At 69.8% G+C, this 57671-nt stretch carries 53 protein-coding genes, 1 pseudogene and 1 riboswitch (2 of these 55 only partly in view); of the genes and pseudogenes, 41 read left to right on the forward strand and 13 right to left on the reverse strand.

The window, feature by feature from the left end; all coding sequences use genetic code 11:
• Window positions 1–370, forward strand: partial view of a hypothetical protein gene (locus ABZ396_RS19600; protein WP_358918982.1) — the 3' portion only. Its footprint begins 233 nt before the window's first position; only the last 370 of its 603 coding nucleotides appear in the window; its start codon lies off the left edge, out of view; its stop codon occupies window positions 368–370.
• Window positions 370–1386, forward strand: coding sequence for a hypothetical protein (locus ABZ396_RS19605; RefSeq protein ID WP_358918984.1), 1017 nt, complete (start codon window positions 370–372; stop codon window positions 1384–1386). Before ABZ396_RS19600 ends, ABZ396_RS19605 begins: the two co-directional genes overlap by 1 nt.
• Before the next feature lie 455 nt (window positions 1387–1841).
• On the opposite strand, the gene ABZ396_RS19610 is transcribed toward ABZ396_RS19605, so the two are convergent.
• Window positions 1842–2414, reverse strand: a complete 573-nt coding sequence (locus tag ABZ396_RS19610; protein ID WP_358918986.1) for a hypothetical protein — start codon at window positions 2412–2414, stop codon at window positions 1842–1844.
• 18 nt (window positions 2415–2432) lie between these two features.
• Window positions 2433–2906 carry a hypothetical protein gene (locus ABZ396_RS19615; RefSeq protein ID WP_359185184.1) on the reverse strand — a complete coding sequence of 158 codons (474 nt, stop codon included), beginning with the start codon at window positions 2904–2906 and terminating at the stop codon, window positions 2433–2435.
• 776 nt (window positions 2907–3682) lie between these two features.
• On the opposite strand from ABZ396_RS19615, the gene ABZ396_RS19620 reads away from it, so the two are divergent.
• From ABZ396_RS19620 to ABZ396_RS19685, 14 genes are all read left to right on the forward strand, one after another.
• Window positions 3683–4414: a hypothetical protein gene (locus ABZ396_RS19620; RefSeq protein ID WP_358918990.1), complete on the forward strand. Its 732-nt coding sequence runs from the start codon at window positions 3683–3685 to the stop codon at window positions 4412–4414.
• Window positions 4415–4430: 16 nt separating this feature from the next.
• Complete coding sequence (locus tag ABZ396_RS19625; RefSeq protein ID WP_358918992.1) at window positions 4431–5270, forward strand: hypothetical protein; 840 nt, start codon at window positions 4431–4433, stop codon at window positions 5268–5270.
• Window positions 5267–6574, forward strand: coding sequence for an ATPase, T2SS/T4P/T4SS family (locus tag ABZ396_RS19630; protein WP_358918994.1), 1308 nt, complete (start codon window positions 5267–5269; stop codon window positions 6572–6574). Before ABZ396_RS19625 ends, ABZ396_RS19630 begins: the two co-directional genes overlap by 4 nt.
• 6 nt (window positions 6575–6580) lie before the next feature.
• Window positions 6581–7570, forward strand: a complete 990-nt coding sequence (locus ABZ396_RS19635; RefSeq protein WP_358918996.1) for a type II secretion system F family protein — start codon at window positions 6581–6583, stop codon at window positions 7568–7570.
• On the forward strand, window positions 7567–8487 hold the full coding sequence (locus ABZ396_RS19640) for a type II secretion system F family protein (RefSeq protein ID WP_358918998.1): 921 nt from the start codon (window positions 7567–7569) through the stop codon (window positions 8485–8487). Before ABZ396_RS19635 ends, ABZ396_RS19640 begins: the two co-directional genes overlap by 4 nt.
• Before the next feature lie 58 nt (window positions 8488–8545).
• Entirely contained in the window at window positions 8546–8812 is a 267-nt protein-coding gene (locus ABZ396_RS19645; protein ID WP_358918999.1) for a hypothetical protein, read from the forward strand.
• A gap of 125 nt (window positions 8813–8937) precedes the next feature.
• Window positions 8938–9312 (forward strand): TadE family protein, encoded by a 375-nt coding sequence (locus ABZ396_RS19650; RefSeq protein ID WP_358919096.1) that lies wholly within the window; start codon window positions 8938–8940, stop codon window positions 9310–9312.
• Window positions 9313–9741, forward strand: a complete 429-nt coding sequence (locus ABZ396_RS19655) for a TadE/TadG family type IV pilus assembly protein (protein ID WP_358919001.1) — start codon at window positions 9313–9315, stop codon at window positions 9739–9741.
• 2 nt (window positions 9742–9743) lie between these two features.
• Window positions 9744–10199: a pilus assembly protein TadG-related protein gene (locus ABZ396_RS19660; RefSeq protein ID WP_358919098.1), complete on the forward strand. Its 456-nt coding sequence runs from the start codon at window positions 9744–9746 to the stop codon at window positions 10197–10199.
• Between the two features lie 434 nt (window positions 10200–10633).
• Window positions 10634–10984, forward strand: a complete 351-nt coding sequence (locus ABZ396_RS19665) for an SsgA family sporulation/cell division regulator (protein WP_358919003.1) — start codon at window positions 10634–10636, stop codon at window positions 10982–10984.
• Window positions 10985–11279: 295 nt separating this feature from the next.
• Window positions 11280–14276: a hypothetical protein gene (locus ABZ396_RS19670; protein ID WP_358919005.1), complete on the forward strand. Its 2997-nt coding sequence runs from the start codon at window positions 11280–11282 to the stop codon at window positions 14274–14276.
• Window positions 14273–15352, forward strand: coding sequence for a prepilin peptidase (locus ABZ396_RS19675; protein WP_359185193.1), 1080 nt, complete (start codon window positions 14273–14275; stop codon window positions 15350–15352). Before ABZ396_RS19670 ends, ABZ396_RS19675 begins: the two co-directional genes overlap by 4 nt.
• A gap of 136 nt (window positions 15353–15488) precedes the next feature.
• Window positions 15489–16688, forward strand: coding sequence for a cyclic dehypoxanthinyl futalosine synthase (gene mqnC / locus ABZ396_RS19680; protein ID WP_358919008.1), 1200 nt, complete (start codon window positions 15489–15491; stop codon window positions 16686–16688).
• Window positions 16689–16695: 7 nt separating this feature from the next.
• Window positions 16696–17148, forward strand: coding sequence for a hypothetical protein (locus tag ABZ396_RS19685; protein ID WP_358919010.1), 453 nt, complete (start codon window positions 16696–16698; stop codon window positions 17146–17148).
• Window positions 17149–17246: 98 nt separating this feature from the next.
• Here the strand turns inward: ABZ396_RS19685 and ABZ396_RS19690 are convergent, their stop codons facing one another.
• Entirely contained in the window at window positions 17247–18329 is a 1083-nt protein-coding gene (locus ABZ396_RS19690; protein ID WP_358919011.1) for a chitinase, read from the reverse strand.
• 305 nt (window positions 18330–18634) lie between these two features.
• Between ABZ396_RS19690 and ABZ396_RS19695 the strand changes: the two genes are divergently transcribed.
• The 3 genes and pseudogenes from ABZ396_RS19695 (at window position 18635) to ABZ396_RS19705 (ending at window position 21327) form a co-directional block, all read left to right on the forward strand.
• Window positions 18635–19042 carry a hypothetical protein gene (locus ABZ396_RS19695; RefSeq protein ID WP_358919013.1) on the forward strand — a complete coding sequence of 136 codons (408 nt, stop codon included), beginning with the start codon at window positions 18635–18637 and terminating at the stop codon, window positions 19040–19042.
• Window positions 19043–19064: 22 nt separating this feature from the next.
• A pseudogene (locus tag ABZ396_RS19700) lies at window positions 19065–20566 on the forward strand (polysaccharide deacetylase family protein); the annotation flags it as partial.
• Window positions 20567–20631: 65 nt separating this feature from the next.
• Window positions 20632–21327, forward strand: coding sequence for a demethylmenaquinone methyltransferase (locus ABZ396_RS19705; RefSeq protein WP_358919015.1), 696 nt, complete (start codon window positions 20632–20634; stop codon window positions 21325–21327).
• 15 nt (window positions 21328–21342) lie between these two features.
• Here ABZ396_RS19705 and ABZ396_RS19710 read toward each other — a convergent pair whose 3' ends face one another.
• Together ABZ396_RS19710 and ABZ396_RS19715 are read right to left on the reverse strand one after the other, a co-directional pair.
• Window positions 21343–21651: a PASTA domain-containing protein gene (locus ABZ396_RS19710; protein WP_358919017.1), complete on the reverse strand. Its 309-nt coding sequence runs from the start codon at window positions 21649–21651 to the stop codon at window positions 21343–21345.
• Window positions 21652–21774: 123 nt separating this feature from the next.
• Window positions 21775–22299, reverse strand: a complete 525-nt coding sequence (locus ABZ396_RS19715; protein WP_358919019.1) for a GNAT family N-acetyltransferase — start codon at window positions 22297–22299, stop codon at window positions 21775–21777.
• Between the two features lie 47 nt (window positions 22300–22346).
• Here ABZ396_RS19715 and ABZ396_RS19720 point away from each other — a divergent pair, with 47 nt between their 5' ends.
• A complete protein-coding gene (locus ABZ396_RS19720) occupies window positions 22347–23681 on the forward strand; it encodes a geranylgeranyl reductase family protein (protein WP_358919021.1) in 1335 nt (444 codons plus the stop codon).
• Between the two features lie 23 nt (window positions 23682–23704).
• Here the strand turns inward: ABZ396_RS19720 and def are convergent, their stop codons facing one another.
• Both def and ABZ396_RS19730 read right to left on the reverse strand, forming a co-directional pair.
• Window positions 23705–24331: a peptide deformylase gene (gene def, locus ABZ396_RS19725; protein ID WP_358919023.1), complete on the reverse strand. Its 627-nt coding sequence runs from the start codon at window positions 24329–24331 to the stop codon at window positions 23705–23707.
• A gap of 437 nt (window positions 24332–24768) precedes the next feature.
• A complete protein-coding gene (locus ABZ396_RS19730; protein WP_358919025.1) occupies window positions 24769–25575 on the reverse strand; it encodes a C40 family peptidase in 807 nt (268 codons plus the stop codon).
• 755 nt (window positions 25576–26330) lie between these two features.
• Between ABZ396_RS19730 and ABZ396_RS19735 the strand changes: the two genes are divergently transcribed.
• Genes ABZ396_RS19735 through nuoN form a run of 14 tightly spaced genes read left to right on the forward strand, consistent with a single transcriptional unit; the run spans window position 26331 to window position 42357 of the window.
• Window positions 26331–26690 (forward strand): NADH-quinone oxidoreductase subunit A, encoded by a 360-nt coding sequence (locus tag ABZ396_RS19735; protein ID WP_007383963.1) that lies wholly within the window; start codon window positions 26331–26333, stop codon window positions 26688–26690.
• Window positions 26691–26704: 14 nt separating this feature from the next.
• Window positions 26705–27259 (forward strand): NADH-quinone oxidoreductase subunit B family protein, encoded by a 555-nt coding sequence (locus tag ABZ396_RS19740; RefSeq protein WP_358919027.1) that lies wholly within the window; start codon window positions 26705–26707, stop codon window positions 27257–27259.
• Window positions 27256–27999, forward strand: a complete 744-nt coding sequence (locus ABZ396_RS19745) for an NADH-quinone oxidoreductase subunit C (RefSeq protein ID WP_358919029.1) — start codon at window positions 27256–27258, stop codon at window positions 27997–27999. Before ABZ396_RS19740 ends, ABZ396_RS19745 begins: the two co-directional genes overlap by 4 nt.
• The gene (locus ABZ396_RS19750; RefSeq protein ID WP_358919031.1) at window positions 27996–29336 is read left to right on the forward strand and encodes an NADH-quinone oxidoreductase subunit D; all 1341 of its coding nucleotides are present in this window, start codon (window positions 27996–27998) and stop codon (window positions 29334–29336) included. Before ABZ396_RS19745 ends, ABZ396_RS19750 begins: the two co-directional genes overlap by 4 nt.
• The gene (gene nuoE, locus ABZ396_RS19755) at window positions 29333–30202 is read left to right on the forward strand and encodes an NADH-quinone oxidoreductase subunit NuoE (RefSeq protein WP_358919032.1); all 870 of its coding nucleotides are present in this window, start codon (window positions 29333–29335) and stop codon (window positions 30200–30202) included. Before ABZ396_RS19750 ends, nuoE begins: the two co-directional genes overlap by 4 nt.
• Complete coding sequence (gene nuoF / locus ABZ396_RS19760) at window positions 30199–31548, forward strand: NADH-quinone oxidoreductase subunit NuoF (protein WP_358919034.1); 1350 nt, start codon at window positions 30199–30201, stop codon at window positions 31546–31548. The genes nuoE and nuoF overlap by 4 nt, the downstream gene beginning before the upstream one ends.
• Window positions 31545–34049, forward strand: a complete 2505-nt coding sequence (locus tag ABZ396_RS19765; protein WP_358919036.1) for an NADH-quinone oxidoreductase subunit G — start codon at window positions 31545–31547, stop codon at window positions 34047–34049. Before nuoF ends, ABZ396_RS19765 begins: the two co-directional genes overlap by 4 nt.
• Window positions 34046–35413: an NADH-quinone oxidoreductase subunit NuoH gene (nuoH, locus tag ABZ396_RS19770; RefSeq protein ID WP_358919038.1), complete on the forward strand. Its 1368-nt coding sequence runs from the start codon at window positions 34046–34048 to the stop codon at window positions 35411–35413. Before ABZ396_RS19765 ends, nuoH begins: the two co-directional genes overlap by 4 nt.
• Entirely contained in the window at window positions 35406–36035 is a 630-nt protein-coding gene (gene nuoI / locus ABZ396_RS19775) for an NADH-quinone oxidoreductase subunit NuoI (protein WP_358919040.1), read from the forward strand. The genes nuoH and nuoI overlap by 8 nt, the downstream gene beginning before the upstream one ends.
• Window positions 36035–36877, forward strand: coding sequence for an NADH-quinone oxidoreductase subunit J (locus tag ABZ396_RS19780; protein ID WP_358919099.1), 843 nt, complete (start codon window positions 36035–36037; stop codon window positions 36875–36877). The genes nuoI and ABZ396_RS19780 overlap by 1 nt, the downstream gene beginning before the upstream one ends.
• Window positions 36874–37173: an NADH-quinone oxidoreductase subunit NuoK gene (gene nuoK, locus ABZ396_RS19785; protein WP_046726439.1), complete on the forward strand. Its 300-nt coding sequence runs from the start codon at window positions 36874–36876 to the stop codon at window positions 37171–37173. Before ABZ396_RS19780 ends, nuoK begins: the two co-directional genes overlap by 4 nt.
• 14 nt (window positions 37174–37187) lie before the next feature.
• Window positions 37188–39134 (forward strand): NADH-quinone oxidoreductase subunit L, encoded by a 1947-nt coding sequence (gene nuoL, locus ABZ396_RS19790; protein WP_358919042.1) that lies wholly within the window; start codon window positions 37188–37190, stop codon window positions 39132–39134.
• A gap of 5 nt (window positions 39135–39139) precedes the next feature.
• Window positions 39140–40711: an NADH-quinone oxidoreductase subunit M gene (locus ABZ396_RS19795; RefSeq protein WP_358919044.1), complete on the forward strand. Its 1572-nt coding sequence runs from the start codon at window positions 39140–39142 to the stop codon at window positions 40709–40711.
• Window positions 40708–42357: an NADH-quinone oxidoreductase subunit NuoN gene (gene nuoN, locus ABZ396_RS19800; protein ID WP_358919046.1), complete on the forward strand. Its 1650-nt coding sequence runs from the start codon at window positions 40708–40710 to the stop codon at window positions 42355–42357. The genes ABZ396_RS19795 and nuoN overlap by 4 nt, the downstream gene beginning before the upstream one ends.
• Window positions 42358–42518: 161 nt before the next feature.
• Here nuoN and ABZ396_RS19805 read toward each other — a convergent pair whose 3' ends face one another.
• On the reverse strand, window positions 42519–43040 hold the full coding sequence (locus ABZ396_RS19805; RefSeq protein ID WP_358919048.1) for a hypothetical protein: 522 nt from the start codon (window positions 43038–43040) through the stop codon (window positions 42519–42521).
• Between the two features lie 313 nt (window positions 43041–43353).
• On the opposite strand from ABZ396_RS19805, the gene recQ reads away from it, so the two are divergent.
• Window positions 43354–45339 (forward strand): DNA helicase RecQ, encoded by a 1986-nt coding sequence (recQ, locus tag ABZ396_RS19810; RefSeq protein ID WP_358919049.1) that lies wholly within the window; start codon window positions 43354–43356, stop codon window positions 45337–45339.
• A gap of 30 nt (window positions 45340–45369) precedes the next feature.
• Here the strand turns inward: recQ and ABZ396_RS19815 are convergent, their stop codons facing one another.
• The 3 genes from ABZ396_RS19815 to fahA all read right to left on the reverse strand — a co-directional run bounded on the left by ABZ396_RS19815 (window position 45370) and on the right by fahA (window position 48095).
• Window positions 45370–45564: a hypothetical protein gene (locus tag ABZ396_RS19815; protein ID WP_358919106.1), complete on the reverse strand. Its 195-nt coding sequence runs from the start codon at window positions 45562–45564 to the stop codon at window positions 45370–45372.
• Between the two features lie 70 nt (window positions 45565–45634).
• Window positions 45635–46573 carry a M56 family metallopeptidase gene (locus ABZ396_RS19820; protein WP_358919051.1) on the reverse strand — a complete coding sequence of 313 codons (939 nt, stop codon included), beginning with the start codon at window positions 46571–46573 and terminating at the stop codon, window positions 45635–45637.
• Window positions 46574–46877: 304 nt separating this feature from the next.
• The gene (gene fahA / locus ABZ396_RS19825; RefSeq protein WP_358919101.1) at window positions 46878–48095 is read right to left on the reverse strand and encodes a fumarylacetoacetase; all 1218 of its coding nucleotides are present in this window, start codon (window positions 48093–48095) and stop codon (window positions 46878–46880) included.
• A gap of 275 nt (window positions 48096–48370) precedes the next feature.
• On the opposite strand from fahA, the gene ABZ396_RS19830 reads away from it, so the two are divergent.
• The 3 genes from ABZ396_RS19830 (at window position 48371) to ABZ396_RS19840 (ending at window position 52290) form a co-directional block, all read left to right on the forward strand.
• Window positions 48371–49615: an ATP-grasp domain-containing protein gene (locus ABZ396_RS19830; RefSeq protein WP_358919053.1), complete on the forward strand. Its 1245-nt coding sequence runs from the start codon at window positions 48371–48373 to the stop codon at window positions 49613–49615.
• Between the two features lie 26 nt (window positions 49616–49641).
• Complete coding sequence (locus ABZ396_RS19835; RefSeq protein WP_358919055.1) at window positions 49642–50838, forward strand: FAD-dependent oxidoreductase; 1197 nt, start codon at window positions 49642–49644, stop codon at window positions 50836–50838.
• Window positions 50839–51483: 645 nt separating this feature from the next.
• Entirely contained in the window at window positions 51484–52290 is an 807-nt protein-coding gene (locus ABZ396_RS19840) for an HAD family hydrolase (protein WP_358919057.1), read from the forward strand.
• Between the two features lie 9 nt (window positions 52291–52299).
• On the opposite strand, the gene ABZ396_RS19845 is transcribed toward ABZ396_RS19840, so the two are convergent.
• Together ABZ396_RS19845 and ABZ396_RS19850 are read right to left on the reverse strand one after the other, a co-directional pair.
• Window positions 52300–52788, reverse strand: coding sequence for a transglycosylase SLT domain-containing protein (locus ABZ396_RS19845; protein WP_358919059.1), 489 nt, complete (start codon window positions 52786–52788; stop codon window positions 52300–52302).
• Between the two features lie 3 nt (window positions 52789–52791).
• Window positions 52792–52989: riboswitch (cyclic di-AMP (ydaO/yuaA leader) on the reverse strand.
• A 697-nt stretch (window positions 52990–53686) separates the two neighbouring features.
• Window positions 53687–54511 (reverse strand): CocE/NonD family hydrolase, encoded by an 825-nt coding sequence (locus ABZ396_RS19850; protein ID WP_358919061.1) that lies wholly within the window; start codon window positions 54509–54511, stop codon window positions 53687–53689.
• A gap of 148 nt (window positions 54512–54659) precedes the next feature.
• Here ABZ396_RS19850 and ABZ396_RS19855 point away from each other — a divergent pair, with 148 nt between their 5' ends.
• The 3 genes from ABZ396_RS19855 to ABZ396_RS19865 form a co-directional block, all read left to right on the forward strand.
• Window positions 54660–55667, forward strand: coding sequence for a polyprenyl synthetase family protein (locus tag ABZ396_RS19855; protein WP_358919062.1), 1008 nt, complete (start codon window positions 54660–54662; stop codon window positions 55665–55667).
• Window positions 55668–55864: 197 nt separating this feature from the next.
• Window positions 55865–56809 (forward strand): CHRD domain-containing protein, encoded by a 945-nt coding sequence (locus ABZ396_RS19860; protein ID WP_358919064.1) that lies wholly within the window; start codon window positions 55865–55867, stop codon window positions 56807–56809.
• Window positions 56810–57069: 260 nt separating this feature from the next.
• A protein-coding gene (locus ABZ396_RS19865) for a DUF2092 domain-containing protein (RefSeq protein ID WP_358919065.1) crosses the window boundary here: on the forward strand, window positions 57070–57671 show its 5' portion. Its footprint extends 637 nt past the window's final position; 602 of the gene's 1239 nt are visible here — the first part of the coding sequence; it begins with the start codon at window positions 57070–57072; its stop codon lies beyond the right edge, outside the window.

Consider the following 57671-nt stretch of genomic DNA (forward strand, 5'->3'; position numbering starts at 1 on the left):
CGAAGCCTTCGGCCAGGGGAATGGCCAGACGGTCAACCTGAACCGTTACTTCGCGGCCAACGCCCGCATCTTCTGGGTGAACCGGGTCGCGGAGTTCAAGAAGGAAGGGCACACCGTGACCGGCCACTACCGGTACTACGGCTTCAAGGTCACGGACGTCTCGAAAGCCAAGGCGGCGGCCCGCTACTGCGAGGACCAGAACAAGGCGTACGACAAGGTGATCAAGACGGGGAAGGTGCAGCGCACTCCGTCGAGTGACAAGGGCTTCGTCTTGAACACGGTCCAGGCCCAGCGGGACTCCGCCGGTGACTGGCAGGTGACGCAGCAGAGCTGGAAGAGGGGGGATGCGGAGTGCGTGCAGGGCCAGTGATGAGGCGGGTTCGTCTGGGCTTCCGGACGGCTGGGGCCGTCGGCCTCTTTGTGGCGCTCGGCACGGGCTTCCCGGCGTACGCGGTGGACACCACAGGCGGTGGCGCCGTAACGACCGAACCCGGTCAGAACGACAAGCCTGGATCGGACTCCAACTCCGGCAACGGCACTATCGGCGCCCACATCCAGATCAGCCAGAGCAAGGCCGGCTCCGGCCGCTCCACCGCGAAGGCCACGTCCTCCAACGCGAACTGGAAGCCCCCGGTCTGCTGGTACGAGCCCATGTACACGCCGGACGAGTATGAGGCGTTCATCAAGTCCGCGTACAACGGCGCGCAGGAACCCGCGGCGAGCTATGCCAAGAAGCGGAAGGAAGAGGACTACCACAAGGGCGACAAGGGCCTGTGGTGGCAGGTGCAGTTCCGTCATGACAACTACACCGATGCCTGCCCCGTCAGCACGGACAACTGGGAGATCTGGGTACCGCCGGCCCAGCCGAAGCAGGATCCCCACCAGCTCACCCCCAAGACCCTCTCCGAACTGGCATACAACTCCACCGAGTTGCCCACCCCACCCGTGGTCTTGAGCCCGCGTGCGGACCGGCTCGTCGTGAACCTCGGTACGCGGGTGAAGCTCGACGGGGCCTTCGACCGGGTCTGGACGACCGCGAGCATCAACTACAAGGGTGTCCAGATGGCCGCGACCACCGTCGCGACCCCCGTGGCCCTCAGGATCGATGCCGGCACCTCGGACGCCGACCCGCAGACCTGCACGTACGGCCTGGTCAAGGGCGACAAGGGCTACACGGTCGACAGCAAGGACGCGGGCTGCAACGTGACGTACCGCAGGTCGTCGGGCAGCGGCACCTATCCCTTCAAGGCCTCGATCACCTGGAAGGTGACCTGGACCGACTCCGCCGATCCGGACGGGCCGGTGCAGCAGCCCGGTTTGCCGGACGGGCTGTCCACGTTCGAGCAGAACGTGACGGTCAAGGAGATCCAGTCGGTGAACCGCTAGGACCCGGTTGTCGTCCAGGGTGCCGATGGGGCCCACTGCGTGGGCCCCATACCCCTCGTGAGCGATTCGTGCAGGCATCATGGGCGCCCCGTGACGGATGCCACGGCGTGGACAGGTCGGGAAAGAGGGTGAGCCTCCAGTTCGACGAGGAGCCGGAGTCGCGCATGCTGCGCATGGTGGAGGCCACCGACGTCATGTTCGGTTCCACCGCCACGGCGGAGTAGAAGCTCAGCCTGGTCGTGTCGGGTGAGTACGTCCTCCAGACCATGATCGCCGCAGGTGCCGAGGTCCGGCAACCGCGGATCATGGCGCTTCGCGGAGGAGGTGGTGGGGGCAGTTCCGCTCGACTGACGTGGGTGCGACACGGCGTGCTGGCAATCGAGGGTCGGAGACCTCGAAGAACGAAGCGCCGGCCCGGTACGAGAGGGCCGGCCTGCCGGAGGAAGCGGTCCGGGTCAGCCAGTCCCGGCGGCCGCGTCGCTGCGTCGTACCAGCAACACCGCCGCCCACACCACCAGCACCGCCGAAGCGAGGGTGGAGGCGATTCCCACCGCCCACAGCCAGGGGTAATGGGCGAACACCCAACTCGACGCCACCGAACCGTGCTTGCGCTTGCCGCTGTCCATGGCGTTGAAGGCCAGGGACAGGAACGGCAACAGCGCTGCCACTGCCAGGACGGCGAGGACGGTCCAGCCCAGGGCCCGGGCCGGATGGGCCTTCCATGCCTTGCGGTCCACGCCGTCCAGCGCCCGGAAGAAGAGGGCGACCAGGAGTGGGGCGGCCACGCCGAGGCACATCGCGAAGGCATACGCCCCGCCCGGCCAGTTCCGCGCCGCCCACCGCCAGGTGTCGTCGCCCCAGAGCATGGTGCCCAGCGCCACCAGGACGATCCCACCCCCGATGCCGAGGAACATCAGGCACCCGAAGAGACCGTCCAGGTCCTTCTTCTCCTTCTTCTTGACGGCACCCCGGACTCGCAGCGCGGCCGGAGCCGCCTTCGGGCGCCTGGGCTTGGCGGATCCGCCCAAGGTGTACCCCTTTCTCGGTCAGGCCGCTGTCAGACGGCTGACGAGGGGCTGGCCCTCCACGGACGTCAGCCGGCACCAGGAACCGTCCGTGAAGGTGATCCTGAAGTCGCGCTTGCCGGCACTGAAGGGGCGCGGCTCGACCGCGGCGACCGTGCTCAGGTCCGTCTCCCAGAGCACTTCCTCCCGGGGATCCCTGGGGTCCCGCAGCCCGCCGAGCACCAGCAGGCGGTGGTCGGTCAGGACCAGGTGCGTGACGTCCGTGTCGGGGCGGCGATCGGGGTCCAGTTCCCAGGGGAGGGTACGGGCGATCGTGCCGGGGGCCGCCCACAGCACCGGGAAGTCCTTCTCCTCGTTCTCCGGGTCCTCGCTCTTGCCGAGGGAGCCCGAGCCGCCGGGGCCGCCCCCCACTCCGGATCCTCCGAAGACCGCGGTCAGGACGAGGAGCCCGAGGAGGAACGCGGCCGTCAGCACGGCCCACACGATGGGGCCCACCCTCGACCTCAGCCGGTACCTCGGGCCCGTCGGCCACCCTGCCAACTCGCCCTGTATTTCACGGCGATCGGGGTCGCGGAACCAGCGCCGCCCCCGGACCCGGTCCGCCGCGCCCGTCGCGAAGGACACCGGGGCACGCGCCACGAGCTCCTCGCCCGCAGGAGGCTTCCAGGAATGGCGATGCGGCACAGTCACGGTCTGGCATCCTCACAGTCGTTCCCGGCAGCGAACCCTTCACCCGGCCGGGTGATCCTACTCAGCCCGCTCGCCCAGCAACCGGCACAGCACCGGAGACAGTTGGGCACCCGCGCCCCGGCCGGATCCGTCCCGGCCTATCTCATCTCGGCGGTCGCCCCCGTCCGTCGCTCGCGCGCGTCAGGCAACGATCGTGGCATGTGTCGGTCAAGTCGACGTGAGCAATTCGTGCAAGCCTCATGGGTGCGTGGTGAGGGCCGCGGATGCGGACCGGGTGCGAACAGGCTGTTCTGGATTCGCCGACGCACAGTTCGGTATCCCTCAACGTCCCCCTACTCCCAACTGCCGCACGGGTCCCCGTCGTTGCAGATCGCAACGACGATTTCAGTGAGGTCAAGGTGTCCGGGCGCGGCTTGAGGGGCTTATGTGCGGCTGATACGGTGCGATCGCTTGACACTCACCCTGCGGCCGAGTATTTGGCCGAGTTGAGGTGATTGGTGTGGAGTGTCCGCTTTCAAAGCGTTGACATAGTTTCAGAGTTCTTGACAGACAAAGTCTTGGGTGTAACGGGGAGCGGTTGCGTGAAGATCCAAGAGCGTACGGGGGCGGGCGCCGGTCGTTCCGCCGGTCCGGTTCAGCCTTCGGTCGGTGACCGGCTTCCTACAGCCCCCCGGGAGCGCAAGCCGGCACTGGCCGCGCTCGCCGTGCTGCTGATCTTGCTGGGCGCGCTGGGTGCGACGACGCTAGTGCTGCAGGCCGGTGACCGGATCGAGGTCATCAAGGTGACCGCCGACATCCAGCCCGGTGAGTCCGTCAACAAGAACAACGTGACGTCCGTGATGGTGGCGGCCGACGACAGCATCAACTACGTCAAGTGGTCCCAGCTCAGCGGCCTGGAGTCGTACAAGGCCAAGACGACCATCTACAAGGACACGGTCGTCATGGGGCAGATGTTCGACAAGGGGGGCACCCTGTCCGCCGGCAAGGCCGTTGTCGGTCTTTCACTCAAGGAAGGCCAGTACCCGGCCCAGCTGAAGATCGGTGACGTCGTCGCCGCCTACCGTGTCAGCAGCAACGGCTCCTCGGCCGGCGGTTCCTCCGGTTCCTCCTCTTCGTCGAGCAGCAGCAACTCCCCGATCGTCAGCCAGGCCAAGGTCAGCTACGTGCCGGACGGCAACAGCAGCGACAGCCTCGTCAGCAGCACCAACCTGGCCGTCACACTCACCGTGAACAGCGACGATGCCGCCCCGCTGGCCCAGGCTGCGGCCACCGGTTCGGTCGCCCTCGTCCTCGTCCCCGGCAACGGCAACTAGAAGGCGGCCCCAGCCCATGGCGCTCATCGCACTCGCCGCCGACAAGGGTTCCCCCGGCGTCACCACCGCGGCCGTCGCGCTGGCCGCGGTCTGGCCGCGTCGGGTCCTGCTCGCCGAGGCCGACCCGGCCGGCGGCGACCTGGTCTACCGCAGTGCCGCCGCACACGGCGGGCCGCTCAACCCCAACACCGGCATGCTGTCCATTGCAGCCACTGCCCGGCGCGGGCTCGTGCCCGACCAACTCTGGGATCATGTGCAGCCGTTGAGTGGTGGGCTCGAAGTGCTCGTCGGGCTCGGTATCGCCGAGCACGCGGCCGGGCTCGCCGGGCTATGGCCCACCCTCGGGCACGCCTTCGCCTCCCTCGCCGACTCCCCGAACGCCCCAGCCGACGTCATCGCCGACTGCGGCCGGATCAGCGGCGACACCCCGGCCGTCGAACTCCTCCCGCACGCCGCGCTCGTCCTGCTCGTCTCACGCACCGAGCCCGAGGCCCTCGCCCGCGTCCGGGACCGTGCCGCCGCGCTCGCCCAGAAGCTGCACGGCGGCCCGCGCGGTGCCGGCGCCCTCGCGACCCCGCTGATCGGTGTCGTGCTGATCGCCGACCCGACCAGCGCCGGCAAGCTGGTCAACCAGGTCAACGACATGCTCGTACACGCCCAGACCGGTGCCCGCGTCGTCGGCACCATCGCCGACGACCCCGCCGGCGCCGACCAGCTGGCCGGCCGCAAGCGCGGGCGCCTCGACAAGTCCCTGCTCATCCGCTCGGCCCGCAAGGTCACCGCCGACCTCCACCAGCAGTACGGCGCCGCCTGGACCGTACCGACGCAGGCGCCCCATGCGGGGGCCGGCCGATGACCGCTGTCGACCACCAGTTGGTCAAGCGGTTCCGGCAGGACGCCGGCGACCGTATCGCCGAGCAGCGCCGGCAGGACCAGGCGGCCAACGTCACGCCGATGTCCACCGAGGACGAACGGCAGTACGCCCGCGCGGTCATAGCCCAGATCCTGGAGGATTACGCCCGCACCGAGATCAACGCCGGGCGCACCCCGCTGGACGCGGAGACCGAGGAGCAGTACGCCGCGGCGGTGCACGCGGCGCTGTTCGGGGTCGGGCGGCTCCAGCCGCTGCTCGACGATCCCGAGGTCGAGAACATCGACATCAACGGGTGCGACCAGGTGTTCGTCGGCTACAGCGACGGGCGGGAGAGCAAAGGGGAGCCCGTCGCCGAGACCGATGAAGAGCTTATTGAGCTCATTCAGGTGCTTGGCGCCTACTCCGGGTTGTCCTCCCGGCCGTTCGACTCCGCCAATCCGCAGCTCGACCTGCGGCTGCCCGACGGGTCCCGGCTCTCCGCGGTCATGGACGTCACCCGGCGGCCCGCGCTGTCCATCCGCCGCGCCCGCATGGGCAAGGTCTTCATCTCCGACCTGGTGGGCAACGGCACGCTGACGCCCGAGGTCGCCCATTTCATGGCCTGCGCCGTCCGCGCCCGTAAGAACATCATGATCGCGGGAGCCACGAACGCCGGGAAGACGACCCTGCTGCGCGCCCTCGCCAACGAGATCCCGCCGCACGAGCGGCTCATCACCGTCGAGCGTGCGCTCGAGCTCGGGCTCGACACCTTCCACGACCTGCACCCGAACGTCGTCGCGTTCGAGGAGCGGCTGCCCAACTCCGAAGGCCAGGGCACGATTTCCATGGCCGAACTCGTCCGGCGGTCCCTCCGCATGAACCCCTCCCGGGTCATCGTCGGTGAGGTCCTCGGCGACGAGATCGTCACCATGCTGAACGCTATGTCGCAGGGTAACGACGGGTCCCTGTCGACCATCCACGCGAACAGCTCCAGCGAAGTCTTCAACCGTATCTCGACGTACGCGCTCCAGGCCTCCGAGCGGCTGCCCATCGAGGCCAGCCAGATGCTGATCGCGGGCGCGGTGAACTTCGTCGTCTTCATCCAGCGGCGCAACAACTACCAGACCGGCGGCCGCCTCCAGCGCATGGTCACCTCGGTCCGTGAGGTCAACGGCGTCGACGGCCGGGTGCTGTCCAGCGAGGTGTTCGCGGAGGCCCATGACGGCCGGGTCGTACCGCATGCGCCCATAGCCTGCCTGGAGGACCTGATGGCCTACGGCTACCAGCCGCACGGGGCTTGGGGGTGACCTGACATGAACCTGGACTCCCTGGGCTCCATGGGCGGACTCTTCTCCACCTCCGTCCTCTACGCCCTCGGCTGCGGTATCGCCGTCGGCGGGGGACTGGCGCTGCTGATCCTGGCGATCCGCGGCCTGCCCGCCAAGCCCGACCACGAGAAGCAGAAGGCCAACGAACGGGCCGCCGAGCTCATCCGGTTCGCCGGCCAGCGCGGTTCGCTCGCCGCCATCATCGGGCTCGCCGTGCTGCTGCTGACCCGTTGGGCGGTGGCCGGTGTCGCCGCCGGTGTCCTCGTCTTCTTCTGGGACAAGCTGTTCGGCGGCGCCGCCGAGGAACGGGCCGCGATGAAGCGGGTGGAGGCGCTGGCCTCCTGGACCGAGTCGCTGCGCGACACCATCGCCGGCGCGGTCGGCCTGGAGCAGGCCATCCCGGCCTCGGCCCGAGCCGCCGCGCCCATCCTCCGGCCGCACCTCGACGCGCTCGTCGACCGGCTGCGCGCCCGTACGCCGCTCCCCGACGCGCTCCAGCACCTCGCCGACGAGATCAACGACGCCTCCGCGGACATCATCGTGGCGGCGCTCATCCTCAACGCCCGCCTCCGCGGCCCCGGTCTGCGCCAGGTCCTCGGTGCGCTCGCCAAGTCGGCGCGCGAGGAGGTCGACATGCGCCAGCGCGTGATGGCCCAGCGTGCGTCCACACGGCGCTCGGTGCAGATCGTCATCGCGGTGTCGGTCGCGTTCGTCCTCGGCCTGGCCGTCTTCAACCGTGACTTCGTCTCGCCGTACGGCACCCCGGTCGGTCAGCTGGTCCTCGCCCTGGTCTGCGCGCTGTTCGCGCTCGGCTTCTGGTGGCTGCGCAAGCTGTCCACCATCGAGACCCCGGAGCGGTTCCTGGTCCGCGACCAGTCCTCCGTCCAGTTCGTACGACCGCCGCGCACCGCGTCCGGCCAGGCAGGCCAGCCCGGTCAGCAGCAGCTGCCCACCGAGGAAGGAGTACGCCGGTGAATCTCACGATGCCGATCATCGTCGGCGTGACCCTCGGACTGGGCGTCTACGCCCTGATCCGCGCCCTGATGCCCGCCAAGCGCAGCGCCGTCGCCCAGGTCGCCCGGATCGACGCGATGCGGGCGCGCGGCGCGGCCTACGAGTCGGCACGGCAGACACAGGACACCGGCCGGTTCGGCACGCTGCGGGCCACGGTCGGCGAGCGCGTCGCCGAGTTCTACCGGCAGCAGGGCTGGGAACAGCGCTCGCTGCGCGCCGACCTCGCCGTACTCGACCGTGGCTGGGAGAAGTTCCTGGCGACCAAGGTGCTGCTCGCGGCCGCCGGCCTGATCTTCGGCCCGTTCCTGTTCGCCGTCGTCTACACCATGGGCTTCGGCCACAGCCCGGCCATCCCGGTCTGGCTGGCCCTGGTCTGCTCGGGCCTGTTCTTCTTCCTGCCCGATCTGGAGGTAAGACGGGACGCGGCCGAGAAGCGCCGGGACCTCAGGCGCGTCATCGGGGCGTACCTCGACCTGGTGTCGATGAGCCTCGCCGGTGGCCGCGGCCTGCCCGAGGCCCTGATGGCGGCCGCGGAGATCTCCGACGGCTGGGCCAACCAGCGCATCCGTAACGCCCTCGCAGACGCCCGGATCACCGGCGTCAGCCAGTGGCAGGCGCTGGGCGCGCTCGGCGAGGAGCTGGGCGTCGAGGAGCTGAAGGACCTGTCGGCCTCGCTGGCCCTGGTGGCGGACGACGGCGCCAAGGTCCGTGAGTCCCTCGCCTCCCGCGCCGAGACCATGCGTCACCGTGAACTCGCCGAGATCGAGGGCAGCGCGGGAGAGAAGTCCCAGTCGATGCTCGTCGCCCAGCTGCTGCTGTGCGCCGGCTTCCTGGTTTTCCTGATCTTCCCGGCGGCTATGCGGGTGTTCCAGGTGTGAGCTGTTCCAGAGACCTTCGACAACTGCTGATTCGATCAAAGCAACGGGAGAACTCATCATGAACGGACGGAACCTGACCGGGCGGGGCTTCAGCACCGGTGTCCCGGCGATGGACTTCCTGGTCACCTTCCTGCAGGGCCGGGTGCAGCGCGCCCGCTCCGGCGAACTCGACCGGGGTGCCTCCGCGGTCGAGTGGGTCATCATCTCCGCGGTCGTCGTGGCGATCGTCGGCGTGGTGGCCGCCATCATCAACACCGCGCTGAGCGACGGCGCCAAAAAGGTAGGCAACTGCATCAATGGCGCCAGCGCGAGCAAGACCTGCTGAGCGGACGCACGACGACGGGGGCACGGGGTGACGGGGAGACGGGGATGGTGTCTGTGGGCGTGAGCAGAGGCGGCCTGCGCGGCTGGGTGCGCCGGCGGGCGGCCGCCGCGCGCGGTGACTCGGGCATGACCGCGATCGAGTTCGTGCTGCTCACCCCCGTCCTCTTCTTCATGATCTTCGCCACGGTGCAGTTCGCGCTGTACTTCTTCGCCGACCACGTGGCCCAGGCGGCTGCCCAGGCCGGCGCCCGCAAGGCCCGTGCCACCGCCGACGCGGAGCCCGGCGCCTGGCGCGGCAAGGCCCAGGACGTGGTGGACTCCTACATCAGCCAACTCGGGCCGCAACTGGTCCTGGCGCCCGACGTGAAGATGCTCCAGCCGGAGCAGAACACGGTCGGCGTCGAGATCTCCGCCCGCATCCCGACGGTGTTCCCCGGCCTGGACCTGACGGTGCACGCGCAGTCGTCGGGGCCGGTCGAGCGGTTCGTGGAGGACAAGTAGATGTCCGCCCACCACGAAGCAGCCCACGGGAGAGCCGTGGATGACCGGGGGTTGTCGACCGTCGAGGTCGTCATCCTCGCCCCGGTCATGATCCTGTTCATTCTCGTCCTGGTCGCCTTCGGCCAACTCGTCGACGGTCGGGGCGCGATCGACGGCGCGGCGCGCGACGCGGCCCGCGCCGGTTCCATCCAGAAGGACCACACCACGGCCATGTCCGAGGCCCGCAAGGCCGCCGAGGCCGACCTGTCGGACGTCTGCTCCGGGCCGGTCTCCGTCGTACAGACCAGCCAGGGTTTTGCACCCGACTCCATCTTCACGGTAGAGGTGAGCTGCGAGGTACGGGGTCTGGCCATGCTGGGCCTGGACATCCCGACGACCCTCTCCGCGAGCTTCTCCTCGCCGCTGGACCCGTTCCGGAGGTCGGCGTGAGCATCGCCCTGCTGCGCACCTGGTGGACCGCGCGCCGGCTCCGCCTCGACGACCGGGGCTCGGGCGCCGGCGCGGTCATCATCTTCGCCCTGGTCTTCCTCTCCCTCTCCGCCTTCGTCATCGACGGCGGCCTGTCCGTCTCCAAGCGCGAACGCGCCGCCGACATCGCGGAACAGGCGGCCCGTTACGCGGCGCAGGACATCGACAAGGCCGCGCTGTACGAGAACCAGGGTGCCGCGCCGATCAAGTACCAGGACTGCGACGCCCGGGTGAAGACCTTCGCCCGCGGGATGGACATGTCCACCGCCGACATCGCCGGCACGCACTGCATCGCCGCCGACGCCCAACAGGTCCAGGTCGAAGTCCAGTTGACGTACGATCCGGTCTTCACGGGCATGTTCTACGGCGGCGCCATCGTGGTGCACGGCCAGGCGACCGCCGAGAACCAGGTCGGCTGACGGTTCCGACGGCCGACCGCCGTCACCGGTGGGCGCCGGGTCCGTCGGCTTCGGATCGGCCGGCGCCGGTCCCGGGTCTGCAACGGACGGGTGTGCCACGGGAGTCGGGTCCGCCGGGGACCCGGATCGGGTGAGCAGCCGGTCGGACTTCCCTTCCGCAGCGGTGCCTCGCACATACGCGGGCATCCGGCTCCAGTGGACCTGGCAGCCCGGGTCGGCCGGAGCGCCGGCCTGGCCACGTAGGAAGGCCCGCCGCGTCGGCCTGCTCGTCCTCGTGCGGATCCGGGGGCGGGCCGGCAAAGCTTTCAAGCAAAGTTTCAAGTACACCAGAAGGTGACACATGTCACTCAACTCGCTTGCGTTTCCCGCGTAATCAAACGGACTGCGGGCGCTCTCACAGATACGACGACCGACACCGCACCCGGAGAAGCCCCGTGCCCATCACGCTCGAACAACCCACCGGCGCCCGCCTGCTCACCGCGGACGAGCACGAGGTGGCGGTCCCCGCGACCCTTCGCTACACCACGGACGACCCGCAGGCCGTGCACTTCGTCTTCCCGTCATGGATCTCCCTGGACGGTGAGGAGGTCACCTGGACCTTCGCCCGCGCCCTGCTGGAGCAGGGCCTGGAGACGCCCGCCGCTCTCGGCAACGTGCACGTGCGCCCGTACGGTGCCTCCCGCACGGTCGTCGAACTCCGCGCGGAGGAGGGCGTGGCGGCGATCACCTTCCCCACATCCGCCCTCACCCGCTTCCTGCTGTCGTCGCTCCGGGTCAGCGGTTGACGGACCGGACATCCTGGACCTGGACGGTCGGAAGGGGGGGTATCGGCGGGTATGACGGTCCCTTGCGCACTCATGGGGGATTGTGTGGGGCGTATGGAGGGGCGGTGTGTGGACCGGGTGGTGGTAACTCCCGTCAATTGGGCGTCGTTTGGTGAAAGGGGAGGAAACGGGCGGCCGATCGCCGTTCTCCCCTTCGACGCTGTCGGTGCCAGTCAATAGGATCGTCAAGGGGACCTCGATAGGCTCGATGCGCCCCCGGCACACTCCTTCCACCCACGACTCCAGGACACCCGCCATGGCGCGACGCAGCACATCAAGCTCGACGGGAAGACCGACGGGGAACCCGTCGGGTCCGCGGAACCGGACCCCGCAGCCGGTGCGGGTGCGGCGGCGTTCGTTCGGGGACTTCGCCAAGGCGTTCCTCGCCTTCGTGGTGCTGCTCGCGCTCGTCGTCGGCGTCCCCGGCGCCCTCGCCATGACCGTCGGCTGGCCCCTGCCGCACAGCGCGCCGACGATGGACTGGCTGTCGCAGCCGATCGGCGTCGACACATTCCTGAACGCCCTGACGGTCATCGTGTGGCTGGCCTGGGCCCAGTTCACGGCCTGTGTGCTCGTGGAGGTCAAGGCCGCCGTCTCCGGTGTCGGCCTGCCCAGCCGCATCCCCGGCGCCGGCCCCAGCCAGCTGCTCGCCCGGCAGCTCGTCGCCGCCCTGCTGCTGGTCGGCGCCACCGCCGCCAGCCTCACCCCGGGCCTCTCGCAGCTCGGCCACAGCATGGAGGGCAACCAGAAGGGCACGGTGGCCGCCGCCCAGGCGACCCCCGGCATCCTCGCCCAGCAGCAGGAGCAGGCGAAGAGCACCGCCGCCGCCCTCGCCGAGCAGGCAAGCCATGCCGCCGCCCAGGCCGAGCACGGTTCCGCCACCGCCGCGCACGGCGCGACGAAGTACTACCGGATCCAGCCCCCCGAGGGCCGCCACCACGACTCCCTCTGGGAGATAGCGCAGCGCCACCTCGGCGACGGACGCCGGTACAAGGAGATCTACGAGCTCAACAAGGACCGCGTCCAGCCCGACGGCACCCGGCTCTCCGAGGCCAGCCTCATCCGGCCCGGCTGGATCATGGAGATGCCCGGCGACGCCCACGGCGGCGAACTCGTCGAGAACCCCGACGCGCGAGTCTCGCCGGACGTCCAGCAGCAGATCGGCGACTACGCCAGGACCGGCGACCACGCCCAGCAGCAGCACCAGCAGCAGGGCGGGCAGCACGCGAGTGAGGACGGGGCCACCGCCCAGATCACCGTGCCCAGCCAGCGTCAGTCCGGCGACGCCGGTACGCCCGCCGCGCACGCCCACGAGACCTCCGGTCACGCCTCTTCCGGGTCCTCGTCCGGGTCTTCCTCCGGGTCCTTCTTCGGGCTGTCCGAGGCGCTGCTCGGTGCTCCCCTCCTCGCCGCAGGCCTGCTCGCCGCCCTCGGCCGCCGGCGTCGGCAGGCCCTGTGGCAGTCGGCGCTCGGCGCCGTCGGCGGCCGGCGCGGCATGGAGCCGCCGACCCCGACCGGCGACGCCCAGGACGTGCAGGACGCGCTTCTCGTCGGCGCGGACCCGGAGGGCGTACGACTGCTCGACCGGTCCCTGCGCGGACTCGCCGCCGCCCTCACCGCCGAGTCCCGTTCGCTGCCGGTGGTCTACGCGGTCTGGCTCAGCCACGGCGATCTGCATCTGCAACTCGCCCAGCCCGCGGGCAAGCCCCCCGCGCCCTGGCAGCTCGGCCAGGACCAGACGTTCTGGACCTTGTCCCGCGCGGACGCCGAGCGCTACGAGGACACCGACACCGCGGCGCCGTACCCCGGCCTGGTCAGCCTCGGCACCATGGACGACTCGCGGCTGCTGCTCAACCTGGAGGCCGTGCCCGGCATCGTCTCGCTCAGCGGCCGGGAGGCCGACCGGGCCGCCGTGTTCGCCTCCGTCGCCGCCGAACTCGCCACCAACGGCTGGTCGGACCGCATGACCATCACCCTGGTCGGCTTCGGTGCCGACCTCACCCCGCTCGCACCCAACCGGCTGCGCCATCTCGACGACGTGGACGCGCTGTTCGAGACGATGGAGGCGGAGACCCGGCAGCGGCGCGGCGCGCTGGGCGCCGCCGGGCACGACTCGGTCCTCACCGGCCGCACCGGCCCGGCCCAGCACACCCGCTGGGCGCCGAACCTGGTGCTGCTCGCCGCCCAGCCGTCCGCCGAGGACGCGCTGCGGCTCGCCGAACTCGCCGCCGACGCCGCCCGGCTGGGCATCGGCTATCTCGTCGGCACCGAGAGTGCCGACCTGCCCGGCGCCGCCTGGGCGATGGAGATCACCCCGGACGGGAGGCTCCTCGCCCCGCTCCTCGGTCTCGAACTGGACGCCCAACTGCTGCCCGCCGTGCAGCAGCGCGCGGTCGTCGAGCTGTTCGTCGAGGCCGACCCCGAGCGCGACCCCGACGGTCCGAGCAACGCCCCGCCGTTCCTCGTCGACATCAGCGAGCAGGGGCGGCCCGCGGTGTACGCGCGGCTCGTCGGCCCGTACGAGATCATGGGTCTCGACACCCCCGACGGGGAGCGCAGCGCCCTCCTTCACGAGGCCCTGGCGCTACTCCTGCTGCACCGCGAGGGCGTGCACCCGCGCGTGCTGTCCTCCGCGCTGTGGCCGCGCGGCGTGACGGAGGACGTCCGCGACGCGCTCCTTGAGCGGCTGCGCGCCTGGCTGGGCACCGACCCCGACGGCAGCCCGCGGCTGCGCGCCGACTCCACCGGCCGCCTCGTGCTCGCCAAGTCGGTCGTCTCCGACCTGGACGTGCTGCGCTCCCTCTACTACGAGGCCACCCAGGGCAAGGGCGTCGACAGCCGCGCGGTCCGCGGCCGCCTCCTCACCGACGCGCTCGTCCTGGTGCGCGGCCCGCTGCTCGCCGACCGCGCGCAGGGCCGCTACCGCTGGCTCACCCACGAGATCATCGACGCCCAGCTCCCGCTGCTGGTCGCCGACATCGGCCTCGCCCTGTCCGCGTTCCACCTGGAGAAGGACCGCGCGGAGAAGGCGATCGAGGCACTCGGCGCGGCACTGAAGACCGCTTCGGCCGACGAGCGCCTCTGGAACGAGCTGCTGCGCGCCACCCACGCCACCGGCGACCCGGACCGCGTCCGCGCCCTCGCCGCCGACCTCGTCACCCGCAGCGGGGCGCGCGGCCTGCCCCCGCGCACCGAGGCCCTCCTCGACGAACTCCTGCCGACCTGGCGCGACGGCGCCGCCGCGACAGGATGACCGTCCTGGACCTCGCCCTTCCGGCCGTCGCCGCCCTCTGGGGCGCGGCGGCCGGCGCCCTGCTGCCCCGCGCCGCATACCGCTTCTCGTCACCGGCGGGGGAGCAGTGGCGGAGAACCTGCCCGACGGGCCATCCGGTCAAGGGCTGGCTGGGCCGGGGGCGATGCCCGGAGTGCGCGACAGCCGAGGGGGCGCGGGGCTCCGCCGATGCGCCGGCGCGCGGGGGCGAGCCCACGCCGACGCTTGACCATGGGTCCGCGCCGGCGCGGGGTGACGCGCCCGCGCCCGGCGCCCAACCCACCGCGCCCAGCGCCCAACCCACCGCGCCCGGCGCCCAACCCACCGCGCCCGGCGCCCAACCCACCGCGCCCAGCGCCCAACCCACCGCGCCCAGCGCCCAACCCACCGCGCCCAGCGCCCAACCCACCGCGCCCAGCGCCCAACCCACCGCGCCCGGCGCCCGACCCACCGCGCCCGCGTTCGACGGACAGCGCACGCCCCCGTCCCGCCAACTACCGCGCCCGCTCGCTGCCTACGGCCCGCGGACCACCCCCCTCTCCCTCGCCACCGCGCTGGTGTGTGCAGCCCTGGCCCTCGCCACCGGCGCTCGCCCCGAACTGGCCGCCTGGCTGCTGCTCGCGCCGTCGGCCGTGCTGCTCGCGGCCGTCGACTTCCGGGTCCAGCGCCTCCCCGACCCCGTCACCCTCCCCCTCGCGGCCGCCGCCCTCGCCCTCCTCGGTGTGGCCACCCTGCTCCCCGAGCACGCCGGCGCCTGGCTCACCTCCCTCTACGCGGCCCTCGCCCTCAGCGGCGCCTACTTCGTCCTCTTCCTCATCAACCCCGGCGGCATGGGCTTCGGCGATGTGAAGCTCGCGCTCGGTATGGGCGCCGTCCTCGGCTGGTACGGCTGGCCCACCGTGCTGCTGGGCACCTTCGCCGGCTTCCTGTTCGGCGCGCTGTACGGCGGTGCGCTCGTCGTCCTACGGCGGGCCGGACGCAAGACGGCGATCGCGTTCGGGCCGTTCCTGATCGTGGGCGCGTTCGCCGGGCTGCTGATCGGCGCGTACACGGCCTGAGGTCGGGCCGCTCGAAGGCCTGGCGTAGGCTGGCCGGGTCCGCCCACCCGTCGCCCGCCCACCCGTCGCCCACCACCACCCTTGTACGAGCGCTTCGCGCACACCTTCTGAATTCCTTGAAGAAAGGGACGCCCTGGTGACCGAGAAGGCCGACCTCCAGTCTGTCCTCGACCGTGCCGCCGCCGGTGGGCGGATCACCCCGGAAGAGGCGCTCGACCTCTACCGCGACGCCCCCCTGCACGCGCTGGGCGCCGCCGCCGACGCCGTACGCCGCCGCAGGTACGCGGGTACCGAGCACATCGCGACGTACATCATCGAGCGGAACATCAACTACACGAACGTGTGCGTCACGGCGTGCAAGTTCTGCGCCTTCTACGCGGCCCCGAAGGACACCGCCAAGGGCTGGACCCGCGACCTCGACGACATCCTGCGCCGCTGCGCGGAGACGATCGAGCTGGGCGGCACCCAGATCATGTTCCAGGGCGGCCACCACCCCGACTTCGGCGTCGAGTACTACGAGCAGAACTTCAAGGCGATCAAGGACGCGTTCCCGCAGCTGGTGATCCACAGCCTGGGGGCGTCCGAGGTCGAGCACATGGCGCGGATCTCGGGCGTCTCGGTCGAAGAGGCCATCACCCGCATCCACGAGGCCGGCCTCGACTCCTTCGCGGGCGCCGGCGCGGAACTCCTCCCCGCGCGCCCCCGCAAGGCCATCGCGCCCCTCAAGGAGAGTGGCGAGCGCTGGCTGGAGATCATGGAAGCGGCGCACAAGCTGGGCGTGGAGTCCACGTCCACGATGCTCATGGGCACCGGCGAGACCAACGCCGAGCGCATCGAGCACCTGCGGATGATCCGGGACGTCCAGGACCGTACGGGCGGCTTCCGGGCCTTCATCCCGTACACCTACCAGCCCGAGAACAACCACCTGAAGGGCCGCACGCAGGCGACCATCTTCGAGTACCTGCGGGTGATCGCGATCGCCCGGGTCTTCCTCGACAACGTGGCCCACATCCAGGGCTCCTGGCTGACGACCGGCAAGGAGGTCGGCCAGCTCTCGCTCCACTACGGCGCCGACGACCTCGGCTCGATCATGCTGGAGGAGAACGTCGTCTCGTCGGCCGGCGCCAAGCACCGCTCCAACCGCCTGGAGATCATCGACCTGATCCGCAAGGCGGGCCGCGTCCCGGCGCAGCGTTCGACGACGTACGAACACCTCGTGGTCCACGAGGACCCGGCGAACGACCCGGTGGACGAGCGCGTGATGTCCCACATCTCGTCGACGGCGATCGAGGGCGGGACGGCGCACCCCGAGCTGAAGCTGCTCGCTTCCAACTGACCTACCCGTGCTGACGATTCACGCGGCGGACGAGGTCCGGTACGACTGGCAGTCCGCCGCCGGCAGGGTCAAGGACGGCGCCGTCGTCGTCGAGGGCGGCCGCATCGCCGCTGTCGGGGCTCTGACGGACATGCGGGAGCGCTTTCCGCGCGCCCGGGTACGCGGTTGGCCGGGCGTGCTCGGCCCCGCCCGCGTCCACGACGGCCCGCTTCCGGACGCCCCCAGCCCGCGCGAGCGCGTCCACGCCGTGCTGAAACTGGGCGCGACGGCCGTCCTGGCGGAGTACGCCGACTCCGCCGAACTCCGGGCAGCCGCTGAGCGCAACGACGTCGCCATACTCCCCGGGACGCGCCCGGAGAGGCTCATCGAGACGGGCCGGGCGGACCTGGCGGTATTCGACGAGGCGGGCGCATGCGTGGCGACGGTGTGCGCGGGGCGCCTTGTCCACAGACGGCGCTAGCAGCGCCCCTGAACGGGCGCGGGGCGCGACCGCCGCCACCGGACAACCGACCCCGCGGCCTACGCCGGACCCACCGCCCCCGCGGCCCAATCGCACCCTCACCCGGCGAACGCCTCCCCGAACGCCCCCGAACTCTGAGTCACCCCACTGCAGTTGGTTGCAGCGTCGTCCCGGGTGGACTCCCCTTGCTCACATTGCACATCCCGGAAGGTCGACCACATCGAGACCCACGTGATCCCCTTCTCCTCCGCGAAGCCGCGCACGTCGGCGGCGTCCGACAACGTGAAGGTCTCCCCGGCCACGTCGTTCACCCCGAGCATCGAGGTCAGCGCCATCCCGCCCCACGCGCCCGCGTCCGACAGCCCGAACACCCTCTTCAGCTGTGTGTGCGTGGCCTTCGCCGAGGTGACCGCGTAGCCGCCCATGTCCCCGTCGTACGACTCTCCGTAGTTCATGGTCATGATGTTGACCGTGGAGACCTGCACGTCGTACTTGTTCGCGGACTCCAGCAGCGTGAGGCCGTCGGAGTCGAGCCCCGACGGCATCACGGGCAGGGTGAAGGAGACCTCCAGGTCCGGTCGTTCCTTCTGGAGTTGCGCGATCGCCTCCGACCGCAGGGCGACCGAGCGGGAGTCGGCCAGTGTGTCGCCCTCGATGTCGAAGTCGGCCTGGGTGGAGCCTGCGGCGTCCAGCGCGGCGCCGTACGCCGCTGCGAGCTTCGAGGCGCTGGAGCATGTCGTCGCCAGCTCCTTCCCCGAGGCCCCGCCGAAGGACACCCGGACCGACGCGCCGTCCTGCTTCAGCTTGGAGACGCGGGACTTCACGGCCGAACTGCCGATCGCGGCCGTCCCGTTCCACTTCGGTGTGCAGCTGCTCCCGCCGGAGATCACGAAGGCCAGGTTGTACGTCGACGGCGAGCCCGCGTCGTCCGTCTCGGCGGCCTCCGTCGCGCTGACGTAAGGCGCGTACGACGTGCTGGACGCACCCGATGCGCCCGTCGTATCCGTCGTACCCGATGCGCCTGATGTGCCCGACCCGTCGGTCTCGCTCGGCGAGGCCGAATTCCGCTGAGACGGTGCGGGCGCCGCGTCCGACGTGCCGCCGGAGCCCGAGGAGCACCCCGTCACTGCCATGGCAAACAGGCAGGTAAGCCCAGCAGTCGGCCTCAGGAAACCCCGCATTAAGATGCACCCGCTCTCGTGATGTGTGTCGCAGGACCGAAACAAGGCCTGATTCCAAAGGAAAACGTCTCACACGTACATGGTGTTCAACCGTTCGATCGATACATGGAAAATCCACGGAATGAAGGGCGCGAATCGGGTGAATGGGCCGCACCAAAAGGGGTGTTCGGTCAGTTTCCCATCTTGGGTGACCTTCGCGGGTGTCATAGAACCTCTCAGTGAAAAGACAGGGTAAGGCGTTTCTCGTGGGCGCCTCACAAGAACACCGAAGGCGATCACATAAAGGCTCCCTAATATCCGGGGACATGCAATCCGAGCCTGCCATCGAAAGCCGTGCCGCCGGGAACGGTCGCCGCCGCAAACAAGGCAACGGGTCGGCCGAGGGGCCCGTGTTCGTCGACTCCTCCGGACGCCGGTCCAAGGTGCTGCGCCGCGTCGGCCTTCTCCTCGGCGTCGTCTGCCTCGCCTACACGGGCGTGCTCGGCGCCGCCTTCATGGGCTGGGGCATCTCGCTCACCCCGGACTCGCTGATCCCCGGCTTCGCGCGCGCCGGCAACGCCCCCGTCGGCGAGCGCCCCCAGGCCGGCCTGCCCAGCGGCCGGCCGTCGGCGCCGCCCTCGACCGCCGCCACCCCGTCCGCATCCCCCTCCGCGTCCGCGTCGGCATCCCCGTCCGCGTCCACGTTCGCATCCGACTCCACCACCGCCAACTGACCGGAACCCAGGCCCTTTTCCCATGACCACACCGACGTCCTCGCGCGGCCGCAGGCGCGCCCCCTCCCGCATCGAGCGGGCGGCGGGCACGGCCGCGGCTCTGCAGAAACCACGTGTCATCCTCGCCCTGCTGCTCCTGCTGGCGCTGACCTGCGTGATGCTGCTCGACGGCTATCTGCGGGCAGAGGTCGGCGGCGACCAGCGGGTCCGCACCGGCGCCAGCTCCAGCAAGGTGCCGGACAAGGTCCTCGACGGCGGCCCGATCCTCACGTTCCGGGGCGGTCAGGCGACCACCGTCTCGGTCCCCTCCAAGACCATCGCGCTCACCTTCGACGACGGCCCGAACCCGACCTACACCCCGCAGGTCCTCAAGATCCTCGAGCAGTACGACATCCCGGCCACGTTCTTCCTGGTCGGCTCGATGGTGTCGCGCTACCCGAGCATCGTGAAGACCATGGTCGAGCAGGGCAACGAGGTGGGCATCCACACCTTCACGCACGTCGACCTGTCGTACCAGAGGGACTCCCGGATCAACCGCGAGATGCAGCAGACCCAGCTCGCGCTCGCGGGCGCGGCCGGGATCACGACGACCCTCTTCCGCGCGCCGTACTCCTCGGAGACGGACGCCATCGACAACTACAGCTGGCCCGTCTACCAGAAGCTCGGCAAGGAGGGCTACACCAGCGTCTTCGTCGACACCGACAGCGACGACTGGAAGAAGCCGGGCGTCTCCAAGATCATCAATTGGGCCACGCCGAAGAAGAACAAAGGCGCCTCGGTGCTCTTCCACGACGCCGGTGGCGAGCGCTCGCAGACGATCAAGGCGCTGCCGCAGTACATCAAGAAGATGAAGGCGAAGGGCTATACCTTCACCACCATCAGCGGTGTCATCCAGAAGCAGGGCACGGGCAACGCACAGCCCTCCGCCACGACGGCCGGCGGCACCGCAGGCACGCCCGCCACGGGGGTCGCCGAGGCCGGCGCCCTCACCGGCGCCCCGCCCGGCGGAACCGGAACCGGAACCGCCCCGAACGGCGGGACCAGCCCGAACACCGGCACCACCACCACCAACAGCAACAACAACAACCGCAATTCCCTCACCACCGGCCTCCAGGCGGCCCACCGCACGGCCGGCGGTATGACCCTCTACGAGGGCAAGGCGCTCCTCGTGGCGGTCGCGATCGCCGATGGGCCCTGCCGGTGCTGTCGGTCCTGCTCCTCGTCGTCGGTGTCGCGGTGATGGGCCGCTTCGGCATGATGCTGCTCATCGCCCGCCGCCACTACCGGCTGCGCAACAAGCGCCGGTTCAGCTGGGGGCCGACGGTCACCAGACCGGTGAGCGTCATCGTCCCGGCGTACAACGAGAAGGAGTGCATCGCCAACACCCTTGAGTCGCTGGCGCGCAGCACCCACCCGATCGAGGTCATCGTGGTCGACGACGGCTCCACGGACGGCACCTCGGAGATCGCCCGCGCCGCCGCCGACAAACTCGGCATGACCAACGTCCGGGTCATCCGCCAGGACGCGGACGTGGCCGCCAAGATGAAGCCCAGGCTTCTGCCATGACGGCGGGCTGCAAGAATGGCGAGGTGACCCGCGCCTCCCTGAACAAGCAGCCGCACGAAGTCGCCTCGATGTTCGACGACGTGGCGGAACGGTACGACCTGACCAACGACGTGCTGTCGCTCGGCCAGGACCGGCACTGGCGGAAGGAGGTCGCCCGGGCGGTCGACGCGCGGCCCGCGCAGAAGATCCTCGACCTGGCGGCCGGCACGGGCACCTCCTCCCAGCCGTTCGTCCGGGCCGGCGCCTATGTCGTGCCCTGCGACTTCTCCCTCGGGATGCTCCAGGTCGGCAAGCGGCGCACCGCCTGGATGCCCTTCACCGCCGGGGACGCCACGCGGCTGCCGTTCAAGGACGACACCTTCGACGCCGTGACGATCTCCTTCGGCCTGCGCAACGTCCAGGACACCGACGCGGCCCTGAGCGAGATGTACCGGGTGACGCGGTCCGGCGGGCGGGTGGTGATCTGCGAGTTCTCGCACCCCACCTGGGCGCCCTTCCGGACCGTCTACACCGAGTACCTGATGCGCGCGCTGCCGCCGGTGGCCCGCGCGGTCTCCTCCAACCCGGACGCCTACGTCTATCTCGCCGAGTCCATCCGTGCCTGGCCCGACCAGCCCGCGCTGGCCGGACGGCTGCGTGAGGCGGGCTGGTCGAAGGTGGCCTGGCGCAACCTCACCGGCGGGGTCGTCGCCCTGCACCGGGGCTTCAAGGAGGCCTGAGCCCCGTCCCGGGCGTCACCCGCCGATCACCTCGAAGGCGTCACCGGGCTGGTCCAGCTCCCGTTGCAGCCCGCCCGCCGGCGGCCGTGGGACGCGTGGCTCACGCACGCCTCCGCCGCCCTCGGCCTCACCGAAGTCGAACCACACATACACCATCGATTCCCGCGGCACCTCGGCACCGGGCTGCGGGAACTGGCGTACGACGTAGTCGACGACCGTGAGATGGAAGTTCGGCCGGTCCGGCGCGTTGAGGAACAGTCCCCGCGCCCGGGCGCTCTCACGCGCGTCCATGGCCATCAGTCCGACCAGCCGTGGCACGCGCACTTCGGGTGTTTTGGGTGTTATGTGCACAGATGTCACCCCCAGCGGTACTGGAAGGGTAACCCCTGGCGTATGGCAGCCGGAAGCGCCAAGTGTCTTTCTGTAACAGATCGTTACTCTGTGTTACTACTCTGTGTCGCTGCCCTCCAGGTCGAGTCGGAAGCAGAGCGCGTCCTCCTTGAACCGCGGGTGCGGGAACGTCTCCGCGAGTTCCATCCCGAGACGGCGGGTGACCGCGACCGACCGCTCGTTCCCTGGCCGCACCATCGCCACCACCTTCGGCACGCCCGCCGCCCTCAGCCGCTCCAGCGTCATCAGCGCCGCCACCGTCGCGTACCCCTTGCCCCAGTACTCCCGGCCGAGCCGCCAGCCGATCTCGATCTCGCCCCTGGGTCCCCACTCGTGTGGCCACGGCTGGGCGCCGGTGAAGCCGAGGACCCGCCCGGACTCGTCGGCCATCGTCCACAGGCAGAAGCCCAACTCCGCGTCGTGCCGGCGCTGCCGGGCGGTGAGTTCCTCGTAGGCGGACAGCTCCGCGGACCTGCCGCCGTGGAACTCCATGACGTCCGGGTCGTCGAAGGCCCGGTACCAGGCGAACGCGTCCTCGTGCGTGGGCACACGCAGCCGTACCGCGGGCAGAGCTCGGTTCACAGGGGCAGCCCTTCAGCCGGTGATCAGTACCGCTGAATAGACTGCCCATGTCCAGTGCCGGTCGGCACGCAGATTTCGAGCCTTGGGGAGTCCCCGCCGTGACCGAGCCCCTCTCCGAAAACACCGCCGATGTCATCGTCGTCGGCGCGGGGCCAGCCGGCTCCACGACGGCGTACCACCTCGCCAAGTCCGGTCTCGACGTGCTCCTGCTGGAGAAGACCGAGTTCCCTCGCGAGAAGGTGTGCGGCGACGGACTCACCCCACGCGCGGTGAAGCAACTCGTCGCCATGGGCATCGACATCTCCGAGGAGGCCGGCTGGCTGCGCAACAAGGGCCTGCGCATCGTCGGCGGCGGCACCCGCCTCCAGTTGGACTGGCCGGATCTCGCCTCCTTCCCCGACTACGGCCTGGTCCGCAAACGCGACGACTTCGACGAACAACTCGCCCGCCAGGCGCAGAAGGCGGGCGCTCGCCTCTTCGAACGCTGCAACGTCGGCACCCCGATCGTCGACGACCGCACCGGACGGATCACCGGTGTGCACGCCAAGCTCGGCGAGGAGAAGCGCGAAGTCACCTTCCACGCGCCGCTCGTCGTGGCCGCCGACGGCAATTCCACCCGCCTCTCCCTCGCGATGGGCCTGCACCGCCGCGAGGACCGCCCGATGGGCGTGGCCGTGCGGACCTACTTCACCTCCCCCCGTCACGAAGACGACTACCTGGAGTCCTGGCTGGAGCTCTGGGACCGCCGCGGCCCCCAGGACCGCCTGCTGCCCGGCTACGGCTGGATCTTCGGCATGGGCGACGGCACCTCCAACGTCGGCCTGGGCGTGCTGAACACCTCCGACTCCTTCAAGGAACTGGACTGGCGCGAGGTCCTCAAGGCCTGGTGCGCCTCCATGCCCGAGGACTGGGGCTACACCCCGGACAACATGACCGGCCCGATCCGCGGCGCCGCCCTCCCCATGGCCTTCAACCGCCAGCCCCACTACACGCGCGGCCTGCTCCTCGTCGGCGACGCCGGCGGCCTGGTGAACCCCTTCAACGGCGAGGGCATCGCCTACGCCATGGAGTCCGGCCAGATCGCCGCCGACGTCATCGTCCAGGCGCACGCGCGGGCCACGCCCGGCGGGCGTGAGATGGCCCTGCAGCGCTACCCGCGCGTCCTCAAGGACACCTACGGCGGCTACTACACGCTGGGTCGCGCCTTCGTGAAGCTCATCGGCAACCCGAAGGTCATGCAGATCGCGGCCCAGCGCGGCCTGACCCACCCGCTGCTGATGAAGTTCACCCTGAAGCTCCTGGCGAACCTCACCGACCCGACCGGCGGTGACGCGATGGACCGCATCATCAACGGCCTGAGCAAGGTGGCTCCGAAGGCCTGAGCGCCGTTACGAGGTGAGCGCCGCTACGAGGTGAGCGCCTCGACGTTGGCGGCCCTGCGGGCGTAGACGTCCTCCCGCCGGGCCGCCACCTGCCGCAGTGCCTCCTTCCGCTCCCGCCCGGAGAGCCGGTCGAGATACACGCGTCCGTTCACATGGTCGGTCTCGTGCGCGAGGCAACGGGCGAAATACCCTGTTCCCTCGACGGTGAGCGGATTGCCGCCCTTGTCCTGCCCGTGCACCACCGCCCGGTCCGGGCGCGGAACGTCCATGACGGCACCCGGCACCGACAGGCAGCCCTCGCTGTCGTCGAGCAACCGCCGCCCGGCCGGGCCCTGTGTCTCCAGCGCGGGGTTGACGATGTGACCGACATGTCGGAAACCGTCATCGTCGGGGCAGTCGTACACGAACAGCCGCAGATCGACGCCGACTTGGTTGGCCGCGAGGCCGGCTCCTTCGGCGATGTACATGGTGAGGAACATGTCGTCGATGAGTGCGGCGAGGTCGGGCCCGAACTCCGTGACGTCCCGGCACGGCTTGTGCAGGACGTCCTCACCGGTCTCGGTGATCCGGCGCACCGAACCGCGCCGGGCCTCGGGGGCGTGACGGGGGTAGTAGTCCATGGGGTTTCCCTGGACGAAGACGCGTGGCATCGCGGTGTCCCCTTCTCGGGTCTCGGGCCGCTCCGTACGAGCGGCATGCATCGAGGATCCCAGGAGCGGCCGGATGACGGTCAGGCCTGTGGAAAACCCTGGCGGTGGGCTGTGGAAAACCGGGAGAAGGGCAGCCCGCGGCAGGCCGACCTGTGACAGTGACCCGCGGCGGGGCGGCGACCTGTGACAGCGACCCGCCGCAAGGCGCCCTGCGCAGGTCCCCCACCGCAGGGCGGACCGCCATAGGGCGGCGGACCGCCGTAGGACGCCCCCTACAGCGCGGACTGCCGCAGGTGACCCACGACAGGGCGGACCGCCGCAGAGCGGCCACGGGCGGCCGTCGTGGGGCAGGCGCGCCGGAAGGGCCGCTGCCCCCGAGCGGCTGCGGCCCTACCGTGCTTGCGTGATGCCCGAGTTGTATGGGGTTGCCCCTGTTGTCAGAGCACCCGCACCGCGCCGGTCGGCGCGTCGTACGACAGCGGGTGCTCCCCGACGCCGTTGGAGGGGTTCTGCGCGCCGACGAACATGCCGTCACCGACGTATACCGCCACGTGGTACGCGCTGCCGGAGCCGCCCCAGTAGAGGATGTCGCCGGGTTGGAGGTTGCTCAGCGAGACCTGGGTGCCCTGCGTCGACTGGTCCTGCGAGACGCGCGGCAGGCTGACGCCGACCGACTTGAAGGCGGCCTGGACGAGACCCGAGCAGTCCCACGAGTTGGGACCCGTGCCGCCGGAGACGTAGGCGTCGCCGATCTGCGCCTTCATGAAGGCGACCACGGCGGCGGCCGAACCGGTCGCCATGGAGGTGCTCGTGGAGGCGCTGGAGCTGGTGGAGGTGGCGCTGAGTGTGGTCCGCTCGGCGCTGCGCGAGGCGGCGCGCTCCGCGGCCTGCTTGCGGGCCTCCTCGGCCTTCTTCTTGGCCTCGGCCTTCTTCTTCGCCTCGGCGAGGTCCGACTTGGCCTGCTTGGCGGCCTTTGCGGCGGCCGCGTCGCGCTCGGCCTGGAGCGCGTAGTTCGCCGCGGCCTGCTGCGTGGCGTCGGCGGACTGGGTCACCTGGGTGGCCAGATCGGCCGTCAGGGTGGGCAGTTCGAGCGTCTGCGTCACGGGTTCGGCGGCGCTCGCCGAGGCCGCGCCCGCCGCTGCCATGCCGAGGACGCCACTGGCAACTCCGGCGCGCACGGCGATGTTTGTCGTCGCGCTACGGCGGGGTTTTCGGTGGCTGCGTATGTGAGCGGTGTGGGACATGGGAACAACCGGTACCAGGGGCTCCTTCATATCTTCAAGAAACGTGTGGTGCGCCACAGTTGTTCAATCAGGGCTGTGAATCCCGCGCGTGTCGTTCTTTATTGACGCCGTAACGGACATTGTGGACGCCTGTGATCACGCCCGTGATCACGTTCTTTCGTCATAACGTCCGAATTGCCCTCCGCCTACCATCGGTTGAGATGATTGGCCAAGCCCGGTTCTCGGAGCGCTCTCATCGATGTGGCGGAGGTCACGGAACGGTTACCGGGAGGGGTGCGTCTCGTGCGCGGGCCGAGCCCCCCCGAGTTCGTGAACGCGTGCACGCGTCCACATCACCTCCCACACCTCCCTCTGATGTGTGAATGCCGCCCTCTATCAGGACGGTCCGTCCATCACGAATTTGCATGCAGTGGAACCCTCTTGATATGGAGACGTCCGCTCCAGGCCCGCTCCCGCCTGCGTCGATGGTCGAAAATGTCACCTCTGGTGATCAGCTGAACGCTTCGCGTACGAAGATCACCACTCATCCGACTTCATGATCGATCGTCAGGTGGTGGAGATCACAAAGCTTGTGTAATACCCCGTGTCGCAGATCACAGAGCGACGGGCATAAGATGCGAGGCAGCTGGGCTTGTGACCTGCTTCACATGTTCGCGATCTTCGCCCGGGACGCGCGGGGTTCGTGCGACGGATGAGGTGGGTGGGGCCCGGCCGAACCGCCACCAGTCAGTGCCGACTGAGAGGAGCGAGGAGCGGTGAACGCGTATGCGCCCATCCTCGTACTGGGAGCCCTCGGGGCAGGCTTTGCGATCTTCTCCGTGGTCATGGCCACGCTGATCGGTCCGAAGCGGTACAACCGCGCCAAGCTCGAAGCCTACGAGTGCGGCATCGAGCCGACCCCCACGCCGGCCGGCGGCGGGCGTTTCCCGATCAAGTACTACCTGACGGCGATGCTCTTCATCGTCTTCGACATCGAGATCGTCTTCCTCTACCCCTGGGCCGTCACCTTCGACGCCCTGGGTGTTTTCGGGCTCGTGGAGATGCTGCTCTTCGTGCTCACCGTCTTCGTCGCCTACGCGTACGTATGGCGGCGCGGCGGCCTGGAATGGGACTGAGGGGCTTTTAAGTCATGGGACTCGAAGAAAAGCTGCCGAGCGGTTTCCTGCTGACCACCGTCGAGCAGGCCGCGGGCTGGGTACGCAAGGCGTCCGTCTTCCCCGCCACCTTCGGCCTCGCCTGCTGCGCCTTCGAAATGATGACGGCGGGAGCGGGCCGGTACGACCTCGCACGGTTCGGCATGGAGGTCTTCCGCGGCTCACCGCGCCAGGCCGACCTGATGATCGTCGCCGGCCGGGTCAGCCAGAAGATGGCGCCCGTCCTGCGGCAGGTCTACGACCAGATGCCCAACCCCAAGTGGGTGATCTCCATGGGCGTCTGCGCCTCCTCGGGCGGCATGTTCAACAACTACGCCATCGTCCAGGGCGTCGACCACATCGTCCCGGTGGACATCTATCTGCCCGGCTGCCCGCCCCGCCCCGAGATGCTGCTGGACGCGATCCTCAAGCTCCACCAGAAGATCCAGAGCTCCAAGCTCGGCGTCAACGCGGAGGAGGCGGCCCGCGAGGCGGAGGAGGCGGCCCTCAAGGCCCTGCCCACGATCGAGATGAAGGGGCTGCTGCGGTGAGCGACGCGAACGGCCACAACGGGGTCAACCCCGAGAAGGACCTCGCCGCCGACAACCTGCCCGGCCAGCGCGGCCAGGGCGGCGAGGAGATCCGCGTCCAGCGCGGCATGTTCGGCGCCAACAACGGCGGCGACACCTCCGGCTACGGCGGTCTGGTCCGCTCGGTCCGGCTCCCTGGACCGGCGACCCGCCCCTACGGCGGCTGGTTCGACGAGGTCGCCGACGAACTGGAGGGCGCCCTGGAGGAACAAGGGCTGCTGCCCGGCAACGCCATCGAGAAGACGGTCGTCGACCGCGGCGAACTCACCTTCCACATCGAACGCGAGCACCTGCCGCGCGTCGCCCGCACCCTCCGCGACGACCCCGCGCTCCGTTTCGAGCTGTGCACCGGCGTCAGCGGCGTCCACTACCTCCACGACAAGGGCCGCGAGCTGCACGCCGTCTACCACCTGCGCTCGATCACCCACAACCGGCTCATCCGCCTCGAGGTCAGCGCCCCGGACGCCGACCCGCACATCCCGTCCCTGGTCTCCGTCTATCCGACCAACGACTGGCACGAACGGGAGACCTACGACTTCTTCGGGATCGTCTTCGACGGTCACCCGGCCCTGACCCGGATCCTCATGCCCGACGACTGGCAGGGCCATCCGCAGCGCAAGGACTACCCCCTCGGCGGCATCCCCGTCGAGTACAAGGGCGCCCAGATCCCGGCTCCGGACCAGCGGAGGTCGTACTCGTGAGCACACAGTCAACATCCGCCGCGTCCGCCGCCTCGGCGCGCGAGACCACCGAAGGCACCGTTTACACGGTCACCGGTGGCGACTGGGACGAGATCGTCCAGTCCGCGGCCCGCGCCGACGACGAACGCATCGTCGTCAACATGGGTCCCCAGCACCCTTCCACCCATGGGGTGCTCCGGCTGATCCTGGAGATCGACGGCGAGACCGTCACCGAGACCCGCTGCGGCGTCGGCTATCTGCACACCGGCATCGAGAAGAACCTTGAGTACCGCACGTGGACGCAGGGCTCCGCCTTCGTCACGCGCATGGATTACCTGACGTCCTTCTTCAACGAGACCGCCTACAGTCTCGCCGTCGAGAAACTGCTCGGCATCGAGGACCAGGTCACCGACCGCGCCACGGTCATCCGGGTGCTCCTGATGGAGCTGAACCGGATCTCCTCCCACCTGGTCGCCATCGCCACCGGCGGCATGGAGCTGGGCGCGACCACGCTCATGATCTACGGATTCCGTGATCGTGAAATGATTCTCGACCTCTTCGAGCTCATCACCGGCCTGCGGATGAACCACGCGTACGTCCGCCCCGGCGGACTCGCCCAGGACCTGCCGCCCGGCGCGGTGGACCAGATCCGCGAGTTCATCAAGAAGATGCGGAAGAACCTCCCCGAGTACGACAAGCTCGCCACCGGGAACCCCGTCTTCAAGGGCCGTATGCAGGGCATCGGCTATCTCGACCTGGCCGGCTGCATGGCCCTCGGCGCCACCGGCCCCATCCTGCGCGCCACCGGCCTGCCGCACGACCTGCGCAAGAGTCAGCCCTACTGCGGCTACGAGAACTACGACTTCGAGGTCGCCGTCGCCGACACCTGCGACGCCTACGGCCGCTTCCTGATCCGCCTGGAGGAGGTGCGCCAGTCGCTCAGGATCGTCGAGCAGTGCCTGGACCGGCTCCAGCCCGGACCGGTCATGGTCGCCGACAAGAAGATCGCCTGGCCCGCCCAGCTCGCCCTGGGACCGGACGGACTCGGCAACTCCCTCGACCACATCAAGAAGATCATGGGCACCTCCATGGAGGCCCTGATCCACCACTTCAAGCTGGTCACCGAGGGCTTCCGGGTCCCGCCCGGACAGGTCTACACGGCCATCGAGTCACCCAAGGGCGAACTCGGGGCGCATGTCGTCTCCGACGGCGGCACCCGCCCCTACCGGGTCCACTTCCGTGACCCGTCGTTCGCCAACCTGCAGGCCATCGCGGCGATGTGTGAGGGCGGCCAGGTGGCCGACGTCATCGTCGTCATCGCGTCCATCGACCCGGTACTGGGAGGCGTCGACCGGTGAACACCTCTTCTTCGGAGCTGGGCGTCAGCCTGGGTATGCCCGAGCTGCCCGCGCCCGCGTATCCGGACGACGTCCGGGCCCGCCTGGAGACGGACGCGCGCGCCATCGTCGCGCGCTACCCCGACTCCCGGTCCGCCCTGCTGCCGCTGCTGCATCTCGTGCAGTCGGAGGAGGGGCATGTCACGCGCACCGGAATGCGGTTCTGCGCGGACGTGCTGGGGCTGACCACGGCCGAGGTGACCGCGGTCGCCACCTTCTACACGATGTACCGGCGCAAGCCCTCTGGCGACTACCAGGTGGGCGTCTGCACCAACACGCTGTGCGCGGTGATGGGCGGCGACGCCATCTTCGAGACCCTCCAGGAGCACCTGGGCGTCGGCAACGGCGAGACCACCGACGACGGCAGGGTCACCCTGGAGCACATCGAGTGCAACGCGGCCTGCGACTTCGCGCCGGTCGTGATGGTCAACTGGGAGTTCTTCGACAACCAGACCCCGGTGAGCGCCAGGCGCCTGGTCGACGACCTGCGCGCGGGCCGGGACGTCGAGCCCACGCGCGGGGCCCGGCTGTGCACCTTCAAGGAGACCGCGCGGATCCTGGCCGGCTTCCCCGACGAGCGGCCCGGAGCCGTCGAGGAGGGCGGAAGCGCGGGACCCGCGTCACTGGTGGGCCTTCGCCTGGCAAAGGGGGAGGCCGCACCCGCGCGCGTGGTCCATCCACGCGGCGGTCCGCAGGAGGAGACGCAGGACCGGACGGTGCACCAGCCGTCGCCGGCCGAGCACCTCAGTTCCCATGACGCGCCACAGGAGACCTCGGCCTCCGACCCGTCGCACCCGGCAGGGCCTACCGCCGAGGAGGGGGAGTGATGACGGTGGTACCCGACCTCAAGGACACCAGCCCCGAGAAGCTGCTCGCACCCGTGCTGTCGGCCTTCTGGGACGAGGACCGGTCCTGGACGCTCGACGTCTACCGAAGGCACGAGGGATACGAGGGGCTCCGCAAGGCGCTCGCCATGTCACCGGACGACCTGATCGCCTACGTCAAGGACTCCGGGCTGCGCGGCCGCGGCGGCGCGGGATTCCCGACCGGGATGAAGTGGCAGTTCATTCCGCAGGGAGATGGCAAACCGCACTATCTGGTTGTCAACGCCGACGAATCGGAGCCCGGGACGTGCAAGGACATCCCGCTCCTCTTCGCGAACCCGCACAGCCTCATCGAGGGCATCGTGATCGCGTGCTACGCCATCCGGTCGTCGCATGCCTTCATCTATCTGCGGGGTGAAGTCGTCCCCGTACTGCGGCGGTTGCACGAGGCCGTGCGCGAGGCCTACGCGGCCGGCTACCTGGGCGAGAACATCCTCGGCAGCGGCCTCGATCTTCAGCTCACCGTGCACGCCGGCGCAGGCGCGTACATCTGCGGTGAGGAGACCGCACTGCTCGACTCGCTCGAAGGCCGCCGTGGTCAACCGCGGCTGCGTCCTCCCTTCCCGGCTGTCGAAGGGCTCTATGCCTGCCCGACTGTTGTGAACAACGTCGAGTCCATCGCCTCGGTTCCCGCGATCCTCAAAAACGGCAAGGAATGGTTCAGGTCGATGGGGAGCGAGAAGTCGCCCGGCTTCACGCTGTACTCCCTGAGCGGCCATGTCGCGAGCCCCGGCCAGTACGAGGCACCGCTCGGCATCACCCTGCGCCAACTCCTCGACATGAGCGGGGGAATGCGCCACGGCCACCGTCTGAAGTTCTGGACACCGGGCGGCTCCTCGACGCCCATGTTCACCGACGAGCACCTCGACGTCCCTCTCGACTACGAAGGAGTGGGGGCCGCCGGTTCCATGCTCGGCACCAAGGCCCTCCAGTGCTTCGACGAGACCACCTGCGTCGTGCGTGCCGTCACCCGCTGGACCGAGTTCTACGCCCACGAGTCCTGCGGCAAGTGCACCCCCTGCCGCGAAGGCACCTACTGGCTGGTGCAGTTGCTGCGCGACATCGAGGCCGGCAAGGGCGTGATGTCCGACCTCGACAAGCTGAACGACATCGCCGACAACATCAACGGCAAGTCCTTCTGCGCCCTCGGCGACGGCGCCGCATCCCCGATCTTCTCCTCGCTGAAGTACTTCCGCGAGGAGTACGAACAGCACATCACGGGCCGGGGCTGCCCCTTCGACCCGGCCAAGTCCACGGCCTGGGCGGACCGCCCGGAGGTGAACGCATGACCGTGACCACGAGTTCCCCCTCCTCTGGGGGAGCGGCGGCGGTCCCGCCGCAGGACCTCGTCACGCTGACGATCGACGGCGTGGAGATCAGCGTGCCCAAGGGCACCCTGGTCATCCGCGCCGCCGAGCAACTCGGCATCGAGATCCCGCGCTTCTGCGACCACCCCCTGCTGGACCCGGCCGGCGCCTGCCGCCAGTGCATCGTCGAGGTCGAGGGCCAGCGCAAACCCATGGCGTCCTGCACGATCACGTGCACCGACGGCATGGTGGTGAAGACCCACCTGACCTCGCCGGTCGCCGAGAAGGCCCAGCACGGGGTGATGGAGCTGCTGCTCATCAACCACCCGCTGGACTGCCCGGTCTGCGACAAGGGCGGCGAGTGCCCGCTGCAGAACCAGGCGATGTCGCACGGCAACGCCGAGTCCCGCTTCGACGGCAGGAAGCGCACCTTCGAGAAGCCCGTCCCGGTCTCCACCCAGGTGCTCCTCGACCGCGAACGCTGCGTGCTGTGCGCCCGCTGTACCCGGTTCTCCAACCAGGTCGCCGGCGACCCGATGATCGAACTCCTGGAACGCGGCGCGCTGCAGCAGGTCGGCACCGGCGAGGGCGACCCGTTCGAGTCGTACTTCTCCGGCAACACCATCCAGATCTGCCCGGTGGGTGCGCTGACCTCGGCGGCGTACCGCTTCCGCTCCCGCCCCTTCGACCTGATCTCCTCGCCGTCCGTGTGCGAGCACTGCGCGGGCGGCTGCGCCACCCGCACCGACCACCGGCGCGGCAAGGTCATGCGGCGGCTCGCCGCCAACGACCCCGAGGTCAACGAGGAGTGGATCTGCGACAAGGGACGCTTCGCGTTCCGCTACGCGCAGCAGAAGGACCGCCTCCAGACCCCGCTCGTCCGCAACGCCCAGGGCGTACTCGAACCCGCCTCCTGGCCGGAGGCGCTCGACGCGGCCGCCCAGGGACTGGCCGCCGCCCGCTCCCGGGCCGGTGTCCTCACCGGCGGCCGGCTCACCGTCGAGGACGCCTACGCGTACAGCAAGTTCGCGCGCGTGGCGCTCGACACCAACGACATCGACTTCCGCGCGCGCGTGCACAGCAGCGAGGAGGCCGACTTCCTGGCCGCCCGGGTCGCCGGACGCGGCCGCGATCTCGACAGTACGGGCGTCACCTACACCTCCCTGGAGCAGGCACCCGCCGTCCTGCTGGTCGGCTTCGAGTCGGAGGAGGAGGCGCCCGGCGTCTTCCTGCGGCTGCGCAAGGCCTGGCGCAAGCGCAAGCAGAAGGTGTTCTCGCTCGCCACGCACGCCACGCGCGGCCTGGAGAAGACCGGCGGCATGCTGCTGCCGGCCGCGCCCGGCACCGAGACCGAATGGCTGGACGCGCTCGCGAGCGGCGTCGGCCTGGAGGAGCCCGGCGCACTGGCCGCGGAGGCGCTGCGCACCGAGGGCGCGGTGATCGTCGTGGGCGAGCGGCTGGCGTCCGTCGCCGGCGGGCTGACCGCCGCCGTACGGGCCGCCACCGCCACCGGCGCACAGCTGGTGTGGATCCCGCGCCGGGCCGGGGAGCGCGGCGCGATCGAGGCGGGCGCGCTGCCGTCGCTGCTGCCGGGCGGCCGCCCGGCCACCGACCCACGCGCGCGTGACGAGGTCGCCGCCGCCTGGGGCGTGTCCGAACTCCCGCTCCGCTACGGCCGCGACACCAGCCAGATCGTCGAGGCCGCCGCCCGTGGCGAACTGTCCGCCTTGCTGGTCGCCGGCGTCGAGGTCACCGACCTGCCCGACCCGGCACGCGCGCGTGAGGCCCTCGAAGCCGTCGGCTTCCTGGTCTCGCTGGAGCTGCGGCCCAGCGAGGTCACCGAGCGCGCCGACGTCGTCCTCCCGGTCGCCGCCGTCGCCGAGAAGGCCGGCACCTTCCTCAACTGGGAAGGCCGGGTGCGCCTCTTCGGGGCCGCGCTCAAGCCGGAGCAGATGACCCGGCGGCTCGCGCCCGCCGACGCGCGCGTGCTGCAGATGATCGCCGACGCCATGGACGTCCACCTCGGCCTGCCCGACCTGCGCACCGCACGCGCGGAACTCGACCGGCTCGGCGCCTGGGACGGGCCGAAGGCCTCCGAACCGCTGGACACGGCCGGACCGCTGCCGCGGCCGGCGGCCGGGGAGGCCGTCCTCGCCGGACACCGGCTCCTCCTCGACCAGGGCGTCCTCCAGGAAGGCGACGAGGCCCTCACCGGCACCCGGCACGCCGCCCACGCACGTTTGTCCGCCGCGACCGCCGCCGAGGCCGGCATCGACAACGGCGACCTTGTCGCCGTGACCTCGGGCGCCGGCACCGTCGAACTCCCGCTCAAGATCACCGAGATGCCCGACCGCGTGGTCTGGCTCCCGCTGAACTCCGTGGGCGGCGGCGTCGCCTCCGACACCGGGGCGCTGCCCGGCTCCCTCGTCCGTATCGGCCCGGCGGCCACCGCCGGTGAGGCCCCCAAGGAGGTGGAGGCATGAACCCGTACCTCGCTGCTGAAGACCTCTCCATGTTCGGCCGCGACCCCTGGTGGCTGGTCGTCATCAAGGCGGTCTTCTGCTTCGCCTTCCTGATGGTGACCGTGCTGATCTCCATCGTCATGGAGCGCAAGGTCATCGCCTGGATGCAGCTGCGCGTCGGCCCCAACCGGCACGGCCCCTGGGGCATGCTCCAGTCGCTCGCCGACGGCGTGAAGCTGATGCTCAAGGAAGACCTCATCGTCAAACGCGCGGACAAGGTCGTCTACGTCCTCGCGCCGATCGTCGCGGCCATCCCGGCGTTCATGGCCATCGCGGTCATCCCGTTCGGCCCGGCCGACAACGAGGTCTCGGTCTTCGGCCACCGCACCACCATGCAGCTCACCGACCTGCCGATCGCGATGCTCTTCATCCTCGCGGTCGCCTCCGTCGGCATCTACGGCATCGTCCTGGCCGGCTGGAGCTCCGGATCCACCTACCCGCTCCTGGGCGGCCTGCGCTCCTGCGCCCAGATGATCTCCTACGAGATCGCCATGGGCGCCGCGTTCGCCTCGGTGTTCCTGTACTCGGGCTCGATGTCGACGTCCACGATCGTCGCCCAGCAGCAGGACCGCTGGTACATCCTGCTGCTGCCGGTCTCGTTCATCCTCTACATCGTCACCATGGTCGGCGAGACCAACCGCGCCCCCTTCGACATGCCCGAGTCCGAGGGCGACCTGGTCGGCGGCTTCAACACCGAGTACTCGTCGATCAAGTTCGCGATGTTCATGCTCGCCGAGTACGTCAACATGGTGACCGTCTCGGCCGTGTCGGCCACGCTGTTCCTCGGCGGCTGGCGCGCTCCCTGGCCGATCAGCACCGTCTGGGCGGGCGCCAACCACGGCTGGTGGCCGATGCTCTGGTTCGTCGCCAAGGTCGTGCTGCTGCTGTTCGCCTTCGTCTGGCTGCGCGCCAGCCTTCCGCGCGTGCGCTACGACCAGCTGATGAAGCTCGGCTGGAAGGTCCTCATCCCGGTCTCGGTCGTCTGGCTGATGCTCGTCGCCACCGTACGGACCCTCCGCAACGAGAACTACGACTTCGCCGACATCGCCCTGTACGTCGGCGGTGGAGTCCTCGCCCTGCTGCTCCTGTCCTTCGTCGTCGACATCTTCCGCGACAAGGGCGGCAAGGAAGCCGCACTGCCCGCCGCGGAGCCTGCCGCGTTCGACCCGATGGCAGGCGGATTCCCCGTACCGCCGCTGCCCGGACAGGAGCTGCCGCCGGTGCCCCGGCGCAGCCCGCGCCGGGAGCGGGAGCTGATTGTCAGTGGCGGCCCGGACACTGTCAGTGACGGAACTTCGGATGGAAAGGAGGCGTCCGATGGCTGAGGAGCCCAAGGAGACCAAGCCCGGTTTCCTGAACCCCGTGGCCGGCTTCGGCGTGACCTTCAAGGCCATGTTCAAGAAGCGGCTGACCGAGCAGTACCCGGAGCAGAAGAAGACCACGGCCCCACGGTTCCACGGACGGCACCAGCTCAACCGCCATCCGGACGGCCTGGAGAAGTGCATCGGCTGCGAACTGTGCGCGTGGGCCTGCCCCGCCGACGCCATCTACGTGGAGGGCGCCGACAACACCGACGAGGAGCGTTACTCGCCGGGCGAGCGCTACGGCCGCGTCTACCAGATCAACTACGCCCGCTGCATCCTGTGCGGCCTGTGCATCGAGGCGTGCCCCACGCGCGCGCTGACGATGACCAACGAGTTCGAACTCGCCGACACCAGCCGCGCCAACCTCATCTACACCAAGGAGCAGCTGCTCGCCGGCCTCGAAGACGGCATGGTCGACACCCCGCATGCGATCTTCCCGGGGACCGACGAACAGGACTACTACCGGGGCCTGGTGACCGAGGCCGCGCCCGGGACCGTCCAGCAGGTGGCCGTCTCCAAGGGCGAGCCGCATCCGTCGGCAGGCCCTTCGGGCGCGGCCGAGGACGAGGAGGTGGACGCATGATGAGCCCGCAGCTCGCCGCCTACGCCACCTCCACCGGGGAGGCCTTCCAGTTCTGGGTCCTCGGCACCGTCGCCGTGATCGGCGCCCTGTGCACCGTCTTCATGAAGCGGGCCGTGCACAGCGCCCTCTGCCTCGCCGGCACCATGATCGTCCTGGCGGTGTTCTACCTCGCCAACGGCGCCTACTTCCTGGGCATCGTGCAGATCGTCGTCTACACCGGCGCGATCATGATGCTGTTCCTCTTCGTGGTGATGCTGGTCGGCGTGACCGCCGCCGACTCCCTGACCGAGACCATCAAGGGCCAGCGCTGGCTGGCCCTTGTCTGCGGTGTCGGCTTCGGAGTCCTGCTCTTCGCGGGCATCGGCAGCGCCTCCCTGAAGGAGTTCGCCGGCACCGGCCAGGCCAACGCCAACGGCAATGTGGACGGTCTCGCCGCCCTCATCTTCACCAAGTACGTCTTCGCCTTCGAAATCACCGGCGCCCTGCTCATCACCGCGGCCGTCGGCGCCATGGTGCTCACCCACCGCGAGCGCACCGAGCGCCCCAAGACCCAGCGCGAGCAGGCCGAACAGCGCGTCCGCGACGGCAAGCACGTGCCGCCGCTGCCCGCCCCCGGCGTCTACGCCCGGCACAACGCCGTAGACATCGCCGGCCTGCTGCCCGACGGCACGCCGTCCGAGCTCACGGTCAACAAGACGCTGCGCGACCGCGGCCAGATCCGTGACGTGTCCGCGGAGGCACTCAACGATCTGCGGGCCCTGGAACAGCGCGCCGAGGAACGGCTGGAGCGGACCCCGATCGAGCCGGAGAACCTCAAGCGGCCCGAGGAGGCGTCGAAGTGAACCCGGTCTACTACCTGTATCTCGCCGCCCTGTTGTTCACGATCGGCGCCACCGGTGTGCTGATCAGACGAAACGCGATCGTCGTCTTCATGTGCATCGAGCTGATGCTCAACGCCTGCAACCTCGCGTTCGTCGTCTTCTCCCGGATGCACGGCAATCTCGACGGCCAGATCATCGCCTTCTTCACGATGGTCGTCGCCGCCGCGGAGGTCGTGGTCGGGCTCGCGATCATCGTGTCGCTGTTCCGTACCCGCCACTCGGCCTCGGTCGACGACGCCAGCCTGATGAAGCTGTAAGGGGTCGCTGAATCGTGGAGAACCTGATTGCGCTGCTGATCGCGGCGCCCCTGCTCGGAGCGGCCGTCCTCCTGGTCGGCGGCCGCCGCCTGGACGCCGTCGGCCACTGGATCGGCACGCTCCTGTCGACGACCTCCTTCGTGTTCGGTGTGATCCTCTTCGTCGGCCTGCTGGGCAAGGACGCCGAACACCGCACCCTGATGCAACACCTGTTCAGCTGGGTACCGGTGGCCGGTTTCCAGGCGGACGTCACCTTCCGCCTCGACCAGCTGTCCATGACGTTCGTCCTGCTGATCACCGGCGTCGGCTCGCTCATCCACCTGTACTCGATCGGGTACATGGAACACGACGAGCGCCGCCGCCGCTTCTTCGGCTACCTCAACCTGTTCCTCGCGGCGATGCTGCTGCTCGTCCTCGCCGACAACTACCTGCTGCTGTACGTCGGCTGGGAGGGCGTCGGCCTCGCCTCGTACCTGCTGATCGGCTTCTGGCAGCACAAACCCAGCGCCGCCACCGCAGCCAAGAAGGCCTTCCTGGTCAACCGGGTCGGCGACATGGGCCTGTCGATCGCGATCATGCTGATGTTCACGACGTTCGGCACGTTCGCCTTCGGCCCGGTCCTCGACCACGCGAGGGACGCCTCCGACGGCAGGCTCACCGCGATCGGCCTGATGCTGCTCCTCGCCGCCTGCGGCAAGTCCGCCCAGGTGCCGCTGCAGTCCTGGCTCGGGGACGCCATGGAGGGTCCGACCCCGGTCTCGGCCCTCATCCACGCGGCGACCATGGTGACCGCCGGTGTCTACCTGATCGTCCGCTCGGGAGCGATCTTCAACGCCGCCCCCGACGCGCAGTTGGCCGTCACCGTCGTCGGCGCCGTCACGCTTCTCTTCGGTGCGATCGTCGGTTGCGCGAAGGACGACATCAAGAAGGCCCTCGCCGGCTCCACCATGTCGCAGATCGGCTACATGGTGCTCGCCGCGGGCCTCGGCCCGATCGGCTACGTCTTCGCGATCATGCACCTGGTGACGCACGGCTTCTTCAAGGCCGGGCTGTTCCTCGGCGCCGGCTCCGTCATGCACGGCATGAACGACGAGGTCGACATGCGCAAGTACGGCGGCCTGCGCAAGTACATGCCGATCACCTTCATCACCTTCGGTCTCGGCTACCTCGCCATCATCGGCTTCCCTGGCCTGTCCGGCTTCTTCTCCAAGGACAAGATCATCGAGGCGGCGTTCGCCAAGGGCGGCACCGAGGGCTGGATCCTCGGCGCCTGCGCCCTGCTCGGCGCGGCCATCACCGCGTTCTACATGACGCGCGTGATGCTGATGACGTTCTTCGGCGAGGAACGCTGGCGCAACCAGCCCACGCGGTCCCCGCAGGCGCCCAGCGCCGAGCCCGCCGCCGAACACCAGGGCGAGCACGCGGAACCGCACCCGCACGAGTCCCCGAATGTCATGACGATCCCGATGATCGTGCTGGCGATCGGCTCGGTCTTCGGCGGCGCGTTCTTCAGCATCGGCGACCGCTTCCTGCACTGGCTGGAGCCGGTCACCGGCCACAGCGAGGGCGACTCCCCGCTCAGCGCGGCCACGGTCACCGGCGCCACCATGGTGTGCCTGATCATCGGCGTCGGCATCGCCTACCTGCAATACGGCCGCCGTCCCGTCCCGGCCCTCGCCCCGCGCGGTTCGCTGCTCACCCGCGCGGCCCGCCGCGACCTCCTCCAGGACGACTTCAACCACGTCGTCCTGGTCCGCGGCGGCGAACACCTCACGCGCTCCCTGGTCTACGTCGACCACACCCTGGTCGACGGGGTCGTCAACGGCACCGCGGCGGGCTTCGGCGGGCTGTCCGGCCGGCTGCGCAAGCTCCAGAACGGCTACGCGCGCTCGTACGCGGTCTCGATGTTCGGCGGCGCCGCCCTCCTGGTCGCCGCGACCCTGCTGATGAGGGCGGTCTGATACCGATGTCCTTTCCTCTGCTGACAGCGACGGCGGCGCTCCCGGCCATCGGGGCGATCGCCACGGCCGCCGTACCGGCCGCACAGCGCACCGCCGCCAAATGGCTCGCGCTACTGGTCTCGCTCGGCACGCTCGTGCTGGCGATCGTCGTCATGGTCCGCTTCGACCCGGGCGGCTCCCGCTACCAGCTCACCGAGTCCCACCCCTGGATCAAGGACTTCGGCGTCAGGTACGAGCTGGGCGTCGACGGCATCGCGGTCGCACTGATCGCGCTGACCGCCCTGCTGATCCCGTTCATCATCCTGGCGGGCTGGCACGACGCCGATCCGCTGGAGACCGGCAGCAGGCGGTGGCGGCCGACGCAGGGCTTCTTCGCCCTGATCCTGGCCGTCGAGGCGATGGTGATCATCTCCTTCGAGGCCACCGATGTCTTCCTCTTCTACATCTTCTTCGAAGCCATGCTGATCCCGATGTACTTCCTCATCGGCGGCTTCGGCGACCGCGCCCACGCGGGCTCCGACGAGAACGCGGCGGCCCAACGGTCGTACGCGGCCGTGAAGTTCCTCCTCTACAACCTGGTCGGCGGCCTGATCATGCTGGCCGCGGTCATCGGCCTCTACGTGGTCGCCGGGAACTTCTCCCTCGCGGAGATCGCACAGGCCCGCGCGAACGGCTCGCTGCACATGGCGACCAGCACCGAACGCTGGCTGTTCCTCGGCTTCTTCTTCGCCTTCGCGGTGAAGGCGCCCCTGTGGCCGCTGCACACCTGGCTGCCCAACGCCATGCAGGAGTCCACCACCCCCGTCGCCGTCCTCATCACGGCGGTCGTCGACAAGGTGGGCACCTTCGCCATGCTCCGCTTCTGCCTCCAGCTGTTCCCGGAGGCCTCGAAGTGGGCGACACCCGCCATCCTCGTCCTCGCCGTGATCAGCATCATCTACGGCGCACTGCTCGCCGTCGGCCAGCGGGACATCAAGCGCCTGGTCGCCTACGCGTCCATCTCGCACTTCGGCTTCATCATCCTGGGCATCTTCGCGATGACCAGCCAGGGCCAGTCGGGCGCCACCCTCTACATGGTCAACCACGGCATCTCCACGGCCGCGCTGATGCTGGTCGCCGGCTTCCTGATCTCCCGGCGCGGCTCGCGGCTCATCGCGGACTACGGCGGTGTGCAGAAAGTCGCCCCGGTACTCGCCGGCACCTTCCTGATCGGCGGCCTGGCCACGCTGTCCCTGCCGGGTCTCGCACCCTTCGTGAGTGAATTCCTCGTCCTGGTCGGCACGTTCACGCGCTACCCGGCCATCGGGATCATCGCCACCTTCGGCATCGTCCTCGCCGCGCTCTACACCCTCGTCCTCTACCAGCGGACGATGACGGGCCCGGTGAAGCCGGAGGTGTCCACGATGCCCGACCTACGCGCGCGTGAGCTCGTCGTCGTCGCCCCGCTGATCGTCCTGCTGATCTTCCTGGGCGTCTATCCGAAGCCCGTCACGGACATCGTCAACCCGGCGGTCAAGCAGACCATGTCCGACGTACACAAGACCGACCCCAAGCCCGCAGTGGAGGCGGCCAAGTGAGCACAGCAGCCGTCCACAGCCTGTGGACAACCGCGGCCGAACCGATCTCGAAGATCAACGCGCCGAAGATCGAATACGGGCAATTGTCACCCACCCTGATCGTCGTCGGCGCGGCGATCATCGGGGTGCTCGTCGAGGCGTTCGTCCCGCGCAAGGCCCGCTACTACGCGCAGGTCTTCGTCTCCGCCGTAGCGCTGTGCGCGGCCTTCGCGGCGGTCGTCGCACTGGCCGCGGACGGATACGGCACCACCAAGGCGCACATCGCCGCCATGGGCGCGATCGCCGTCGACGGACCGTCCCTGTTCCTGCAGGGAACGATCCTGCTGGCCGGTCTCCTCGGCCTGTTCACCTTCGCCGAACGCCGTCTCGACCCGGCGGCCCACGGCAACCGCGTCGACTCCTTCGCCGCACAGGCCGCCTCGGTGCCCGGAAGCGACAGCGAGAAGGCCGCGGTGAAGGCCGGTTTCACCACCACCGAGGTCTTCCCGCTGCTCCTCTTCGCGGTCGCCGGCATGCTGGTCTTCCCCTCGGCCAACGACCTGCTGACGCTCTTCGTGGCCCTGGAGGTCTTCTCCCTCCCGCTCTACCTGATGTGCGCCCTGGCCCGCCGCAAGCGCCTGATGTCCCAGGAAGCCGCCGTCAAGTACTTCCTGCTCGGCGCCTTCGCCTCCGCGTTCACCCTGTTCGGCATCGCCCTGCTGTACGGCTACGCCGGCTCGGTGTCGTACACCACCATCGCCCAGGTCGTCGACGGCACCGTCACCAACATCGACCCCGCCCTCGCCGGCACCATGGGCAACGACGCGCTGCTCCTGGTCGGCGCCGCGATGGTCGTCATGGGCCTGCTCTTCAAGGTCGGCGCGGTCCCCTTCCATATGTGGACGCCCGACGTCTACCAGGGCGCACCCACCCCGGTGACCGGCTTCATGGCCGCGGCGACCAAGGTGGCCGCGTTCGGCGCGCTGCTGCGACTGCTGTACGTGGTCCTGCCCGGCCTGCGCTGGGACTGGCGGCCGGTCATGTGGGGCGTCGCGATCATCACCATGCTGGGCGGCGCGATCGTCGCAATCACCCAGACCGACATCAAGCGACTGCTCGCGTACTCGTCGATCGCGCACGCCGGATTCATCCTCGCGGGTGTCATCGCGACCTCGAAGGACGGCGTGTCGTCCGTCCTCTTCTACCTGGCCGCGTACTCCTTCGTGACCATCGGCGCCTTCGCCGTGGTCACCCTGGTGCGCGACGCCGGTGGCGAGGCCACACACCTGTCCAAGTGGGCCGGTCTCGGCCGCCGCTCGCCGCTGGTCGCGGCCGTCTTCGCGGTGTTCCTGCTGGCCTTCGCGGGCATCCCGCTGACCTCCGGCTTCGCCGGGAAGTTCGCCGTGTTCAAGGCGGCGGCGGAGGGCGGGGCGGCTCCGCTGGTCGTCATCGGTGTGATCTCGTCGGCGATCGCCGCGTTCTTCTACATCCGCGTGATCGTGCTGATGTTCTTCAGCGTGCCCAGGCCCGAGGGCCCCACGGTCGCCGTCCCGTCACCGCTGACCACGGCGGTGATCGGCGTGGGCGTGGCGGTCACGCTGGTGCTCGGTGTGGCACCGCAGTACTTCCTGGACCTGGCAAGCCAGGCAGGAGTGTTCGTGCGCTGACCGTTCCCGGACGACCACGCTCGTTTTCTTGATCGTTCTCGTACGTCCGTGGGCCCGGTTCCTCGCGGGGAACCGGGCCCATGCGCGTTCCCGCGAGGAACCAGGACCCACGCGCGCCTGCGCAGCACGGGGCTACCGGCACATCACAGCGCCGGCGACGGCTACGCGCACTTCACCGTGGGGTTCCACGGCGCGAACAGACCGCTCGGATTGTCCTTCCAGATCCAGGCGTGCAGCGTGTACACGGAACCCACACCGGGCAGGTTCGCCGGCCCCTGGAACGTCTGCCCGAACAGTGTCGGCGCGGTGGTGCCGGTGCCCGCGCGCACGATCCACTCCGCCCCCACCAGGGCACGGCCGCCGGCGCTGTCGGTCTCGTACAGGAGACCCGCGGGCTCGGCCGGATCGAGGCTGCCGATGTTCGCGGTGTTGACGTAGTGGTAGCCCGCGGCTCCCTTGCCGGTCCGGGTGTCCTTGGCACAGTCGCCGGTGGGCGTGTACTCGTCCGTGACCGCGAACGGCTCGTACTGGTAGTCCGCCGTGGCCGAGTACGTCGGGGTCAGATCCGTCCACATGAACGGGTCGGCCTCGGGGACGGGAGCCGCGTCGGCGGGAACCGCGGCCAGAGCGAACGGCACGGCCAGCGCCAGAACGGCGCCGGCAGTGCGGGACCTGAGAGACATCCTGAAGCTCCTTGGGGCGGAAGAGGCACGCGAGTGCGGCGCCTCCGTACGACGCGGGCCTCCCCGGTCCCGCCCGTGCAGCATGGCCCGCGCCGCTTCCGGGCCGCCACGCGAAGACGGCCAAAGGACTGAGGACACCGCCGGACGGGGGACCCCGCCCGGCACCCGCCCGATCCCGCCCCGCATGCCACTCCCGGCCGGCGGGCCTGTGGATAACTCAGGCGCTGTCGGTCCGTACCCCTATCGTGGAGGCAGTGGTCGAGGGACGACGTACGGGGGACACGCGATGGGTGGGACGGGCGGAACCGACGAGATGCCAGGGACGACCGAGCCGCCAGGGACGCGGCAGACGCCCGGACCGGCGGACGGCGAGGCACTGGCCACGCTGCACAGGGTCTTCGGGTACGACGCCTTCCGGGGCGAGCAGGCAGCGGTCATCGAGCACGTGGTGGCCGGCGGCGACGCCGTCGTCCTCATGCCGACCGGCGGCGGAAAATCACTGTGCTACCAGATCCCCGCCCTGGTCAGACCCGGCACGGGCATCGTGGTCTCCCCCCTAATCGCCCTCATGCAGGACCAGGTGGACGCCCTGCGCGCCCTCGGTGTGAACGCCGGGTTCGTCAACTCCACCCAGGACTTCGACGAGCGGCGCGTGGTCGAGGCCCAGTTCCTCGCCGGAGAGCTCGACCTGCTCTACCTGGCGCCGGAGCGGCTGCGCCTGGACTCCACGCTGGACCTGCTCGCCCGCGGCAAGATCGCCGTCTTCGCGATCGACGAGGCGCACTGCGTCTCCCAGTGGGGCCACGACTTCCGCCCCGACTACCTCGCCCTCTCCCTCCTCGGTGAGCGCTGGCCGGACGTCCCGCGCATCGCGCTCACGGCCACCGCCACCCACGCGACCCATGAGGAGATCACCCAGCGGCTGCACATGCCGGCCGCCCGGCACTTCGTGGCCAGCTTCGACCGGCCCAACATCCAGTACCGGATCGTCCCCAAGGCCGACCCCAAGAATCAGCTGCTCACCTTCCTCCGCCAGGAACACGAAGGCGACGCGGGCATCGTCTACTGCCTCTCCCGCAAGTCGGTCGAAGCCACGGCGGAATTCCTCACCCGCAACGGCATCGAGGCCGTCCCCTACCACGCCGGCCTCGACGCGGGCACCCGCGCCGCCCACCAGTCCCGCTTCCTGCGCGAGGACGGCCTGGTCGTGGTCGCCACCATCGCCTTCGGCATGGGCATCGACAAACCCGACGTCCGTTTTGTCGCCCACCTCGACCTGCCCAAATCCGTAGAGGGCTACTACCAGGAGACCGGCCGCGCCGGCCGCGACGGCCTGCCCTCCACCGCATGGATGGCCTACGGCCTCAACGACGTCATACAGCAGCGCAAACTCATCCAGTCCGGCGAGGGCGACGAGGCCTTCCGCCGCCGCGCCCAGGCCCACCTCGACTCCATGCTCGCCCTGTGCGAGACCGTCCAGTGCCGCCGCGGGCAACTGCTCAACTACTTCGGCCAGGACCCCGACCCGGCGGGCTGCGGCAACTGTGACACCTGCCTCACCCCACCGGAGACCTGGGACGGCACCGTCGCCGCCCAGAAGGTCCTCTCCACGGTCGTACGACTGCAGCGCGAACGCGGGCAGAAATTCGGCGCCGTCCAGATCGTCGACATTCTGCTCGGCAAGCGCACCGGCAAGGTCATCCAGTTCGACCACGACCAGCTGTCCGTTTTCGGTATCGGCACCGACCTCGAAGAAGGCGAATGGCGTGGCGTCGTCCGGCAACTGCTCGCCCAGGGGCTGCTGGCCGTCGAGGGCGAGTACGGCACGCTCGTCCTCACCGAGGCCAGCGGGACGGTACTGCGGCGGGAACGGGAGGTTCCGCTCCGCAAGGAGCCGAAGAAGCCGGTGGTCTCCAGGTCGTCCGGAACATCCGGGTCCTCCGGCAAGGGCAAGGCGAAGGCGGCTGTGGCAGAGCTGCCCGAGGACCTGCTCCCCGCGTTCGAGGCACTGCGCGCCTGGCGTGCCGAACAGGCCCGCGAACAGGGCGTACCCGCATACGTGATCTTCCACGACGCCACGCTCCGGGAGATCGTCGGCCGATGGCCCGAGTCGATCGCCGAGCTCGCCACCGTCGGCGGCGTCGGCGAGAAGAAGCTCATGACGTACGGGGAGGGCGTGCTCGGGGTACTGGCCTCCTTGAAATCACCGTCCACCCCAGCCCTTGCGGCGGCGGCGACCGGGGGTGAGGACCACTGGCCCGAGATGGACGCGGAGCCGGAGCCGGAGGACTGGATATAAGCCCGACCCGGCCCCGGGCGGAGGCCCTGCTCAGAGCCCCCGCGCCGCATACGCCCTGACATCCGCGTCCGGGGCCGCCGTCGCCGTCGCCAGCGCCACGCGGGCTTCCTCGACACCGGCGTGCCGGGTCAGGGCGAGAACGGCCGCCTTGCGGACGTCGGCGTTCGGATCGGCGAGCCTACGGCACGGGCGGAAGGATCCCGAGGGCGGCTCAAACCCGCTCACGGCCCGGCGTCCGTCGTGCCTCGCGCCGCGGCCCGTCCTGGACTTCCAGCGGCGACAGGCGACAGGTGCGCTACCCGAGCGCGGTCAGCCCCGGTGCGAACGTGATCAGGAGTGGCAGCAGGGGTACCAGTGCGGCCACCGTCGTTGTCAGGGCCCGCTGGCGGCGCAGCAGCCGTGGCGGTGGTTCCAGGAGCCGGTCGACCCGCTCACCGAGCAGCCGGCGGCTCGACGCGCAGGACAGGACCCCGCGGTGCTGGTTCAGTTCGATCAGGGCCAGGGCGGTCGTGAGGTGGCCGCAGCGGCGGGACGCCGCGTCGTCGGCGGCGAGTTCGACGAGCCGGTAGGTTTGGTCGCAGAAATGGGAGAAGAGCGGCACGCGCGGGAAGCCCGTGGCCAGCGCGCTGGACAGGTGGAGCAGCCAGTCGTGGTGGGCGCGGGCGTGGCCCTGCTCGTGGGTGAGTACGGCGTCGAGCTGGTGGTCTGTGAGGCGGTGCAGTGCCCCGGTCGTCACGACAAGCTGGGGGGGATGCCCGGGCATCCACCAGGCGTCCGGGTATTCGTCCTCCAGCACCAGCATCGGTCCGCGTGCCGCCGGCAGCCCCGCCGGCAGTTCCGGTGCCCGTTCGCGCAGGTGTGCGCGGGTCTGGCCGCGGCGCCGGCGGGCCTCGACCAGTTCGCGGGCGAGCATCGCCGTGGTCCAGGCGGCACCGCACGCGAGCAGCACCGTGAGGGCGACCGCCCACAGGGGCGCGACGGAGAGGTCGTACGCGGCGGTGACCGCCGGTGGCGCCGGCGCGAACACCCGGTCGCGCACGGTGTGGAAGACGGCCGCCGCGCCCAGGACGAGCGCGGTCAGGCAGCACATCAGCACGGTGGCGACCAGGCACTGCCACACCCACAGGGCGACCACGGGTTCCCGCTCGGGCCACAGGGCCTGCACCAGCGCGCGTGGTGCGGGCACCGCGGCCGTCAGGGCGACGACGCTCAGCAGGAGCAGGCAGACGGTCATGCCGAAGCTCCGTTTCCTGATCGGAGAGGTATGCGGGTTGTGGGTGGTGCGGGAGTGATGCGCCGTTGCGCGACAGGGTGCGTGCGCCGGCGCATCACGTAATGCGTGCGCCGTCGCCTCGCACGGTGCGCGTGCGGGCGCATCGCATGGTGCGTGTCCCGTCAGTATGACGGGACAGGGCGCCCGAGTCAGGTGCCGACGAGGATCCGGGTGCTCTCCTCGCCAACCCGGGGACCTGTGCGCTCCGGCTCACTGCAAGCGCTCCCCGGCCCGACCGCCTCTCAGCCCGCCTCCGCCCCGCCCCTCACCCCGCCACGATCCGCCCGCTGACCTCCCCGAGTCCCACCCGGCCACCGCCCGGCCCCGGCGCCCACGCCGACAGCGTCACCATGTCGCCGTCCTCCAGGTATGTCCGCTTGCCGTCCGGGAGGTCGAGCGGGTCCCGCCCGTTCCAGGTGAGCTCCAGCAGCGACCCGCGCTCCCCGGGTTCCGTACCGCTCACCGTGCCGGAGCCGTACAGGTCGCCGGTGCGCAGTGAGGCGCCGTTGACGGTCATGTGGGCGAGTTGCTGGGCGGCGGTCCAGTACATGGTGGAGAACGGCGGCTCGGACACCACCTGACCGTTGATCGCGATCGACATCCGCAGGTCGTAACCCGCGGGGTCCTCGTCGGAGTCGTCGAGATACGGCAGCAGTGGATGCGTCCGCCGCGGCGGGGCGACCCGTGCGTCCTCCAGTGCGTCCAGCGGGGTGATCCACGCCGAGACCGAGGTGGCGAACGACTTGCCGAGGAACGGGCCGAGCGGGACGTACTCCCAGGCCTGGATGTCCCGCGCCGACCAGTCGTTCAGGAGAGAGAGCCCGAACACGTGCTCCCGGAAGTCGCCCAGCGCCACCGGCCGCCCCTGCTCCGACGGCGCGCCGACGACGAAGCCGACCTCGGCTTCGATGTCCAGCCGGACCGACGGGCCGAACACCGGTGCCTCCGAGGGATCCGAAGACGTCTTCCGCTGGCCCGACGGCCGTACGACGTCCGTCCCCGACACCACGACCGTGCCCGCGCGGCCGTGGTAACCGATCGGCAGGTGCTTCCAGTTGGGGGTGAGCGGTTCGGCGGCGTCGGGGCGGAAGATGCGGCCGGCGTTGCGGGCGTGATTCTCGGAGGCGTAGAAGTCGACGTAGTCGGCGACCTCGAAGGGGAGGTGCAGGGTCACCTCGGACAGCGGGTGGAACAGGGGTTCGAGCACCTCGCGGTGAGCGGGCACGGTCACCCAGGCGGTCAGGGCGCGCCGTACGTCCGACCAGGTGGTGCGCCCCGCGGCGAGCAGCGGGTTGAGGGTGGGGCGGGCGAGCAGGGAGGCGTACGGGGAGCCGAGCGCGAGCGCCGCGGCGCCGGCGTCGAGGACGTGGTCGCCGAGACGGACACCGACCCTCCGTTCCGTGCTCTCGGGCGTCGAGAACACGCCATACGGGAGATTGTGCGGGCCGAAGGGGTCGCCCTCGGGGACCTCGAAGGGGGGCAAGGGGGGCATGGGGTGGCGCCTCGCTCTCATCCGTGCCGCGCGGGGGCCGACTATGTGGTGACGTCGCTAAGGCGTTGCGCGGCATTCCATGTGGTCGCGCCACACGTTACGGGTGAGCCGGCTGCCGTGGCAGTGTCTAAAGAGTTCGCAATGTCCGAATAGACCTTGTCGGAGGGGTCAATTCCGGCTTAGCGTCCTTTGGGGGACACGGACGGGGTGGGTCCGGTCCGTAGGGGGGACGCGTGGGGGGACCCGTGGCCAGGAATGCCGCCAGCATGCCGTTCGCGGCGGATCGCGACGTGCCGGGCCTGATCGTCAAGTTCGGCGACTATCCGTTGCACCACGGCGGGGTCGGCGCGATTCGCAGCCTGGGCCGCCTGGGTGTTCCCATGTACGCGATCACGGAGGACGCCTACACGCCGGCGGCCTCCTCTCGTTATCTCAAACGGGCGTTCGTATGGCCGACAACAGGCGCCGAGGAACCGGATCATCTGGTCGAGGGGCTGCTGCGCATCGGCCACCGCATCGGCCGTCCGACCCTGCTGATCCCCACCGACGAGGAGGCCGCCGTTCTGATCGCCGAGCACCAGGACGCGCTCGGCGACCGCTTCCTCTTCCCGCGCGTGGAGTCAGCACTGCCCCGCCGGCTCGCGAGCAAGCAGGACCTGCACGAACTGTGCGTGCAACACGGCATCCCCAGTCCGACGGCAGCCTTCCCGCAGTCGTACGACGAGATCGTCGACTTCGCGGAGAAGGCACGCTTCCCGATCGTCGCCAAGAACCGAGAGGCGTTCCTGCGGCGCAAACAGCCCGCCGTCAACGGCACGACGAAGATCGCCACCCGCGAGGGACTGCTCACCCTCGCCCGTGACTGGGGCGACCATCCGGGTGTCATCCTCCAGGAGTACCTCCCGAGGGAGGACGCCGAGGACTGGATCGTGCACGCCTACTTCGACGCCGACTCGAACCCGCGCGCCCTGTTCACCGGCGTCAAGGTGCGCTCGTGGCCGCCGCACGCGGGCATGACGGCGAACGCGTACGTCGTCGACAACCCGGAACTCGCCGACCTCGCCGCGCGTTTCATCAAACAGATCGGCTTCAGCGGCATCATCGACCTCGACCTGCGCTTCGACCGCCGCGACGGGCAGTACAAGCTGCTCGACTTCAACCCGCGCATGGGCGCCCAGTTCCGGCTCTTCGAGAGCGAGTCGGGGGTGGACGTGGTCCGCGCCATGCACCTGGACCTGACCGGGCGCCCCGTTCCGGAGGGGGAACAGCGCGCCGGCCACCGATACGTCGTGGAGAACATCGACCTGCCCGCCCTCCTCGCCTACCGCCGAAGCGGCTATACGACGCCGCACGCGCCCGGGCGGCCGAGCGGGACCGAGCTGGCCTGGCTCGCGGGTGACGACCCGCTGCCGTTCGTCACGATGCTCGCCCGCTTCGTACGTCCGGGCGCGAAGCACCTCTACCAGCTGTGGCGGACCAACCACCGCGGCTCCAGCACCTCCACGAAGTAGGCACCACGTTCCTGGGGAGGGACTTCGTGATTCAACCGGTAGCAGTCATAGGTGCCGGGCCCTTCGGCCTGTCCACCGCCGCCCATCTGCGGGCGCGCGGCATCCCCGTCCGGGTCTTCGGAGACCCCATGGTCAGCTGGCGTGACCACATGCCCGAGGGCATGCTCCTGAAGTCGACGCCCGCCGCCTCCAACCTCGACTGCCCGCAGCGCGGGCACACCCTCGCCGACTACTGCGACGCGGTGGGCACACGCAGGCTGGTGACCGACGAGGACATCATCCCGGTGGAGACGTTCATCGGCTACGGCGAGTGGTTCCAGCAGAAGCTGGTGCCCGAGCTGGAGCGGGTGCGGGTGGTTTCCGTGGACCGCAGCAAGGCAGCCGGGTTCGAACTCGAACTGGACTCGGGTGAGTTGTTCACGGCCCGCGCTGTCGTCGTCGCCACCGGCCTGTCGGGGCTCGCCCACCTCCCCGCGGAGCTCGTGAAAGTGTCGGCGGACGCGCCCACGGGACCGTTCTCGCACAGCTCCCAGCACCACGACCTCACCCGTTTCTCCGGCAAGGAGCTGATCGTCGTCGGCGCCGGGCAGTCCGCGCTGGAGACGGCGGCTCTCGCGGCCGAGGCGGGCGCCCAGGTGCGGGTGGTCTCACGCGGGCGCGGCAAGGTCGCCTTCGGCGCCCCGCCCTGGGACCAGCCCCGGCTGCGCCCTGAGTCCCCGTTCGGGCGGGCCTGGTCGCTGTGGGCGCTCAGCTACTACCCGCACCCCTACCGCTACCTCCCCGCCCGCACCCGTCACTACCTGGTCCGCCGGGTGCTCGGCCCGCTCGGCGCCTGGTGGCTGCGCGACCGCTTCGAGGGCAAGGTCCAAGTCCACGAAGTCGCCGGCGTGACCTGCGCCGACATCTCCGACGGCGCCCCGGTCCTCACCGTCCGCACCCACGACGGCCGCACCGACCGGCTCACCGCCGACCACGTCGTGGCCGCCACCGGCTACCGAGTGGACGTCGCGGCGATGGACTTCCTCGGCCCCGAGCTGCGCACCCGCGTCACGGTCAGCCGCGGCGCCCCGGAACTCGGCGCCGGATACGTCTCCTCCATGCCCGGCCTGTACTTCACCGGCCTGCCCGCGGCAGCGTCGTACGGCCCGGTGATGCGGTTCGTGTGCGGGACGCAGTTCGCCTCGCCGCGCCTGGCCAAGCACCTGGCTGCTACCCACGCATGACAACCGCCCGCCAGGCCGGGCCGGTTCGCCACCCGCCACCCGCTCGGGGGCCGGGCCGCCACCCGACCCCGAGGTCGCGCCACCACCACCCTCCCCCGGGGGCCGGGCGCCTCAACAGGTCCCGCCTCGCGTCCATTTCGGCGTCGTCGCAGTCCCCGTCGAACCAGAGTCCGAGCCGCCGGACCTCCTTGGTGCACAGCGCGCCGCCGACCGGGTCCTCGGGACAGTTGCCGAGCGTCTCGAAGCCGTCCAGGAGTCAACACGCCTAGTTCCAGCGCGCCTCGCCCGGGTCCGCCAGGTCCCTTTCGGCCTCGTACTGGCTCTCCGTGTCGCAGCCGGTCGCCACCTACGGTCTGCGATCGTCGTCATCGTCAACACGCTCAGGAACGGAACGACAGCGCCTAGGTCCCCGGCCTCGGATCCCGCGGGAACCGCTCCAGCACCCCGGTCGCCGCCGCCGGCAGATGCGCCCGGAACTCTCCTGACCGCTCCGTCACCACGGTCGCCCTCGTCCGATCGTTGCGATCAACCCACCGCCAACGTAACGCGCCCCACTGACAACGCCCCATCACGGAGAGAGCGGGCGCCGCTTGAGGCCAAAACACACAATGAGTCTCAGGGGCGTGCTGTCCGTATTCTCTGATCATGGTCCCACCCTCCCCGTACTCACTGATCGCCACCGACCTGGACGGCACGCTGCTGCGCGCCGACGACACCCTGTCGGAACGGTCACTTGCCGCACTCGCGCGGGCCGGCCGGGCAGGCGCCCGGCACCTCGTGGTGACCGGGCGCCCCGCGCCGAGAGTGCGCCCCCTCCTGGACGACCTCGGCTGCACGGGACTCGCGGTCTGCGGCCAGGGCGCGCAGGTCTACGACGCCGGCGCGGCTCGGATGCTGTGGTCGGTCACTCTGGACCGGGAGCTGGCGGAGACCGCCCTCGGCAAGATCGAGGCCGAGGTCGGGCAGGTCTACGCGGCGGTCGACCAGGACGGCGTGGACGGGCTCACGCTCATCGAGCCGGGCTATCTGATGCCCCATCCCACGCTGCCCGCGTTGCGCGTCGACCGGCGCGACGATCTGTGGTGCGCGCCCATCAGCAAGGTGCTGCTGCGCCACCACACCCTGACTGACGACGAGCTGGCGGCGACCGCCCGCTCGGTGGTGGGGTCGCTGGCGACGGTCACCATGTCGGGACCGGGGACCGTCGAGCTCCAGCCGTGCGGGGTGACCAAGGCGACCGGGCTCGCGCTGGCCGCCGGCCACCTGGGGCTGAGTCCCGAACAAGCCGTCGCCTTCGGGGACATGCCCAACGACATCCCCATGTTCGACTGGGCGTCCCACGGGGTGGCGATGGCCAACGCCCATCCCGAACTCAAGACGGTGGCCGACGAGATCACCTTGTCGAACGAGGACGACGGCATCGCCGTCGTCCTCGAAAGACTCTTCCGCTGACGGCGCCGGTCAGTACGCGCCGTGCACGTTGTCGATCGAGCCGTACCGCGCGGCGGCGTAGTTGCAGGCGGCGGTGATGTTCGCGACCGGGTCGTAGATGTCGAAGGACGTGCCGGCCACGTGGTAGGTGCTGAACGTCGGGGCGATCACCTGGAGCAGGCCCTTGGACGGGATGCCGGCGGCCGCGTTGGAGTCCCACAGGTTGATTGCCTGCGGGTTGCCGGACGACTCGCGGATCACGTTGCGGTAGATGCCGTTGTAGCTGCCCGGGATGTTCTTCTCGGCCATGATCGCGAGCGACTCGCGGATCCAGCCGTCGAGGTTGTTCGGGTACCCGGCGGTCGTCGTCGCGGCCGTCGTGGGGGTGGAGGTGGCGGCGGAGGCGGTGGTCGCCCCGATGAGCGGGAGGGCGAGAACGGCGGCGCCGGTGCCGGCGACGGCGAGCGTGCGGGCGATGCGGTTACGGCGGGGACGGCGGTGCTGAGCGGCAGCAGGCATGGCAAAGTTCCTCTCCGTCGCCTACGAGGTGAGCTGTCGGGTTCGGGCCCGGGGAGTGCCCGGCCGCGCCGCCCGAAGGCGAGGCGACTTCACCCCTAGCCGTTCCGGTACGACGTCCGTCACTGACGTCGGTCGCCCGGTCCGGCGACTTACCTGGTTCCCCCGCTCCTGCCGTGCGAATGGACTTGTCGATGGGTCAAGACGGGCGGCGGCAGGATTCGGCGTCCGCCCGGCGAGCGGGAACGTATGCGAGAGCACATGTCCGGAACAAGTGCCGGATTCACACAACGCACCGATTGACCTTGATCTGAGTCGTATGGGGCGCTTGATCCTTTGCGGCTGCCAAGCCTCAACTCGCCCACAGGAAACGGAAAGGGAGCCGCACTTGCCGTCATTGCGGCAGCCCTGCCCACGTGACCTACTTCACGGAACGGCAATTACGGCAAATAGGACATGAGGGGATTTGTGAAATCCGTCTTTCCGGGCATCAGTGGAAAAGCGTATCGTCGTCATTCGTGCGGATTGCCCCGATTGGGATGGGTGAAGCGGTGCGCACCACGGGCGATTTCGAAGATTGCCCGAATTGTCTTGTTCGGCGAAATTCCGGCTTGATGAGGGCGAACCGATGGGCTCGACCGGCAGTGGGCGGCCGGCCGCGGGTTCTGCTCATCCGGTTCATCTGGTCGTGTACGTCTCCGGCGCCCCCCGTGAACTCCGTACGGTCCGGGTATGCGCGCGTGCCGCTGATCGAGCGCGGCCGGGAGGCTGACGCCCGACGGCTCCGCCCGCTTGGGTGCCTCGAACCGCTCGGGTGCCTCCAAGGCGATCGGCTGGCCCAAGGTCCCGGAGCGCGCCGGAAGTTCGAGTGTGCTCTGCCGGTCGGCGTACGTGATTCCGGTCACCTTGGGGGAGGGGTCGGCGGGCTCGCCGAACAGGCGGCGGGCGGGGTGGCTGTCCGCGCGCTCATGTCCATCGCGAGGGCGGAACCTCCGCCGCACAACGCGTCGTTGTCATAGCGGCCGTCCGTGGAGCGGGCCACGGCGACCGCCTTGAGCGGCTCGGGCGCGAGGGCCGTCATTCGGAGGGAGATGCAGCCGCCCCAGGAGGTGCCGACCATGCCGACGTTCCCGTTGCGCCGGAGCCGCGCCGTCGGCCGCTCGACGGTCGCGGGCCTGTCCGCCGGCCGGGGACGTGACCGTGGCCCGTGGAGCAGTGGGTGGCGCCGGTGGCCTCGTGGGGTTGTCCGGTCGGTGAGCGGGTGGGGCGGCGTCTGGCCGGTGAGCCGATGGGGGAGGTGTTCGAGCGGCGCGCGTGGGCGGGCTCGGCCGTTCTTGGGTGCCTCGCGCGCGTGGGCGGGCTCATCCGTCCTCGGGTGCCACGCGCGCGTGGGGGGCGACGTCCGGACGGCGAAGGGATGCGGAGGTCCTCGTGTGTGGTCTCGTAGGGCATGGATGTACGGGTACGGTCGGCGCGATGTGCCCCCGTCGGCTTTGGCGGGCGGCGGACGGGGTACCTCCGGGCAGGTGACGTCAGCCGGGGAAGAGGTGACCGTTCGTGGTCGGCGGTCTGCCGGACGGTCCGGTGTCGGACCCGGTGACGGCGCTGGTCCGGGCCGCGGTTCACCCTCCGGTCCAGGACACGGCTTACGCCTCGGTTCGGGACAACTGTCGGTACTTCCTGTTAAGTCAGTGGATGTCAGGTCGTATCGGCTGATCAAAAACATACCGGTCGTGATCCGATAGTGCCCGGGGTGTAACGGTGGGCGCTATCGGTGATCGAAACCTGACCGGATACGCTGACTTGAGTGATGGCAGCGACCTATCGACAAACCGTGTAACCGCCAGTGGACACCAGCAGACAGGAGACCCCTCGTGACCGTCGGGCCGTTCGGGCTGAGCGTGCGGGACCAGGCTCTGGAAGCCGATGTCCAGGCCGGATTGACGGCTGTCGAGGAGGGCTTGCTAGAAGCCACCAAAAGTGAGGTCCCGTTCATCACGGAAGCCGCGCAGCACCTCGTGCGGGCCGGCGGGAAGCGGTTCCGGCCGCTGCTGGTGATGCTGGCCGCGCAGTTCGGTGACCCGTACGCGCCGGGCGTCGTGCCGTCGGCCGTGGTCGTCGAGCTGACCCACCTCGCGACGCTGTACCACGACGACGTCATGGACGAGGCCGCCGTGCGGCGCGGTGTCGACAGCGCCAACACTCGCTGGGGCAACTCGGTCGCCGTCCTCACCGGTGACTTCCTGTTCGCCCGCGCCTCCCAGATCCTCGCCGACCTCGGACCCGAGGCGGTGCGGGTCCAGGCCCTCGCGTTCGAACGGCTGGTGACGGGCCAGATCCTGGAGACGGCCGGGCCGTCGGACGGGCGTGACCCGGTCGACCACTACCTCGACGTGCTCGGCGGCAAGACCGGCTCGCTGGTGGCGGTCTCCTGCCGCTTCGGCGCGATGATGTCCGGCGCCGACGAGACGGTCGTGGACGTCCTCACCCAGTACGGCGAACGCCTCGGTGTCGCGTTCCAGCTCGCAGACGACGTCCTGGACATCGCCTCCGACTCCCACGAGTCCGGGAAGGTCCCGGGGACCGACCTCCGCGAGGGCATCCCCACGCTTCCGGTGCTACAGCTGCGGGAGCGGGCGGCGCGGCTGGGGCTGGCCGAGGACATCGCACTGTGCGAGCTGCTGGACTCCGACCTCACGGACGACGCGCGGCACGCGGAGGCCCTGACGGCCCTGCGGGCGCATCCGGCGCTGGAGCAGGCGCGTCGGGACACGGTCCGCTACGCGGAGGAAGCCCGGGCCGCGCTGGCCCCGCTGTCCGAATGCGGCGCGAAGGTGGCGCTTCTGGAGCTGTGCGACGCGGTGGTGCACCGGGCCAGATAGTTCCCAGGCCCGAATCTCCCGGAAGCCGAAGGCGACGGGCAGCCCGCGCGGCGCCAAGGTCACCTCACCCGAGGCGCGAACTATTTGTGGCGCACGTCACACAACTGGACTGAGTCCACTGTGCGACCCGCTCCGTACTCCTCCCGGGAAAGTCGACGCAAGAGGCGTCGGATCGCACAGGGGGATAAAACGGACTCATGGGCATCAACGCAAAGCGTCGCAAGAGCCTCGTCGCAGCGGCCATCACCGTGACCGCTCTCAGCGGTGCCGCCGTCCCGGCAGCCGCCGCCACCAGCCCAAGCCCCAGCTCTACCGACTCCGTCGTCCTCGTCGCCAGTCTGCGCGGTGCCAACGAGGTGCCCGTCGCCGGTGGGGCCGCCGTCGGGGACAAGGACGGCACCGCTCTGGAATTCATCCAGGTCAAGGGGGACCAGGTGACCGTCGCCCTGACTTGGCGTGGCACCGGCAGGCCCACCGATCTGCAGATCAACCAGGGCGCCAAGGGCGCCAACGGAGGAATGAAGATCGACTTCGGGAACCTGCTGAGGACGGCCAAGGGCAACAGCGTCACCGGCAGCGTCAAGGTCACCGACAAGGCCCTGCTCAAGCAGCTCACCACCGACCCCGGCGCCTTCTACGCCAACCTGCGCACCGCCGAGTTCCCCGGCGGCGCCGTCCGCGGCCAGCTGCACGCCGTCACCACCGTCTCCGACCTCAAGAACGGCGACCTGAAGAACGGCGGCTTCCAGGCCTCCGTCGTCACCGGCAAGCAGATCTACGAGTGCAAGCCCGCCACCGGCGGCGGCTATGCCTTCGCCCAGCGTGATGTCAGCGCCAAGCTCGACTTCGGCATCCGGCACTCCTACGTCGCACCCAACTCCGGCACCCCCCAGTGGGTCGCACCCGACGGCAGCGCGGTCACCGGAACCGTCCTGACCAAGACGGCGAACGGTGACGGCAACATTCCCGAGCTCGACCTCAAGGCCACGCAATCGGGCAAGAAGCACGGACTGCTCGCCCACACCGGCGAGGTCCTGCGCCTGAACACCGTCGGCGGCGTCGCCCCGGCCGGCTCCTGCACCCCGGGCGCCGTCGTCGGCGTCCCCTACCAGGCCGACTACGTGTTCGTGCAGCTCCACTGAGTGAACAGAGCAAGTGACAGTAGGTGACAGGAGGCGCCTCCGCCGCAACGACCCCTACGGGTCGGTGGAGGCGCCTCCACCCTTGTGTCATACCGCAGGCGTACGCGGAGTTGGCTCCCGGGTCTGACGCTTCTGAGGCTCCCATTTGGTGAGATGGAAACCACGGAAATCACCACCACTCACCGATTCGGGTGAGAATGGCGGCTCAGGGTGGGACACGTGCGAGCACAGCCGCCGCCGACGACGGAGGTAAGGCACACATGGCACCGTACGAAAACGACGACAGCACGGGGGTCGCGCAGGCCGACGACGAGCTGCGCGCCCAGCGGCGGCGCAAGGCCGCACGGTACGTCGTCCCGGTCACGGTGATCGGCGTGGCCGCGGCCACGATCGGGCTGGTCCCGGCGCTCGCCAACTCCGGCGACCCGAACCTGCCGAAGATCACCGCGCAGGAACTCATCAACAAGATCGCCAAGTCGGACGTGCAGCAGCTGTCCGGCACGGTGAAGATCAGCACCGACCTCGGGCTGCCCGACCTCGGTGGCCTGCAGAGCAGCCTGATGTCCGGCGCGACCCAGGGCGGCGGCGGCTCGTCCGCCGACCCGTCGACCAAGCTCACCGAGCTGGCCTCCGGCACGCACACGCTGCGCGTGGCCGCCGACGGGCCCGAGAAGCAGAAGGTGTCGCTGCTGGAGAGCGGCGCCGAGTACAGCCTCATCCACAACGGCACGAACGTGTGGGGCTACGACAGCAAGTCCAACGAGGTCTACCACTCCACCGCCGCCGACTCCGGCAAGGCCGGGCAGCAGGAAACCCCGGCCACGCCCAAGGACTTCGCCGACGAGGTCCTCAAGTCGGTCGA

It is taken from the genome of Streptomyces sp. NPDC005866, from assembly GCF_040629895.1.
Taxonomy (GTDB): domain Bacteria; phylum Actinomycetota; class Actinomycetes; order Streptomycetales; family Streptomycetaceae; genus Streptomyces.

Excerpts from the sequence above, each read along its gene's own strand:
- ABZ396_RS19780 (WP_358919099.1), top strand. The coding sequence starts at position 36,035 with ATGAGCCCGCAGCTCGCCGCCTACGCCACCTCCACCGGGGAGGCCTTC.
- ABZ396_RS19720 (WP_358919021.1), top strand. The coding sequence starts at position 22,347 with ATGTCCAGTGCCGGTCGGCACGCAGATTTCGAGCCTTGGGGAGTCCCC.
- ABZ396_RS19850 (WP_358919061.1), bottom strand. The coding sequence starts at position 54,511 with ATGTTTTTGATCAGCCGATACGACCTGACATCCACTGACTTAACAGGA.
- ABZ396_RS19730 (WP_358919025.1), bottom strand. The coding sequence starts at position 25,575 with ATGTCCCACACCGCTCACATACGCAGCCACCGAAAACCCCGCCGTAGC.
- ABZ396_RS19695 (WP_358919013.1), top strand. The coding sequence starts at position 18,635 with ATGCAATCCGAGCCTGCCATCGAAAGCCGTGCCGCCGGGAACGGTCGC.
- ABZ396_RS19860 (WP_358919064.1), top strand. The coding sequence starts at position 55,865 with ATGGGCATCAACGCAAAGCGTCGCAAGAGCCTCGTCGCAGCGGCCATC.
- ABZ396_RS19765 (WP_358919036.1), top strand. The coding sequence starts at position 31,545 with ATGACCGTGACCACGAGTTCCCCCTCCTCTGGGGGAGCGGCGGCGGTC.
- nuoH (WP_358919038.1), top strand. The coding sequence starts at position 34,046 with ATGAACCCGTACCTCGCTGCTGAAGACCTCTCCATGTTCGGCCGCGAC.
- ABZ396_RS19625 (WP_358918992.1), top strand. The coding sequence starts at position 4,431 with ATGGCGCTCATCGCACTCGCCGCCGACAAGGGTTCCCCCGGCGTCACC.
- nuoI (WP_358919040.1), top strand. The coding sequence starts at position 35,406 with ATGGCTGAGGAGCCCAAGGAGACCAAGCCCGGTTTCCTGAACCCCGTG.
- ABZ396_RS19670 (WP_358919005.1), top strand. The coding sequence starts at position 11,280 with ATGGCGCGACGCAGCACATCAAGCTCGACGGGAAGACCGACGGGGAAC.
- ABZ396_RS19830 (WP_358919053.1), top strand. The coding sequence starts at position 48,371 with ATGCCGTTCGCGGCGGATCGCGACGTGCCGGGCCTGATCGTCAAGTTC.
- ABZ396_RS19690 (WP_358919011.1), bottom strand. The coding sequence starts at position 18,329 with ATGCGGGGTTTCCTGAGGCCGACTGCTGGGCTTACCTGCCTGTTTGCC.
- ABZ396_RS19805 (WP_358919048.1), bottom strand. The coding sequence starts at position 43,040 with ATGTCTCTCAGGTCCCGCACTGCCGGCGCCGTTCTGGCGCTGGCCGTG.
- ABZ396_RS19795 (WP_358919044.1), top strand. The coding sequence starts at position 39,140 with ATGTCCTTTCCTCTGCTGACAGCGACGGCGGCGCTCCCGGCCATCGGG.
- ABZ396_RS19630 (WP_358918994.1), top strand. The coding sequence starts at position 5,267 with ATGACCGCTGTCGACCACCAGTTGGTCAAGCGGTTCCGGCAGGACGCC.
- ABZ396_RS19840 (WP_358919057.1), top strand. The coding sequence starts at position 51,484 with ATGGTCCCACCCTCCCCGTACTCACTGATCGCCACCGACCTGGACGGC.
- recQ (WP_358919049.1), top strand. The coding sequence starts at position 43,354 with ATGCCAGGGACGACCGAGCCGCCAGGGACGCGGCAGACGCCCGGACCG.
- ABZ396_RS19645 (WP_358918999.1), top strand. The coding sequence starts at position 8,546 with ATGAACGGACGGAACCTGACCGGGCGGGGCTTCAGCACCGGTGTCCCG.
- ABZ396_RS19845 (WP_358919059.1), bottom strand. The coding sequence starts at position 52,788 with ATGCCTGCTGCCGCTCAGCACCGCCGTCCCCGCCGTAACCGCATCGCC.
- ABZ396_RS19650 (WP_358919096.1), top strand. The coding sequence starts at position 8,938 with ATGACCGCGATCGAGTTCGTGCTGCTCACCCCCGTCCTCTTCTTCATG.
- ABZ396_RS19635 (WP_358918996.1), top strand. The coding sequence starts at position 6,581 with ATGAACCTGGACTCCCTGGGCTCCATGGGCGGACTCTTCTCCACCTCC.
- ABZ396_RS19605 (WP_358918984.1), top strand. The coding sequence starts at position 370 with ATGAGGCGGGTTCGTCTGGGCTTCCGGACGGCTGGGGCCGTCGGCCTC.
- ABZ396_RS19655 (WP_358919001.1), top strand. The coding sequence starts at position 9,313 with ATGTCCGCCCACCACGAAGCAGCCCACGGGAGAGCCGTGGATGACCGG.
- ABZ396_RS19820 (WP_358919051.1), bottom strand. The coding sequence starts at position 46,573 with ATGACCGTCTGCCTGCTCCTGCTGAGCGTCGTCGCCCTGACGGCCGCG.
- ABZ396_RS19675 (WP_359185193.1), top strand. The coding sequence starts at position 14,273 with ATGACCGTCCTGGACCTCGCCCTTCCGGCCGTCGCCGCCCTCTGGGGC.
- def (WP_358919023.1), bottom strand. The coding sequence starts at position 24,331 with ATGCCACGCGTCTTCGTCCAGGGAAACCCCATGGACTACTACCCCCGT.
- ABZ396_RS19740 (WP_358919027.1), top strand. The coding sequence starts at position 26,705 with ATGGGACTCGAAGAAAAGCTGCCGAGCGGTTTCCTGCTGACCACCGTC.